The sequence below is a fragment of the Mesorhizobium sp. M6A.T.Ce.TU.002.03.1.1 genome, assembly GCF_003997275.1.
In the GTDB taxonomy this organism is placed as follows: Bacteria; Pseudomonadota; Alphaproteobacteria; order Rhizobiales; family Rhizobiaceae; genus Mesorhizobium; species Mesorhizobium mediterraneum.
The window spans coordinates 1-46715 of the sequence record NZ_RZTI01000037.1 but is presented as its reverse complement, the minus strand read 5'-3'; the positions used below and the strand labels follow the sequence as shown (position 1 = coordinate 46715).

Here is a 46715-nt window from a genome sequence, read left to right as displayed (position 1 = left end):
GGCAGGACAGAGGGGGGCGCGACAAAACTCGGCGTTTGGTCTTCGTTCTCTCCCCGAGGCGAAAAAACTACCGCCTCAACACCGCGCTCAACACATCCCTGATGCCGATGGCGCCGACGAAGCGCGACTGATCGTCGAACAGCGCCACGGGCGCGGTCTGCGAGCGGTGCATGGCCAGCATCACGGTTTTCAGCGAGGTGCCGGGATTGGCCCAGAACACCTGCGCCGTCTCCTCCGGCTGCGCCTCGACATCGGCGCAGGACACCCAGAACGCCGGCTTGCCGTCACGCTCGGCCGCCGCCACCAACCCGTGCTCGTCGATCTTGAAACGCGTCGTCTTGCGGCGGTCGAGCCACACCCAGCCGTCCTCGCCGTGGTCGAGGTCGCGGCGGTCGCGCATCACGTTCCAGGCGGTCAGCACTGAGAGCGGATTCACATTGGCGATGAAGTCGCGGACATAGTCGTTGGCGGGGCGCAGCACGATGTCTTCCGGCGCGCCGGTCTGCACGATGCGCCCGCCTTCCATGATGGTGATGTGGCTGCCGATCTTCAGCGCCTCCTCGAGGTCGTGGCTGACGAAGATGATGGTCTTCTTCAGCTCGGCCTGAAGCTGCAGCAATTCGTCCTGCAGCTTGGTCCGGATCAGCGGGTCGAGCGCCGAGAACGGCTCGTCCATCAACAGGATCGGCGCTTCGGTGGCAAAGGCGCGCGCCAGCCCGACGCGCTGCTGCATGCCGCCGGAAAGCTCGTGCGCGTATTTCTTTGCCCACTGGTCGAGATTGACCAGTTTGAGCTGGCGATGCACGCGCTCCTTGCGCTCGGCTTCCGGCACGCCGGCGAGCTCCAGGCCGAGGCCGACATTCTCCTCCACCGTGCGCCACGGCAGCAGGCCGAACTGCTGGAACACCATCGCCACCTGCTTCTGCCGCAGCCGCCGAAGGGTCGCCTCGTCGCAGGTGACGACATCGACGGTCTTGTCGCCGTCCTTGACGAGAACCTGGCCGCGCGAAACGACGTTCAGCCGATTGACGGCGCGCAGCAGCGTCGACTTGCCGGAGCCGGACAGGCCCATGAGCACGGAAATCTCGCCTTCATGCACGGTGAGGCTTGCCCCGGCGCAGCCCAGCACATTGCCGGTCTTTTCGAGGATCTCGGCGCGGGTGGCGCCGCTGTCGATGAGCGCCAGCGAGCCGGCCTGATCGCTGCCGAAGACGATATCGACATTCCTGAAATCGACGGCGACGGTCATTTCTTGCCTCCAACGCCAATGCGGGTCATCCGGTCGAGCACGATGGCCAGCACGACGATGGCGAGGCCGGCCTCGAGCCCGAGGTCGATCCTGCGCGAGCCGAGCGCCCGGTTGATCTCGGTGCCGAGACCGCCGGCGCCGATAAGGGCCGCGAACACCACCATCGACAGCGACAGCATGATCGACTGGGTCAAGCCGGCCATGATGGTGGGCAGGGCCGAAGGCAGCTCGACCTTCCAGAGCAGTTGGCGCCTGGTGGCGCCGAAGGCCTCGCCGGCCTCGATGATCGATTTCGGCACCGAGACGACACCGAGATGGGTGAGACGGACCGAGGTCGGGATGACGAAGATGATGGTGACGATCAGGCCGGGCGCGTTGCCGAGCCCGAACAAGGTCAGCACCGGGATCAGGTAGACGAAGGTCGGCAGCGTCTGCATCAGGTCGAGCACCGGCAGCATGATGCGGTAGACCTTCGGCTTGTGCGCGGCCCAGATGCCGAGCGGCACGCCGATTGCCATCGAGGCGGCGGCGGCGGCAACCACCAGCACCAGCGTCTCCACTGTCTGCTTCCAGAGGTTCTGGTTGAGGATGAACAGCAATCCGATGAAGACGGCGAGCGCCAGGCCCTTCGAGCGCTGCAGGACATAGGCGAGCAAAGCGATCAAAGCGATGAGCAGGACGGGCGGCAACAGAAGAAGTCCGTCGACCATCCCATCGAGCAGGAAATTGAGACCGTTGGAAAAGGCCCTGAGGACGGTGTTGAAATTGTCGGTGAGGAAGGTGAAAAAGGCCTTTCCCCAAGCGCCTATCGGAATCTTGTAGCTGACCAGGAATTTGGAGATCGGATCCATCTAGCCCCTCTTCTGTCGGCGCCGTCCTTGCCGGACGGTCATCTTGTCACAGGATATGAAAAAGGGCAGCCTTTTCTACGTGGCTGCCCTCGTTCCAATTATCCCGAATTCAAGGTTATCGGCTCAGCTTCCGAGCGCGGTCTTGACCGCCGCCGCCGCATCGCCGCCGTCGAAAGTGGTCACGCCGGCAAGCCAGGGGGTGACCGCATCCGGGTGCTTCTTCAGCCAGTCGGTCGCGACCGTATTGGCGTCGCCGCCCTTCAGGATCGCGTCCATCATCTCGCCTTCCATGTCCAGATTGAACTTCAGATTGGCGATGAACTTGCCGACATTCGGGCATTCGGTCATGTAGCCCTTGCGCACGTTGGTATGCACGGTGGCGGCGCCGAAGCCGCTGTCGCCCATGCCGTCGAGATAGGCGAGTTTCATGGCGCCCATCACCGGATGCGGCGTCCAGCCGAGGAAGGCGATCCATTCGTTGTTCTTCATCGACTGCTCGGCCTGGGTGAGCATGCCGGCCTCGGAGGATTCGACCAGTTCGAAACCTTCGAGATTGGTCGCCGGGTCCTTGATCATGTCGAGGATGATGCGGTTGCCGTCATTGCCGGCCTCGATGCCATAGATCTTGCCGTCGAACTTGTCCTTGAACTTGCCGAGGTCGGTCAGCGTCTTGACGCCGGCGTCCGCCACATAGGTCGGCACGACGATGCCGTAACCGGCGCCGCTGAGGTTTTCGCTGACGGTCTCGACCGAGCCGTCGGCGGTGTACTCCTTGATGTCGGCGGTCATCGACGGCATCCAGTTGCCGAGGAAGACGTCGAGGTCCTTGTTCTTCAGCGACGCGTAGGTCACCGGCACCGAAAGCTGGATCACTTCCGGCTCGTAGCCGAGCGCGGTGAGCAGCACCGAGGCGACGCCGGTCGTCGCCTGGATATCGGTCCAGCCGACATCGGAGAGACGCACCGTCTTACAGCTTTCCGGATCGGCGGCGAAAGCTGCACTGGTGGACAGGAAAGCCGCGAGGCCGAGGCCGGCGGCGAAGGAATTGAGACGCGACATAAAAATTCTCCCATTTCGATTCTTTGGCGAAGCGAAGTTACGGTTTTTATCTCCGCTTTGTTTCGTCAGCCAAACACCATTCTGGTGCGGTTTCAAGCAATAAGGCAATCGCGATCAACGGCGCGGACTGGCCGATCAGCGACACGCTGCCTGCTGCTCCAGCCGCTTTTCTGCTGGCCAGCCGCTTTCCGATGAAATGCGCCTTTCCGGTGGAATGTGAGGACGCCCCCTCCCCGCGCCATGCGAACTCGGCTTAAAAGGGCGGCATGGCCAAGCTGTACTTCCACTATGCGACGATGAATGCCGGCAAGACGACGATGCTGCTGCAGGCTTCCTACAATTACCGCGAGCGCGGCATGACGACGATGCTGTTCGTCGCCGGCCACTACCGCAAGGGCGATACCGGGCTGATCTCGTCGCGCATCGGCCTTGAGACGGAAGCCGAGATGTTCCGCGACGGCGACGATCTGTTCGCCCGGGTCGCCGAGCATCACGACCATACGACGGTGCATTGCGTCTTCGTCGACGAGGCACAGTTCCTCGAGGAGGAGCAAGCATGGCAGCTCGCCCGCATCGCCGACCGGCTGGACATCCCGGTGATGTGCTACGGCCTGCGCACGGATTTCCAGGGCAAGCTGTTTTCCGGCTCGCGTGCGCTTCTGGCGATATCAGACGAATTGCGCGAGGTGCGCACCATCTGCCGCTGCGGCCGCAAGGCGACGATGGTCGTGCGCCTTGGCGCGGACGGCAAGGTGGCGAGGCAGGGCGAACAGGTGGCGATCGGCAAGGATGTCTATGTCTCGCTCTGCCGCCGCCATTGGGAAGAGGAAATGGGCCGCGCCTCGCCCGACGATTTCATCGGCTTCACCTAAAGCGCACATGCTTTTGTGCGACATGCATTGAGCCTGACCAGCCCTATTTCGCTTTCATCGGTGCCCAGCTACGATCCAGGCGGGGGCCAAAATGAAAATTCTGCAATTCACGGTCGACTGTCCGTATCCGCCGGTTTCGGGCGCCGAAATCAGGAACGCCGCCAATGCGCGGGCGCTCACCGCGCTCGGCGAAGTTCTGACCGTGAGCTTCACTGGCGGGCCGGCGCCCTCCCCGCCGCCCAACATCCGGCACCGGATCATCGAGGCGGCCCGCGGTCGCGGCCCCTGGCAGAAGCGCAGCGCGCATCCGACCGTGCATTTGATCCCGGCCGACGAACTTGCCGAAGCGGCCGCGATCTGGAAAAATTTCGCGCCCGACCTCGTCGTGGTCGAAGACATCGCGCTTTCGCAATTGCTGGCGTTGGCCCCGGAGCATGGCGGTCGGACCGTCGTCGACCTGCACAACATCGATTCGCGCACGCTGGCGGACCGCATCGGCGCGCTGTCCTTGTGGCAGCGTCTGCGGCGTTTTCGCGAGCATCGGGCCAAGATTGCCCAGGCACGCGAAGCCGATATCCTCGCCGCGAAGACGGCCGACCAGGTCTGGGTCTGCTCCGAAGCGGACCGGGCGACGCTGGCACTGGGACCGGCCCCTGCCCCTGACTTCGTCAAGGTGATCGCCAATCCCATCCCCGACGAGACCGTGCTTTCCCTGCCGATTGCCGACCGGCGATACCAGGAAATCCGCCTCTGCTTTATCGGCCACCTCGGTTACTTCCCCAACATCGACGCGGTCAAGCAGATCGGTCGCAAGATGGTGCCGCGCTTTGCGGCGTCCGGCCGCGACTGGTCGATCACCGTCGCCGGCAAGAACCCGCGGGGAATCGTGCGCCACTACTGCGCTAAGCACGGGCTCAATCTCGTCGAAAACCCACCGCGCCTGCCGGACCTGCTGGCCGCCGCCGGCTATGCGCCGATCCCGCTGAGGTTCGGCGGCGGAACCCGCATCAAGGTGCTGGAGGCGATGGCCGCCGGACTGGTCATCTGCGCCACGAAAAAGGCTGTCGAGGGGCTCTGCCTGGAAGCAGGCACGCACTTTCTGTCCGGCCGCGATGCCGGCGAGCTTGCCGCGAAAATCGTGACCTTCGCCGCAGAGCCGCAGAAGGCCGCCAGGATGGCCGATGCGGGGCGGGCGTTCGTGCGCGACAGGCATTCCTTCGCGGCGATCGAACGGACGATCCTGCAGGCCGTCGACGGCCTGTCGGCGCCGCGGCCGGCCGCCAAGCCATAACCTCACATTGGCAACGCCGGTGCAGACTCCCTCTGGCGCAACGTTGCAACGGGCTGTGGACAAGGTAGAAGATGAACACCTGTCCGGTCGTCCCGCCGGGCCGCAGGGGGGAAGTGTAGACAAAATGGAGCAACTTTCCGCACGAGCAAAACGCCTGCTCGGTCTCGACCGCGCCGGACCTTTGCGATCCAATTTGCGGCGATTGAAGGGCAAATATCGCGTAGCGATGGCGCGCTTGCGCCGTCGACGAACGAAAGCCACCGTGATCGGCATCACCGGCAGCTCGGCCAAGACCACGACGGCGGAGCTTCTGGCTCATATCCTTGAAGGCAGCGGTTCCGTTCACAAATTGACGGTGAGCAACACATTCAACCGGCTGATCGAAAAGCTTTGGCGCTTGCAGCGAAATTCAGCCTATGCGGTGATGGAACTAGGGGTCATGGCCAAGGGGGACATGGCGCGGATGGCTTCGGTTCTGAAACCCGACATCGCCATCATGACGCTGATTGCCGACGAGCACCACTCGGCATTCGGCGGCAGAGCTGCTGTCGCCGCAGAGAAACAGGCGCTGGTCGAGTCGCTGGCACCGGACGGCCTCGCCATCCTGAACGTCGACGATGATCTTATCGCGGCGATGGCACTGAACACCGTTGCGCCGTCCGTGACCTTCGGCCGCTCGGAGCGCGCCCGATACCGCGCATGCGACATTCATGCCGCCTATCCCCAGCGACTGAGCATGACGATACACTGGCCAGGCGGCGCACTTGCGCTCAGGACACGCCTCATCGCCGAACATTTCTGGCTTGCCGTGGCGGCAGCGGCTGCGGCGGCGCTTGAGCTCGGGGTCGATGCCAGGATTATCGCCGAAAGGGTCTCTACCTTCGAGCCGATGCCGACCCGGTGCGGCGTATGGCAGGTGCGTGAGGGGCCGACGTTCTTTGTCGACACGGCGAAGACGCCATTTCATTCGCTCGGGCTGGCCTTCGACATGCTTGGGCATGCCGATGCCGGTTACAAGCGCGTGGTGCTTGGTCATATCGCCGACTATGCCGGCAAGCCGGCAAAGGCCTATGGCAGCGCCTATCGCGCCGCGCGCGCGATTTGCGACCAGATTGTCTTCGTCGGCGAGCATGCCCATCGTTCGGGCGCGACACAAGAGGATCGCGACAGTGGCCGCTTCCTCGAAATGCGCTCGGTCCGCCAAGTCGCCGAGCACGTCAGGGCCACGCAACGGCCGGACGAAGTCATTCTGGTCAAAGGCTCACGCAATCTGCATCTCGAGCGCATAGCCCTTGCCGCAGACCACGATGTTCGCTGCTGGGAGCCGGTTTGCGGATATCCCAGAAGCTGTCTGGAGTGCGGGAAATACCTGATTCCATTCGAGCAACATCGGGAGATACGCGCAGCCGAGAAAGATGAACTGCGCGCGGTACGAAAACGCGCGAGCCTCTGGCGGCGCTTCACGCCCTTCCCGCGTCGTCCTTCAACCTGACTGGGCCGAAGACGTCGTCCATGACCGGCTTGATGTCGCCGACATGCGCGCCGAGCACCAGCAGGAGATCGTCCGCCGTGGCGAGGCTGGCCGCCAGCCGCAGCCCTTCCTCGTAACTGCCGGCGTTGTGGATCCGGGTTTCCGCCACGCCGCAGTTCATCAGACCTGCCTTGAGCAACTCGACAATCTTGGCTGGCGGCCGTCCGCGCCGGAAGATCGGCTCTTCGTAGCATATGAAAATGTCGAATCCCGGCGTGATCGCAGCGGCGACCCGCTCGTAGTTGAACCCTGGGCGATTGCCCCAGCAGCTGACCATGCAAAGACGCCGGCCCGAAACCGGGATTCGGGCCACTGCCGCAACCAAAGCCCGCGTGGCGGGCGGACTGTTGGCCCGGTCAACCACGATCCGGAACGGATACTGGTCAAAAATGTTGAACCGGCTGGGCAAATCTTCTGCCGAATTCGATAGCGAAAGCAGCGCCTCGGCAATGACGGCCAAAGGGACGCCGAGGGCGTCGGCAAGTGCGGCCGCAGCCATTGCGTTGGCTATGTTGTGGCGCAGGGCTCCGTTCATCGAGGAAGGCAGTTGCCAGGCGTCGACGACCAAATGGCGTGCGTCGCCCTGGCGGCGAACGATCCATTCGCGGCCCGCTTCATGTTCGACCACGAAAGCGACGTGACCTCCAGCAATGTGACGCCTGACCAGATCGTCTTGTGTCTCGAAGCCGAACAGCGTGACCCGGCCCGGGCGATATTGCTCCGCCAGCAAACGGCACGACGGGTCATCAGCACCAAGCACGACGCGCCGAGCGGCGTCTGTCACCTTGCGTTTCAGCCTGGCCATATCGGCAACGGTTTCGATGCCGTCCATGCCGATCTGCTCGTCCTGCACGTTGAGCAGTGCCGCCACGTCGCAACGTCCGAGGTAAAGCCCTCGCCGGTTAAGGCCGCCGCGCGCCGTCTCCAGAACCGCGGCGGTCACGTCGGGCCTGGCGAGCACAGTGCGCGCGCCGCTGTAGCCAGCGCGGTCGCCACTCTGGATCATCTGTCTGCCGACATAAATGCCGTCGGTCGTCGTCAGGCCGACGACATGCCCCTGACATTCGAGAATACGTGCCAGCATCCGGCTCGTCGTGCTCTTGCCGACGGAACCGGTGATCATGGCGACCGGCATCCTTGACCGCATCAGCCCACGCACTTGCGCGCGCAGCCGCCGCCGGAATTGTTTCAGTCCATTGCCGAAGTTCAAGGCGCCGCCCAGCCAGATTCCATGCGCCATTGTCGCGTCGGCTGACCAAATGTCCAGTGGCAGCCTGTCGACCGGGAAGAAACGCAATTGGTTGCTTTGTGACGGCAGTTATGCTATTGATTTGGGTATGGTGCTGATTGCGCCAACCACCCGCCGCGAGGCGGGTTTTTTGTTTCAGGCTTCGGCGCCATCCTTTATCGGCCTGCTAATCTTCCACCTTCCCTTCCCCCCATGCCACACATATATTCGCGGCGGTTCGCGACACGAAACAGATGCCGAAGCGGGAGGCCCCTATGGCGACATTGCAGAATTTCGATGCCGAAATTGCCAAGACCAAGCAGGTCGTGCAGGACATGCGCACGAAAATCGAGCAGTCCGGCACGGTGCTCGACACGCTCGCCAAGACCGACAAGAAGATCGGCGACGCCAATTTCGACCTCGAGAACGCCCGCATCGAGGATGTGCTGAAGCAGCAGAAGGTGATGGAAGGCAACATCGCCGACCTGATCATCGGGCTGGAGGACGCCACCAACGTCTTCGGCGCCGAATTCGAGAGCATGAAGAACTACACCGGCTGGGAAAGCTTCATCGGCATATTTTCCAGTCAGAGCAAGCAGCGCATGCGCACCGACCGTGTCCGCAACATGTCGCTGGCCGGCAATCTGCAGGAGCTGCTGGCGAAATCCGATACCATCGTCGGCATCCTCAAGGCGCAGAAGCAGGTTCTCGACCAGCGCTACAAGACCTCCGAGGCCAGCCTGTCGCAGGTGATCGAACGCCGCAAGACAACCATGTCCAATCTCGAGACCGTGCAGAAGCGCATCGAAGAGCTCAACCCGATGCTGCTCGACATCGAGAACAAGATCGCCGCCTCGACCAGCCAGAAGGAGCGCACGCAGCTTGAAGGCGAGCGTTCGAAACTGGCGACGGAATACAACGAAAAGCAGGCCAAGGAGCAGGAGCTGCTGGCCGAAAGCCAGACGCTGGAACGCTACACCTCGATGTTCCAGACCTTCGTCGATTCGCTCAACAACCAGATCGCGGCACAGTCGACGCTGATCAACAAGCTGACCATCGATACCGAGCAGCGCATCGTGCTCTACAAGGCGCTGGAAGACTCGCTGAAGACCGCCGCCCAGCAGGACGTCGCCCACAAGATCAACACGCTGGGCAGCCAGGTCGACAACACCGCCGAGGAGACCATGGCCGGCATTGGTGCTGCCTCGCAGAAGCACATTGGCGATCTCCTCGAAATGCACGAGAAGAACATGGTGGCGACCGCCGACATCCAGCGCCGCAAGAAGCTGGCCGACGATGCCTTTGCCCGCCGCTTCGACGACGTGCTGAAGAAGCACAATGCGGCAAACTACGTGCAGTCGTAATTGCTGCGCTCGCATACCTCCCAAGGGCTGGCTGCATGACCCCCGAAAACGAAGCGGCAACGCGTTATTTCTCGGCGATCACGGCAGCGCTCAGCGGCCTCGAAGTGTTCATGCGCGACGATCGCTCGCCGCTCTACCGGCACGGCATCGTCGCCAAGATCGTCGCCGAATATATTGCGCGGCTCGACAACTCCTTTGCCTGCTGGCGCAACCGGCTGGGTTTCATGGAGACGTTCCGCATTTCGCGCGCCGAAAGCGGCTTTCCGGTTTTCCAGAACCTGCTCGAACTGGAGAACGACCGCCGCCAGGCCGATACGCGTCTCGCCAACATACCGCTGGCCGACGAGTTGCGCGAGGAAATGGCCGACTTCATCCTGCGTCACAAGCAATTCCCCGAAGCGCTGCAGAAGTCGATGGCCGAGCGGCTCTATCTGGAGGGCGTCAAGGGCGAGACGACCTTCGGGCCCTTCACATTGGCGCAGACGGCAAAAGTCTCGGTCAATCCGAAGACGGGGCGGCCTTACTACCTCGTCCATTGGGCCACCTTCGACGGCAGCGCCAACCTGCCGCTGGTCTACATGGTGACGGTCGAGGATTCCTCCGAAGAGATGATCGAGCAGCTTGTCGACCGCAACGGCAAGCTCAACGAGAAGGTCGACATTCCGCTTCCCGTTGAAGGGCTGCTCAATCCCGAGCTTGCCCATCGCTTCGATGACTTCACCGAGAAGAATTCCGCCTACACGCTGTCGCCGGCGACGATCGCCGTCAACCTCGACAAGGATTTCGAGCCGCTCCACCCGAAGCAGCTGCGCCGCGTCGTGCTCGGTCCCTTCTATTCGGCAGGGATCACCGAGAACAATTCGACGGTGACCGACGTTCTGGCCAAGGTGCGCAAGCCGGAAAACGCCTGGCTCCTGACCTGGACCATCCAGGAGGTCTATTCCAAGGCCGAGAAGCCAGGCCGCAAAGGTCTGTTTTCAAGCGAGAAGACGACGCAGGAGTTCTTCATCGACACCGACGACCTGGAGGCTGCGCGGCAGGGCGTGTCGAGCTACGAGAACCACGCGCTGATTCCGCATGAGGCCTATCAGGCGCTCTACGCCGCCGGCGAGGCGCAGAAGATCTTTTCGGGCTACAAGGTCCACATCCTGTCCAAAGGACAGGTCATCAGTGACGTCTGACCGTCAAACCGCGGAGTATCCTTCATGGACACCGGCCTGACCACGATTTCGGAAGCGGCAATCGAAAAGCACCGCGCCACGGCGCAGAGCTTCATCACCCGCATCGTCGTGCTGGAGGACCCGTCGCGGGAATCCGGCACCGCACTTGCCGGCACCAACCGCCGCTTCGTCTCGACCGTCTCGGTCGGCTCGGTCAGGCGCACGCGCGAGGTCGAGCTGGCCAAGACAGTCGCTGCCGTCCATCCCGGCGATCAGCTGCTGAGCATTGCGCAGCACATGCTTTTGTTTCGCACCCGGCGCGGGCTGGCGATCGCCCTGGCCATATCAGACGTCTTCGCAGAAGGTTCCGACCTCGAAAGCCTGCAGGCGAAAAACGCCCGCGCGCCGCTCGAAGGCGACGAGGCCGCCACCTTCAAGAAGCTGCTGTCGGCCTCGGCCTATATTTCGGCCTTCAGCCTCGCCTCCTACCTGTTCCAGCTGATCGACAGCGACGGCGAGGCGCCGAACGACACGCCCGAGCCGGACTTTTTGTTCGACACGCCACAGGACGCGGTGAAGTCGATCGTGTCCGGGCTCGACAGGGCGATTTCAGGCGCGAAGGACGACGCCGATCTGATGACACGGGGGCGCGCCTTTGCCCGTGTCGCCATCGACGGGCTTTTGGCGCGAAAGGGCCGCTTCGACGGCATCGGCCCGTTCGAGAACGCGCATATCCGCATCGACGTCGACGACTTTACCCTGGATGGCTTCGACGTCGCGCCGGGCAAGCGGTCGAAGCCGCTGGTGATGACCTTCAAGAAGCCGGAGGAGGTTGTCGGCAATCACATCGCCAAATACCAGTCGGTCAAACTCGCCAAGATGCTGATGGCTTACGATTTCGAGCGCGAGCTGAACCCGTTCGTCGAGCTCGGCGGCTTCCTGTTCACCTTCATCGGCGATGGCGCGCCCGGCACCGGCAAGACGACGCTGATCCAGATGATCGCCGGTCTCGTCAACGGCTACTGTCAGGTCGCCGGATATCCCTTCGCCTACGAGAATTTCGGCGTCGATCAGATCTCCTCCTACCAGGGCAAATCCGGCCAGAACTGCCGTCAGTTCATCAACAATGTGCTGAACCCGCGCGTCATCGGCTTCGGCACCATCGACGACATCGATCAGGTGGCGGCGCGCCGCTCTGACGATCGCGCCTCGGCCGGCCAGCAGGAAATCACCGGCGTCCTGATGGACGCATTTGCCGGCGCCGGCACCGTGGTGCGCGGCAACTGCTCCTTTGGCATGTTCTCCAACTATCCCGAAAACGTCGACGACGCGCTGCGCCAGCGCGCCGGCGCCCGCTGGCTGGTCGACGGCCCACAGAGCCGCGACGACTATATCGACATCTTCGTGCTGCTCGCCGGCAAGAACCACAAGATCCCGCTCGGCGACCACAAGCTCTACGCCGCCCAGGAGGTCAAGCGCGCGGTGATGGAAGCCTATGAAGAGCACGAGAAGCCCAGGGAAGACGGGCTGATGAAGGTCTACGAGCGCTACATGAAGGAGAATGGCGCGCCGAAGTCGATGGCCGACATCGGCACCTATCTGCACATGATCAAGGAGGCCGAGCCGCGTTTCACCGGCCGCGCCATCAAGAACGTCACCGACGCGATCAAGATGCGCGCCATGGACATCGAGCTGCCGGACGAATGGTTCGAGAAGCCGGAAGTCTTCATGCACCAGGGCTACGACGACAAGAAGGCGATGATCGAGGAACTGCGTGGGCCATTCTCGATGGACATGGTCATGCAGGAGGTCAACCGCTACGCCGACTCGGAGTTCCGCTACTCCGACAAGTCCGACGACGCGGCGGTGACCAAGATGATCCGCGACACCCGCCTGCGCGACCGCGCGGTGCGCGAGATCGAGGAGCTGAAGAAGAAGGGCCTGTGGAATGCGTGAGCCTGGCGCTTCTCCCTTCTCCCCGTTTACGGGGAGAAGGAATAATGGCCAAGAAATCCGACCTTTTGCGCGAGAACGAGCTGATCTACGGCCGGCTGTTGACCATCGAGGAGCCGCATCTCATCCAGCGTTATAACAAGGCTTTGGTCGCCTTCGGCCTGAAGCCGACGAAGCTGAAGAGCTTCGACATCGACCGCACCGGCTTCTCGCCGCAGGTGGCCGAGGAATGCGGCGACTACAACTACCTCGACCCCAACGAGATCAACCGCCGTTTCATCATCCTGACGCCGTCGCAGATCGATCTGCCGGTGGTGCACACCGCCTTTTCCAACACCTCGCAGCTGATGTTCGAGTTCATGTCGAAGAACCAGCGCGCCATCGACGCGCTGACCATCAAGGATGTCATCTACGGCGAGATCGAGGATTCGGTCCCAAAAGTCGACGACATCGAGGATCTGCTGTCGATCAACCAGGTCGAGTTCAGGGTGCTGTCGGCGGAGGACGTGCTGGGCAAGGCCGCCGAACTCGGCAAGCTCGTCGACCAGTTGAAGCAGGAGCCGGACGCCTGGCGCGACAATGCCATGCTCACCCGCATGGTGGAGCTTGCCAAGATCTGCGGCGACATCCGCGAGAACGCGCTGGTGCCGGATCAGGTGATCTTTCGCCACAGCGCCTATTGGACCAGCCATTTCGGCGGGCTCTATGTGTTCATCGATCCGGACATGACGACGGTGATCAGCGACCCGGCAGCACCCGGCTTCCGCCGCTCGCGACCGTGGCAAGTGAGCTACCTCTCGATCAATGATGCCGACAAGGTGTTCAAGTTCCTTGCCGCGACCGGCCGCATCGAACTGCCGCGCGCCTCATGGATCGAAACATCAGGCTATCTCGAACATCGCGCCGAGATGGTGGTGCGCGCGCTGATCCGCGACGCCGAGCCCGATCGCAATCTGACCGACGTCGACAAGGTCTGGCTGCAGACCTGGATCCATGGCCATGCCGACCTGATCACCAGGGACGGCAATTTTCCCTTTCTCAACGCCGCCAAGCGCGAGATCGCTCACCTCGGCCGGCTCAAGATTGAGGACGTCTTCCCGCAGCAGCGTTTCCTGGTGATCCGGGCCAAGCCCGACCATCCCGACGCTTGGCTGACCAACCAGCTGATCTCGGATTTCGTGCCGCAGGATTTCGTCTCGCGCTACGTCTTCAACAAACCAGGCTTCTACAGCGACTATGACGGCTTCAGCGACGCCTGGCGATCGCATGTTGTGGACGTTCTGAAAACCACATATCTGAAAGACAAGGTGGCGTTTCGCACACGCCTCTACGGCCTTACTGATTGAATGCCTAACCTTATCGAATTCTTGGCTGACTGACGAGGGGGTGACATCGCCATGCTTGATCCGATCGTGAATTTCTTCACACGGATTTTCCAGTGGATCGGCCGCGGTATCGGCTTCGCCATCGGTGTGATCCTGTGGCCGTTCATGTGGGCTGGGCACTGGTACACACAGCGCGGCTGGATCCTGAAGGCAGTGCTCGGCCTCGCTCTGCTCTTGCTGGTCGGCCTCTACGGCTACTTCATCTGGAACACGCAGGTCTGGAGCAATTTCAATCCCGCCTATGCGGAGGAGTATAATTTCACCCAGCCGGCCGGAACCGCCCCGGCGCAGCCCGCTCCTCCTGCCGTCGGGGAAACCGCTGGCGTCGAGGGAGAGGTCAAGACCTGCACAAACTCGGCCATTGTCCAGGTCGCGGCCGATCTCATCGATTTCAACGTCAACGAGAACGCCTGGATCTCGTCGATGATACTCTACAAGCTCGGGTTCTTCGGGATGGACTGGGATCGCACGCCGTTTCTCGACAACAAGGCCTCCTTCCAGCGCGGGGTCAATCAGGCCATCCGGCGCACCGCGGTCGAGCTCGTCGACACACTCGGCCGCGTCCGCGGCACCAGCCAGATCGACCAGAACCTGCAGGATGCGCGCGGCGCGATCACCTTCGACGAGGAAACCTGGTATTTCGGCCTCAGGCCCTTTGGTCCGAAAACCCCGACGCCGAGTTTCTATCGCACGGCGGCGACCAGCCTTCGCGCCTTCAACGACCGGCTGATGAAATGCGAGGTTGTCTTCAACGCGCGCGCCGACAATCTGATGCAGTTCGTCGACCGGATCGCGAGCGACATAGGCTCGACATCGGACATGATCCGCGACCGTTCGCAGAACTTCAACAGCGGCTGGTTCGACACACGCGCTGACGACCGCTTCTGGTTCGCCTATGGCCAGCTCTACGGCTATTACGGCATCCTCACGGCGGCGCATCACGACTTCCAGCAGATCCTCGACAATCGCGGCCTCACACCGCTGTGGACCAGCGTGGAAGGCCAGCTCAAGGCAGCGCTCGCCATACGGCCTTTCATAATCTCCAACGGCCGCGAGGATGGCTGGATCATGCCCACCCACCTCACCACGATGGGATTCTATGTGCTTAGGGTGCGATCGAACCTCGTCGAGGTCAGGTCCGTTCTGGATCGGTGAAGGAAGCCAATAGTGAAAGACGTCTTGGCTTGAAATCACCGCTGCCCCTGGTCGAGATCAGCAACGTGCTGACGCAGTAGGTCGGCTGCGCATCGCGTGGAACCGGAACCTGATCGTCTCGTCGTCGTTCAACCGCTGGGCGGCAGCCAGCGAGGACATGAGATGGATATCCGGGAAGTTGCTCGAAATTTCTATGCCACGATCGACGCGCAGGACTGGGATAAACTGTCCAGTCTTGTCTCTCCAGATCTCGCCGTTCATCTCGGCAGCGCCAATCCGATCGGCTTCGCTGACTGGCGCAAATCCCTGACCGAGTTCTTTGTTGGATTCCCGGATGGACATCACGTCATTGACGACTACGTCAGCGATGCCGATAAGGTCGTCACGCGCTGTCGCTTTGAGGGCACGCACACCGGCATCTTCCATGGCGTCGAACCGAGCGGAAATCGAGTCTCGGTTGGCGTGATTCACATCGATCGTCTTGAGAACGGCGTCGTGGTCGAACATTTCGGCCAGCTTGACGGCTTGGGGCTGATGCACCAGATCGGCGCATTCTAGCGCAACTCCCCGAGGCGCAGGCCGGCGCTCGAACCCTGTCGCATTCGGTGCATTCCGCGGCTGTTTTGAGACGGCAAAACGGCGCGTGCTCTGGCTTCTATACGGCGCGACAACCGGGCGCGAAGACCCGGGAACAGATCGCCCGGGAAACAGAACCGCCTTTCTCTAGAGGAAACATAGTTGCATGCAAGTTGACGCCATGGCAGCGACAGGGCTAGAACGTGCCCTGGCCTGCAGTGCCGGGCTGTCTCGAAAAGGCTTGCGACCATACTGATCAAACCCGTCCCCTCCACCGTCCAATCCAGAGGAAAGCCGCCATGGCCGAAGTGAAGTCCGACATCGAGATCGCGCGCGCCGCCGACAAGAAGCAGATCCAGGAGGTTGGCCAGAAGATCGGCATTCCAAGCGAGCATCTTTTGCCTTACGGCCACGACAAGGCGAAGATCTCGGCCGAGTTCATCAAGTCGGTGAAGGCGAACAAGGACGGCAAGCTGATCCTCGTCACCGCCATCAACCCGACGCCGGCCGGCGAAGGAAAGACGACGACGACGGTGGGCCTCGGCGACGGTCTCAACCGCATCGGCAAGAAGGCGATCGTCTGCATCCGCGAGGCCTCGCTCGGGCCGAATTTCGGCGTCAAGGGCGGTGCTGCCGGCGGCGGCTATGCGCAGGTCGTGCCGATGGAAGACATGAACCTCCACTTCACCGGCGATTTCCATGCCATCACCACGGCGCATAATCTGCTTTCGGCGCTGATCGACAACCACATCTACTGGGGCAACGACCTCGGCATCGACAACCGCCGCGTCGTCTGGCGCCGCGTCATGGACATGAACGACCGGGCGCTGCGCGAGATCATCTGCTCGCTCGGCGGCGTCGCCAACGGCTTTCCGCGCGAAGGGGGCTTCGACATCACCGTCGCCTCGGAAGTCATGGCGATCCTGTGCCTCGCCACCGACCTGAAGGACCTGGAAAAGCGCCTCGGCGACATCATCGTCGCCTATCGCCGCGACAAGTCGGCCGTCTACGCCCGCGACCTCAAGGCCGACGGCGCCATGGCCGTGCTGCTCAAGGACGCCATGCAGCCCAACCTGGTGCAGACGCTGGAGAACAACCCAGCCTTCGTCCACGGCGGTCCGTTCGCCAACATCGCGCATGGCTGCAACTCGGTCGTCGCCACCACGACGGCGCTGAAGCTCGCCGACTATGTCGTCACCGAAGCCGGTTTCGGCGCCGATCTCGGCGCCGAAAAATTCTTCGACATCAAGTGCCGCAAGGCCGGCCTGAAGCCGGCGGCAGCCGTCATCGTCGCCACTGTGCGCGCCATGAAGATGAACGGCGGCGTCAAGAAGGAAGATCTCGGCAAGGAGAATGTCGAGGCGGTCAAGAAGGGCTGCGCCAATCTCGGCCGTCACGTCGAGAATATCAGGCAGTTCGGCGTGCCAGCGGTCGTCGCCATCAACCATTTCTACTCCGACACCGACGCTGAAATCCAGGCGATGAAGGACTACGTCGCCTCGATGGGCGAAGAGGCGATCCTTTGCAAGCACTGGGCCCACGGATCGGCCGGCATCGAGGAACTCGCCAGCAGGGTGGTGGCGCTTGCCGAATCCGGCGCGTCGCAGTTTGCGCCGCTCTATCCCGACGCCATGCCGCTGTTCGAGAAGATCAACACCATCGTCCAGCGCATCTATCGCGGTTCCGAAGCGATCGCCGACAAGTCGGTGCGCGACCAGCTCCACGCCTGGGAGCACGCCGGCTACGGCCACCTGCCGGTCTGCATGGCCAAGACGCAATATTCGTTCTCGACCGACCCGAACCTGCGCGGCGCGCCGACCGGCCACACCGTGCCGGTGCGCGAGGTCAGATTGTCTGCCGGCGCCGGCTTCATCGTCGTTATCTGCGGCGAGGTCATGACCATGCCCGGTCTTCCCAAGGCGCCGTCCTCGGAAAAGATCTTCCTGAACGAGATGGGCCAGATCGAAGGCCTGTTCTGAGATTTTGAAGGCCGGAATGACAAGGGCGCCGCGTCGCTACGGCGCCCTTTTGCTTGCCCGAGACAAATTTCCAATGCATGTCGCCCAAAAGTGCGCAGCGGTTTTGGGATAACGACATGCATAAGAACAAGAACTTAAAGCGCGTCGCATGAATCCTGTCAGGCGCGACGCGCTTTAAGCGGCGCTCCGTGCCAGCGCGCGCTGGTTGGAGGCGTAGATCGTGTCGCGTTCGGGCAGCGTGCCGGTCTTCAGGCAGTCGATCCATTCGGCTGTCTTGAGAACGGCGGCGAAGCGCGACTGCAGGATAACAGTCACCACGCGGTGGATGTCCTCGGCCGAAGCATAGCCGGCGCTGTTGGCATAGGGCACCGAGCCGGTGGCGTCGGACAGGAACTCCACCGCAAAGCCCATGTGGACGGCGTGGATGATGGTCGAGAGATCGCAATTATGCGTCATATAGCCGACGACGGTGATCGTATCGATGGCGTTGGAGCGCAACCAGTCCTCGAGGTCCGTGCCGGTGAAGGCGCTCGGCAAGGTCTTTTCGACGTAATGGTCACGGCTACGCCTTGATATCTCGGGATGCAATTCGGCGCCGTGGCTGCCTTTGGCGAAAATCGGCGACGTTTCTGGCGCCAGCTGCTTGATGACCACGACCTTGACGCCTGCCTCGGCGGCCGCGTCCATCGCTCGTGCCGCGTTGACGACGCTGTCGCGAAACGGCGGATATTGGATGGCGAGGTTGCCGCCGTCATAGTCGTTCTGGATGTCGACGACGATGAGGGCACGGCGTGGCGCCTTGCCTTTGACTGGTTCAGACATCAAATTTTCCTTTCTCGTTTGGCTTCGATTGGTCGAGGATAGGCCTGCTGCCGGATTGCAAAAAGTGTCCCAATTGACATTATTCGAAAGAATTGGGACAATCCGGCTCTAACCCTCATTGGTGCTCCTCATGGCCGATCCGATCGTTGCCGCCATCGCCTTCGATGGCATCAGTCCGTTCCACCTCTCCGTGCCATGCCTTGTATTCGCAGAGGATCGCGCCGCGCTCGGCTTGCCGCGCTTCGACTTCCGCATCTGTGCAATCGAAAGCGGGCCTATCCATACCGAAGCAGGGTTGACCGTGACTGCGCCGCACGGGCTGGGCAGCCTCGATGGCGCAGACATTGTGATCGTCCCAAGCTGGCGAGACCTCGACGATCCGCCACCGGCGTTTCTGGTAGAGGCCCTGCTGCGAGCGCACCGGAACGGCGCATTGATTGTCGGACTGTGCCTCGGCACGTTCGCTGTTGCGGCGACAGGACTGCTTTCGGGGCGGCGAGCCGCGACGCATTGGGCCTATACCGAGCAGCTACAGGCGCTTTATCCCGACATGATCGTCGACCCGGACGTGCTTTACATCGACAATGGTGATGTCATGACATCTGCCGGCGTCGCCGCCGGGCTTGACTGCTGTCTCCATATCGTGCGGGCCCGCTACGGCGCGGAGGCGGCTCTTCGGCTTGCTCGGCAGATCGTGCTTTCTCCCCATCGGCAAGGCGGGCAGGCGCAGTTCATAGAACGTCCCATCGCTAGAACCGGCAACGCGGATCGCTTCACACAGGCACTCGACAAGGTGCGCAAAACGCTGGACGAGACGCATAGCCTGGACAGCGTCGCCGCCGCCGCCGGCCTCACCCGCCGGACATTCACGCGCCGCTTTCAAAAATCGATCGGCACCAGCTTCGGCGACTGGCTGATTGACCAGCGCGTCGCGCTGGCACAGCGGCTGCTGGAAGCGACGGAAAAATCGATGGACACGGTTGCCTTCGAAGCCGGGTTCGGCAGCGCCACATCGCTGCGCCAGCACTTCGCGGCGCGGCTCAGAACCACGCCCGCGCAGTACCGGCGAGAGTTCTCTAAGAGCACTCAGGAGGAGCGCGTGGCGTACGCGCCGAGGTGAGGCAATCGCTTCAGGTTTGCGCTGCCTTTCTCTGCTCCCGACCCTACCGTCCTTGAAAAGGCTTGCGTCATCTGTCATATATTAAAGTGACAGATGACGCTAAGAGGCACGCCGTGGCGATGGCATTGGAAAAGACTGCACCAGCAGCAAAAAATAGTGAACTTCAGAAGGTGGCCAGGTTGCTCGGCGGCACTCGCATTCTATCGCGGCACCTCAGGAGCGCATTGGATGCCCATGAGCTGCTTGTGCACGGCCTGCCGGGTTCGGCGCTGGACCATCTCCTTGGGCAGCTCGTCTTCATCCAGAAGACTGATTCGCTCGAGAAGGCCGTCGGCATGAGCTTGCGCACCTACCAGCGCCGTAAGGATGCTCCTTCCAAGCCTCTCAGCCAGGACCAGAGCGGACGAACCTGGAAATTCGCGGAGATCCTGTCGAAAGCGACCGATGTGTTCGGTTCGCAAGCGGAAGCGGAGCAATGGCTGGAGCGCCCGGCGATCGGGCTCGACCAGCGCCGTCCCATCGATCTTCTGGCAACCCCGGCGGGTGTCGAGCTTGTAGAGGACTACCTCGAACGGCTTGAATATGGCGTTTATGCATGACGCCGCTCCCGGCCGCGCTTGGCGGCTCCGACCTCGTTGGCTGGCGTCTCGATCAGGCTGCGTTCGCGCCTACATGGGACAGTGGCGAGGGCGCATACAGGGTCGGCGGACGATGGAACAGCAGGGGCGTGCGCGCAGTCTACTGCTCAATCGATCCTTCGACTGCGATTCTCGAAGTCGCAGTCCATAAGGGCTTCAGGGCGCTCGACACGATCGCGCATGTGATGACCGCGGCGATAATCAGCGATGTCACGGAAGTGCATATCGTCAACCCTGGCGCCGTTCCCAACCCTAATTGGCTGCGTCCGGGCATCCCGAGTTCTGGGCAACAGGCATTCGGCGATGATCTTCTCCAACGACATCGGTTCGTGGTGATTCCGAGCGCGGTGTCCCAGAATAGCTGGAACCTGATCTTCGACGTGAGCGTCGCGAAGGGCGCATATGCCATGAAGATCCAGGAGGCCTTTGCGCTCGACACACGATTGCATCCACCTCCTGCCAAATGACCGGGCTTACCTCGCTCTAATACCCGCTCATGCTCAGCCGCGCCTGACGGACTGCGCCGGGTTGCCGACGACCGTGGTGTTTGGCGGCACGTCGCGAGTCACTACCGCGCCGGCGCCGACAATGGCGCCGTCGCCGATGCTGATCCCGCCGAGGATGATGGCACTGCCGCCGATCCAGGCATTGTCGCCGATCTCGACCGGCTTCGCGATCTCCAGTCCTGCCTGTCGACCCGCCGCCTCCTTGTGATGCTCGGCGCAATAGATCTGCACATTGGGGCCGAGCAGCGTTCCCTTGCCGATGCGGACTGGCGCGGTATCGAGGATGGTGCACCCGGCATTGAGGAAGACGCCGTCGCCGAGAACAATGTTGAAGCCATAGGCGCAGTGGAACGGCGCCTCGATCCGGGCGCCCGGGCCTACTACGCCGAGCAGCGACTTCAGGGCCGGTCCGATGTCGCCGCGCTGCCGGGGCGGCAGCGAATTATGCTCGAACACCGCGTCGCGCGCCATGACCCGCAGCGCCTCCAGCTCTGGATCGAGACAAGTATACCACTCGCCCGCTGCCATTTTTGTGCGCTCGCTTGTGTTCAAGGCGATGTCCTCCTGCCTTGCCATGCTGTTTCAACGTGGTGTCAAAGCACAGTCCATAAAGATCGGGTAACGCCACAGATCGCAGGCCTCTGGTCAAATGCCGCGCCTATGCTAGCCTGCTTTGACTGGGCTGTCCCGAGCCCGGCGATCGAGGGGATCAATCATGCTGTACATTCTTGCACTTCTGATCGGCGTCGTTGCCGGCCTTCGTGCCATGACCGCGCCCGCCGTCGTCGCCTGGGGTGCCTGGCTCGGCTGGCTGCCGGTCGCTGGAACCTGGGCCAGCTTCATGGGGCACTGGATCACCGTAGGCATCTTCACCATCCTGGCCATCGTCGAGCTGGTCACCGACCAGTTGCCATCGACGCCGAGCCGCAAGGTACCGCAGCAGTTCGGCGCACGCATCGTCATGGGCGCCTTCACCGGCGCGGTGATCGGCGCGACCGGCGGCGCCACCATCGGCGGCCTGGTCGCCGGCGCCATCGGCGCAGTGATCGGCACGCTGGGCGGCGCCGAGCTGCGCAAGCGCCTGGCCATCACCTTCGGCAAGGACCTGCCAGCCGCCCTTATCGAGGACGCGGTGGCGATCATCGGCGGCCTGCTGATCGTGGCGGCGGTGGCATGACGGCAAAGACATTCGACGCCATCATCATCGGCGCCGGACAGGCCGGCCCGCCGCTCGCCGGCCGGCTGACGGCGGCCGGCATGAGCGTGGCGCTGATCGAGCGAAAGCTGGTCGGCGGCACCTGCGTCAACACCGGCTGCATGCCGACCAAGGCCATGGTGGCAAGTGCCTACGCCGCGCATCTCGCTCGCCGCGCCGCCGACTACGGCGTGACGCTCTCCGGTCCGGTCGGCGTCGACTACAAGGCGATCAAGGCGCGCAAGGACAAGGTGTCGAACGACGCCCGCGGCAATCTCGAGAGCTGGATTGCCGACATGGACAAGTGCACGCTCTATCGCGGCCACGCGCGCTTCGAATCCGCTAACACCGTGCGCGTCGGCGATGATCTTCTGACCGCCGAAAGAATATTCCTCAACACCGGCGGCCGCGCCTCGGTGCCCGACCTGCCCGGTGTCAACGACATTTCGTATCTGACCAACTCGTCGATGATGGATCTCGACGAGCTGCCGCGCCATCTCGTCGTCGTCGGCGGCAGCTACGTCTCGCTCGAATTCGCACAGATGTTCCGCCGTTTCGGTTCAGAGGTCACGGTGATCGAAAAGAGCCCCCGGCTGATCGCCCGCGAGGACGAGGATGTCTCGGCCGCCATCCTGTCCATCCTCGAAAACGAAGACATCACGGTCCATCTCGGCGCCGACGACATCAGCTTCGCCAGGCAGGGCAATGAGATTGCCGTGACCTTCACCGCCGGCAAGGCGCCGGCGGTCGGCTCGCATGTATTGCTGGCGCTGGGGCGGACGCCCAACACCGACGATCTCGGTCTCGACGAGGCCGGCGTCGAAATCGACAAACGCGGCTTCATCGTCGTCGACGACCAGCTGCGTACCAGCGTGCCCGGTATCTGGGCGATGGGTGACTGCAACGGCAAGGGTGCCTTCACCCACACCTCATACAACGATTACGAGATCGTCGCCGCCAATCTGCTCGACAACGACCCGCGCAAGGTCAGCGACCGTATCGAGGCCTATGCGCTCTATATCGATCCGCCTCTCGGCCGCTGCGGCATGACCGAGACGGCGGTGAGAAAATCCGGTCGTCGCGCGCTGCTCGGCCAGCGGCCGATGACCCGCGTCGGCCGCGCCGTCGAGAAAGGCGAGACGCAAGGTTTTATGAAGATCCTGGTCGACGCCGACACCAAGGAAATCCTCGGCTGTTCGGTGCTCGGTCCCGGTGGCGACGAGGCGATCCACTGCGTTCTTGATCTGATGTACGCCAAGGCGCCGGTCAGCACGCTCGCGCGGGCAACCCACATTCACCCCAACGTCTCGGAACTTCTGCCCACCATCGCCCAGGAGCTGAAGCCGCTGGCATAGGCTTCGGGCCCCCACTCTGCATCCCCGCAGGCGCAAAGGCACGCCGTAGTCGCGATCTGCTGTCCGTTTTCTGCAATGCTGCATTGCAGCAATCGCACTTGTGCGCCAGGCACATCTCCGGACAGTTTCCATTTGAACCGATTCATTCTGGACGCACCATGCCCCTGCCGATCCTAGCGCTCGCCATTGCGTCCTTCTGTATCGGCACCACCGAATTCGTCATCATGGGCCTGCTGCCCGAGGTCGCCGCCGACCTCGGCGTCTCGATCCCCTCGGCCGGTCTGCTGGTCACCGGCTATGCGCTCGGCGTCGTCTTCGGCGCGCCGGTGATCGCGGTCGCCACCGCACACATGCCGCGCAAGCCGGTGCTGATCGGCCTGGCAATGTTGTTCGTCGTCGGCAATCTATTGTGCGCGATCGCACCCAATTATTGGATGCTGATGGCGGCGCGCGTCTTCACCGCTTTCGGCCATGGCGCCTTCTTCGGCATCGGCTCGGTCGTTGCCGCCAGTCTGGTGCCGCGTAACAAGCGGGCCAGCGCCATCGCGCTGATGTTCGCCGGTCTGACTTTGTCGAACATCCTCGGTGTTCCCGGCGGCACCGCACTCGGCGAAGCCTATGGCTGGCGCGCCACCTTCCTGGCCGTGGTCGGGATCGGCCTTATCTCGGTCGCAGCCATCGCCTGGCTGGTGCCCGCCGGCATCACCCAACCGAGCGGCGGCGGCCTGCTCGGCGAAGTGCGGGTGCTCGGCAAGCTGCAGGTCTGGCTGGCCATGCTGATCTCGGCGCTGGCGTCGGCCAGCCTGTTTGCCGTCTTCACCTACATAAAGCCGTATCTCACCGACGTCGCCGGCCTGTCGACAGCAACGGTGACCTGGGTGCTGCTGCTGTTCGGCGGCGGCATGACCATCGGCAACATCATCGGTGGCAGGCTGGCCGACTGGAAATTGATGCCGACGGTGATCGGCACCCTGCTGATGCTGGCGCTGCTGCTCGTCGGCTTTGCCGAATTCGGCGCCATCGCAGCCGTGGCCATCTTCATCGTTTTCCTATGGGGCCTGCTCGTCTTCGTCATCGTACCGCCACTACAGATCCGTGTCGTCGAAGCGGCCTCCGAAGCGCCCAACCTCGCCGCCACGCTGAACCAGGGCGCCTTCAACATCGGCAATGCCGCCGGCGCCTGGGTGGGCGGCGTGGCACTTTCGCTGGGCGTGTCCTATGCCAATCTGCCGCTGGTCGGCGCAGCGCTCGCCCTGATGGCGGTCGCCGTGGCAGTGATGTCGCAGACGTTGGACCGCCAGCTGCTGGTGACGCACCCCGCGCAATAGTTGCGCCCATAGCGCAGCAGACTGGACCAATCGACAGCGTATCGGCGAAAGGGCATGTGTTCGGCCTCTTTCCTGGAGGAGTATCATGCAGAAATCGATCGAGCGCATCGCCGGCGACAGCGAGGGCGTTTCCTACGAATTCCCGGTCTTCCGCTTTGACGGCAGCGACAAGGCAGCACCCTCAGCATATCTGCAGGCCGCACTCCATGCCGGCGAACTGCCGGGCGTGGTCGCCATCGACGCGCTGATGCCGATGCTTGAAAAGGCCGAAGCCGAAGGTCGCATCAAGGGCAAGATCACCATCGTGCCCCAAGCCAATCCGATCGGCCGCGCCCAGTATCATTTCGGCGAGCATCAGGGCCGTTTCCACCTGGGCACGCGCACCAACTTCAACCGCGGCTTTCCGCTGCTGGCCGCGCCGGACACGACGCTCTTGCCGGACACCACATTTGGCACGGCCGATCAGCGGCTGAAGACGCGGCTGCTGCGGCTGTCGATCGGCCACGACATCGTCCTCGACCTGCACTGCGACGACGAGGGCCTCGCCTATCTCTATGTCCACACCAGCCTGTGGCCTGAAATGGCGGATTGTGCGGCCGCCATGGGCGTCGACGCGGTGGTGCTGTGGGATGAGGACACCGACGGCACCTTCGAAGGCGCCTCGATCACGCCGTATCTGAACGTCCCCGCCGATGTGGCGCGGTTTGACCGGCGCGTCGCCACCACAGTCGAGTATCGAGGCATGCTCGATGTCGATGGCGCTCTGGCCGCTTCCGATGCCGAAGGGCTCTATCGGCTGCTGGTGGCGCGCGGCGTGATCATGGATCAAACCCTGCCCACGCCCGGCAGCTTTGCCGGCCCCAATTCTTTTACCGGTATCGTCGCACCGCTCGAGAACATCGACATGATGCCGGCGCCCCGGGCGGGTGCGATCCTTTATGACGTGAAGCCCGGCGACCGTGTGGAAAAAGGCGCACAGCTCGCCACCATCGTCCATGCACCGGGTGAAGCCGACGGCCGCACGCAGGTGTTCGCGCCGCAAGCGGGCATCATCCTGACACGGCGTTCCCGGCGCATCATTCGTGCCGGCGAAGATCTGCTGAAGCTGGTCGGCGACAGGAAGAGCGCCGACGCAAGGTCGGGAACGCTGGAGGATTGAGGGCCCGAGCGCTTCCCCAGGCCCGTCATTGAATCCAGTTGCGCGGCCGTTCAATCGCCGCTATTGGAATCGCCATGAACATGCGCTCGATTAAGACCGTTTGGTGGTGGGCTCGCTGACAGCGGCCTGTTCGAACGCGTGCGCGTGAAAATAGAAGGTGGCCGCAACGGAATGTCCGGGCGGCCATTTGTTTTTTCAAGCCATGCCCGGGTCCGTTGCCCCAAGACGCTGATATAGACGCTGATGGAGACGGCAATGACGACGAAAATTCTGGAGAACGGGGCGGAGCGCTTCATCACGGCGGGTGGCGTGACGATTACCCGCGAGCGCCATGACCGACCTTACGAAGGCGCGATCGACGGCTATATCGACGGGCTGAATGCGCGCCGCGGCGCCGTGTTTTCCTCGAATTACGAATATCCCGGCCGCTACACGCGCTGGGACACCGCCATCATCGACCCGCCGCTGGTGATCTCGGCGCGTGGCCGCGCCATGCGCATCGAGGCGCTGAACAGCCGTGGCGAGGTGCTTTTGCCGGTGATCGGCAAGGCGCTTGGCGGGCTTGACGACGTGACGATCGCCGAGACTTCGAAGAGACTGATCCGCCTCGACGTGGCCAAGCCCAGCCGTGTCTTCACCGAAGAAGAACGCAGCCGCGTTCCCTCCGTCTTCACCGTGCTGCGCGCCATCACCGCTCTGTTCAAGACGGAGGAAGACGCCAATCTCGGTCTTTACGGCGCCTTCGGCTACGATCTCGCCTTCCAGTTCGATCCGGTCGACTACAAGCTGGAGCGCCAGCAAAGCCAGCGCGACCTTGTGCTGTTCCTGCCCGACGAGATCCTGGTCGTCGATCACTATTCGACCAAGGCCTGGACCGACCGCTACGACTATTCCGGCGACGGGTTTTCGACGGAGGGAATGCCCCGCGACGAAATCGTCGAGCCGTTCAAGACCGCCGACCGCATCCCGCCGCGCGGCGACCATGAGCCCGGCGAATATGCCAATCTGGTGCGCAAGGCGATGGAGAGTTTCAAGCGCGGCGACCTGTTCGAGGTGGTGCCCGGCCAGATGTTCTACGAGCGCTGCGAGACGCCGCCCTCCGACATTTCCCGCAAGCTGAAGACCATCAACCCCTCGCCCTATTCCTTCTTCATCAATCTCGGCGAAGGAGAATACCTGATCGGCGCCTCGCCCGAAATGTTCGTGCGCGTCAACGGCCGCCGCGTCGAGACCTGCCCGATCTCCGGCACGATCAAGCGCGGCGACGACGCCATTTCCGATAGCGAGCAGATCCTGAAATTGCTCAATTCAAAGAAGGACGAATCCGAGCTGACCATGTGCTCGGACGTCGATCGCAACGACAAGTCGAGGGTCTGCGACCCGGGCTCCGTGCGCGTCATCGGACGCCGCCAGATCGAGATGTATTCGCGGCTGATCCACACCGTCGACCACATCGAGGGGCGGCTGCGCGAAGGCATGGACGCCTTCGACGCGTTCTTGTCGCATGCCTGGGCGGTCACCGTCACCGGCGCGCCGAAATTATGGGCTATGCGCTTCATCGAGCAGAACGAGAAGAGCCCGCGCGCCTGGTATGGCGGGGCGATCGGCATGGTCAATTTCAACGGTGATATGAACACCGGCCTGACGCTTCGCACCATTCGCATCAAGGACGGCATCGCCGAGGTGCGCGCCGGCGCCACGCTGCTCTTCGACAGCATTCCCGAGGAAGAAGAAGCCGAAACCGAACTGAAGGCATCCGCCATGATCTCCGCCATTCGCGACGCCAAGTTAGGCAATGCCGCCGACACCGAACGCGCCACCGCGCGCGTCGGCGACGGCGTCAACATCCTCCTGGTCGACCACGAGGACTCCTTCGTCCACACGCTGGCCAATTATTTCCGCCAGACCGGCGCCAATGTCTCGACCGTGCGCACACCTGTGCCGGACGAAGTCTTCGACCGGCTGAAGCCCAATCTCGTCGTTCTGTCGCCCGGCCCCGGCACGCCGAAGGACTTCGACTGCGCCGCCACCATCAAACGGGCCCGCGCGCGCGACCTGCCGATCTTCGGCGTCTGCCTCGGCCTGCAGGCGCTGGCTGAAGCCTATGGCGGGGAGCTGCGGCAGTTGCATGTGCCGATGCATGGCAAACCGTCACGCATCCGTGTGTCGAAGCCGGGCATCATCTTTTCCGGCCTGCCCAAGGAGGTGACGGTCGGCCGCTACCACTCGATCTTCGCCGATCCGGTCCGCCTGCCCGACGGCTTTATCGTCACCGCCGAGACGGAGGACGGCGTCATCATGGCCTTCGAGCACAACAAGGAGCCGATCGCGGCGGTGCAGTTCCACCCGGAATCGATCATGACGCTCGGCCACAATGCCGGCATGCGCATCATCGAGAACATCGTTGCGCATCTGCCGCGCAAGGCCAGGGAAAAGGCGGCTTAGCCCGAGGGGTTCGTGTTGGGATTTCTTCCCCAGTGACCACAGCAGAAATCAAGTCGGCGGCGAAGAAGAGGGTCGCCAACCTCGCCTTCTGGTCGATCATCGTCGCTTGCGTCGTGCTCGGCCTGAAGCTGGCGGCCTGGTATGTCACCGGTTCCGTGGCGCTGTATTCGGACGCGCTGGAATCGATCGTCAACGTCATTGCATCGGCCGCCGCCTACTGGGCCATCCAGGTCAGCTACAAGCCGGCCGACCAGGATCATCCGTTCGGCCATCACAAGGCCGAGTATTTCTCGGCTGTTCTGGAAGGCGTCCTAATCGTGCTGGCAGCCCTTCTGATCCTCAACGAAGTGTGGTGGTACTGGCAGCATCCCGCCCCGCTCGAACAGCCCTGGACCGGCCTCGCAATCAACGGCGTCGCGACGGTGATCAACGCCTTTTGGGCCTGGACGCTGATTCGTGCCGGCCGTGCCGAGAAGTCGCCGGCTCTGGTCGCCGACGGCAGGCACATCATGACCGACGTGGCGACCTCGGTCGGCGTGTTCATTGGCCTGGTCGGTGCCGTGCTGACCGGCTGGCAAATTCTCGACCCGGCACTTGCGGTCATCGTGGCGCTGAACATCCTGTGGCAAGGCTGGCACGTGATCGGCTCGTCGATGAACGGACTGATGGACCGCGCCGTCGACACGCAGGAGCACATGCACATCCGCGACGTCATCTCGGCCAATTGCAAGGGAGCGCTGGAGGTTCACGATCTCAAGACACGCATCGCCGGCCGCGCCACCTTCATCGAGTTCCACCTGGTCGTCGATGCCGGCATGTCGGTGGGCGCCAGCCACGTCATTTGCGACCGCGTCGAGGACGCGCTGAAGGCGGAAATCCCCTCGGTGCGCGTCACCATCCATGTCGAGCCCGACGACGAGGCAAAACTGCCCAAGGGCACGACGGCAGTGCCATTCGCGTGAAGCGGCAGCGGACGTCGATGGTCCCCTTTCAGGGACTATCGCACATCCTAGGGATTGGTCGCACATCCATCCCTTCCTCATCCCAGGCCTGCGCTCCGCTTTGCGTTCGTTCCGCCCTAATTCAGGCTCAGCTAGGCACTCTCTTCCTCCACTTTCGCAGCCGCGTGCTGATGTAGGCTCGCGGACCAAAAGGCAATGTCGGCCGGCCGGCGGGCCGTTCCTGACCGCGCTCGTCGGTCACCTGATGCACGAATTGCATCAGTCGATAAAACACCGGGGGGTCGCGATCCTGCACGAGGCGGGCGAGTTCGTCAGGTAATGGTTTCGAGCGCCAGGCAAAGTATGCCTCGTATGCCTCGGGCGTCACGATGAGGTATTTCAGATATGCTGCCAGCTCTGCATAGCTGCTGAAGTCTGCAGCGTTGATGTAGGAGCCGGGCGGGGCGAATTCGTGCACGTTCGATGTGCCCAGATAGATCGGCACTGATCCGGCTTCGAAGGCATCGAACAGCTTTTCGGTGACGTAGTCGGTCTCGGTCGAGTTCTCCAATGCGAGGCAGAATTTGTGGCGGGAGACTGTCTCGATCTTCGTCTTGCGGCCGCGATCGGGGCCTTCGACTGTCCTGTTGCGGAAATACCGACCGTATGAATCTATCTTGATGTGTTCGGCCAGGCTCTTCAAGAGATCGAGCCGGCCGCTATAGTTCAAGGGCGCCGATTGGAAGGCTACCACCGGAGCCGCTTCTGTCTTGGCGCCTATAGGCTTTGCGCGCACCGTGTCCCACCACCGGGAATTGGGCAAATAGGGGCACCAAATCTCAGAGCTGCGCTCGTGCGACATCGTGAAGTCGAAGTGCCGCATGAGTTTCTGGTCCTTTATGATTTTGTAGTTTGAGCGGGCTTCCATATACCAGGCTATCCAGTACTGGCCCGGATATCGCCATGCGTCACCAATTTCGCGGAAGTTCGGAATGTGGAAGACGACCGCTGTCGCTTCAGCAATTCTACGCTTGTCTAGGGTAAATTCGCCCGGCAGATCGCATTGAATGGACGCGACGTCGACGGGCTTGCTGAAAAAAGTCGTGTAGAAGAGGACGAGCGGCTCTTTTTTAGGCACGGCAAGCAATGTGGACATCTCAATACTGCGGCCTGGGCTGTGTAGCCGTCGACGCTAAAGGCAATTGCGTGTTGCTTGAGCCACCCGCGCGACGATGGCGGTTTTGGTCTGATCCTGATTGCATCCAGGTCCTCGTCATATCCCGCCAATCCCCAAACCGAGAAACGGACCCCTAATCAAGGCGTGCAGGCAGATTGCGGCATCGGCTCGAGCCGGTAGACCTTGTCGTCGGATGCGGTCTCGCCTTCGGCCGCCTTCGAGCATAGGTCGACGATCGGCAGGCTGCTGTTGGGATTGGCCAGCATCATCGTGCCGTTGGCGCCGCGGCGCAGATAAATCTCGCTGGCCGCGATGTCGCAGGAAAAGTCGCTCGTCTTCGCGCTCGCCACACAGCGCCACTGGTCCGCTTCCCCTTCACAACTGTAGCTCTGCGTGACCTTGGCAGCCTTGTGGCGCGTGGTGACGGAAACGGCAATGTCGGCACCATCAGGCCAGCTTGCCGGATCGCCATCCATAGCGAAGGAGGCCAGCTCGATCGGGCCTCGGAAAACCCGGATAGTCCGGGTAGACTGATCGGGATGCGAGCCAAGATGCGCGGCATCGTAGTCGCGCCCGTAGCAGAAGGGCTGGTCCGGCTTCAGCCGCTCACGCAGCGGCGCTCCCAGCGCCGGATCGATCGGATCGATGCGAGCGAATTCGGCCTTGCAGGTCTGCGCCGGCATGGGGTCGAGCCGAAAGCCGTCGTCTTCTGTGCCGAGTGCCTGCCTGGTAAACTCCTTTTCGCCAAGTTCATCTTCGGCGCCGGCATCGAGATAAAGGTTGCGCTGCACGCCGGAGATGATCAGCCGGCCTTTTTCGTCGAGGTTGAGCGAGGCCATGGTGCGGTCGCATTCCATGCCGCAACGGATCTCGCTCGACTGCGGATCGTCCTTGCCGCACCAACCGCCGACCCACTCGGGCTTCTTGGCGCCGCGCACCGTCGTGGCCACGAAGCCGTTGTAGCCGGACGGACCGCTACTCGGCTCCTCGTTCGGATGGCTAACCGGATAGCTGCCATAGTAGAAGAAGATCCGTGCCACCTTCTGGTTCGGATGCGCCTTGAGATGCGCGGCATCGTAGACGCGCCCGAAACAGGCATCCTTGCCGTCCGGGCTGAGTTCGGTAAGCTTGTCGTCGGCAAGGGCCGTGCCGGCAAGTGCGGCAAGCAAGGCGACACCAAGTCCGGCGCCCTTAGTGGTCTTCGAGGTCATGTGCCCCTCCTCGCCCGACAGGACGTGGCTTCAACTTATGCTAGGATCGGGGCCGAAGCCACGCAATTTGCGGGGCCGGCACAGGAGGATGAAGCCATGCGACGCCGCGATATTTTCCGCGTAGGCTTTGCCGGAGCCGCTGGCCTTTTCGGGCTGCGCCAGGTCGAAGCGGCGGCTGTGGAAGAGGAAAGGCAAAAGGTCGCCTACCACCTCAGCGATCTCGACAAGGTCGGTTTTGTGCTGGGCAACATCAAGAACCACTATGACGGCACCGGCGGCAAGGTCGACATCGTGCTGGTCGTGCATGGACCGGCACTCGCCGCTTTCAAGTCGAAGAGCGCGTCGGCTGGCATTGCCAGCCGTTTTTCCGGCCTCGTTCGCGACGGGCTGACCCCGCATGCTTGCGCCAACACAATGCACGGCATGGATGTTGCGCTCACCGATCTGCTCGATGGCTTCCATGCCGCCGAGACCGGCGGCGTCGTCAAGCTCGCCGAATTGCAGCGCCAAGGCTACGCCTATTTGCGGCCGTGAGCCTCTACGGACTTGAACATCAGGGCGGCCAGGCCCTACGAAGAGTTGATACTCGCCCGGAGGAATAGACGTGCCAGCCACCACAACCAGCCTTGTCACCCCCGCCCTGGTCATCCCCGACCTCGCCGGCAAGGCGGTGCTGATCACCGGCGCTTCGACAGGCATCGGGGCCGCACTTGCACTGGCTTATGCCGCGCAGAAATGTCGTGTGGCGCTGCATTACAATTCAAGTCGGGCGGCTGCCGAAAACCTGGCCGGGACCATCCGCAACGGCGGCGGCGAGGTATTCCTCGTCCAGGCCGATTTCTCGATCCCCGCCGATGTCGAGCGCGTCGTCGAGGACAGCGCGCAACACTTCGGCCGGCTCGATGGCCTCGTCAACAATGCCGGCGGCATGCTCGGCCGCGTGCCTTATGCCGAGCTGACCGAAGCGCATTACGACGCGGTGATGGACCTCAACGCGCGCTCCGTGCTGACTGCCTCGCGCAAGGCGATGCCATGGCTGAAGCGCCAGGGCGGCTTCATCGTCAACACCTCGTCGATCGCCGCGCGCAATGGCGCCGGCGGCGGCGCCGGCCTTTACGGATCGGCCAAGGCCTTCGTCTCCAATGTGACTCGCGGCATGGCCAAGGAACTGATCGGCTTCAACGTCCGCGTCAACGCGGTGGCTCCGGGCACCATCGCGACGCCTTTCCATGAGCGCTATTCGACCGACGAGCAAATGAAGGGCATGGTGGCCACCATTCCACAGGGCCGCGCCGGCACGCCCGAGGACTGCGTCGGCGCCTATCTGTTCCTCTCGTCCGCTCTGTTGAGCGGTTACATCACCGGCCAGGTGATCGAGGTGAATGGTGGCCAGTTGATGCCGTGAGCGGCGACCTGCATACTTGTCGCGGAAGCCAACGGAGAATCTGCAATGTACGGTCTGATCGGCAAGATGCGGGCGACGCGCGGCCAGCGCGACGCAATGATGGACGTTCTGCTTGCCAGCACCGGCTCCATGCCGGGCTGCCTGAGCTACATCATCGCCACCGATCCGGCCGATGCCGACGCAATCTGGGTGACCGAGGTGTGGACCGACCAGGCAAGCCACAAGGCTTCGCTGCAACTGCCGGAAGTCCAGGCAGCGATCGCCAAGGCGCGGCCGATCATCGCCGGCTTCGAGTTCCAGGTCGAAACCCAGCCCGTAGGCGGCTTCGGCCTGCCCGCCGTCAAAACCGCCTGACGCCTGAGAGCGGACGCATTTTTCGCCATCGCGGGGTTCGCATCTCCCCGCTTCAGGTCTAAGACCGAAAAATGGATTCCCTGCCAGACCAGCCGACCGTCGAACGCATGGCGCGGATGCCCAAAGCCTGGCAGTGGCTGGCCCTCCTGATCTTCTCGATCCTCTTTGCCGGTGCGCTGGAATTCGCCGCCTTGCCGGCGGCGCTGCTGATCGGGCCGATGCTGGCGGCGATCCTGGCCGGCACCAACGGCGCCACGGTGCGTGTGCCGCGCCCTTCGTTCGGCGCCGCCCAGGCGATCATCGGCTGCCTTGTCGCCGGCTCGATCTCTGCCGACATCTTCCCGGTCTTCTACAAGGAATGGCCGCTGTTCCTCGGCACCGTGGTGGCGACCGTCGCGGCATCCAGCCTGCTCGGCTGGCTGATCAGCCGCTGGCGTATCCTGCCCGGCACCACCGCGGTCTGGGGCTCATCGCCGGGCGCGGCCACTGCCATGGTGCTGATGGCCGGCGCCTTCGGAGCCGACCAGCGCCTCGTCGCCTTCATGCAATATCTGCGCGTCATCTTCGTCTCGATGACTGCGGCGATTGTCGCAAAGATGTGGGTCGAAACATCGGGCATCGAGATCCCGGCCATCATCTGGTTCCCGCTGATTGATCCAATGGCCTTTGCCGCGACACTTGGCGTGGCGCTCGTCGGCAGCCTCATCGGAAAGCTGCTCAGGCTGCCGTCACCCTTCTTCCTCGGCACCTTCGTTTTCGGCACCGCGGTGCATCTAGGATTAGGCGTGACGATGCAGTTGCCGCCCTGGCTGCTCGCCCTCGGCTATACGATGATCGGCTGGACCATCGGCCTGAATTTCACCAGGGCGATTCTGCGGCACGCGACGCGGGCGCTGCCGCAGATCGTTGGCTCGATCATCATTCTCATCGCCTTCTGTGGCGGCCTCGGCTTCATGATCAGCCATGTGCTCGGCATCGATCCGCTGACCGCCTACCTGGCGACCAGCCCCGGCGGCATGGACAGCGTCGCCATCATCGCCGCCGCCGCACAGCACGTCGACATCTCCTTCGTCATGGCGCTGCAATCGGCCCGCTTCCTCGTCGTGCTGCTGATCGGACCGAGCCTGGCGCGGCTGGTGGCGCGAAGTCTGAGGGAATAAGGACCTGCCGCGTCTTCCCCGGTATTCGTAGTCGGCTTCACCAAAACCGGACGAGTTTTTGCGACCCGGCGACAGCACCGGCCAGCCCGAGCGCGAGCCGCAAAAAATACTTGACTCAACTCAAATTTGAGAGCGCGGGACCGCAATCCTGTACCGAACAGTGGAGACGAGTTGATGCGGACGCGACCGACGACATGGCGCTTGGGGATATCATTGCTGGGCAGCGCTGCGATGCTCAGCCAGTTCGGGCCGGCTCGCGCTCAGGACGGCGGAAACATCAACGTCCTCGATAAAATATTGGTGGACGCCGAGAGCGACGAGATTCTGCTGCAAGATGGCTATGTCGCCAAGAAGGACCGCATCGGCACCAAGACCGACACGCCGATCGTCAGGATTCCGCAGGCCGTTTCGGTGGTGACGCAGAAGCAGATCGAGGACCAGAAGCCGCGCACGCTGAACGAATCGCTCGGCTATACAGCCAGCGCCAACCCCAACAGCTTCGGCTTCGACACCCGTTATGACGCCTTCTTCCTGCGTGGCTTCCAAGCCTTCTATAACGGCATGTTTCGCGATGGGCTGCGCCAGTACAATGGGCCATCGGCATGGTTCAAGACGGAGCCTTACGGCATCGAAGGCGTCACCATCCTGAAAGGTCCCGCATCTTCCCTTTATGGCGTCAGCGGTCCGGGCGGCATCGTCAATGTCGTCACCAAGCGCCCCAAGGAGGAGCAGTACCGCGAAGTCGAAATGCTTATGGGCGAGCATAATCGCTTCCAGGCCGGGCTTGACGCATCCGGGCCGGTGAACGAGGACGGCAGCATTCTGTACCGCTTCACCAGCCTCGGCCGCAAAAGCGATACCGACCTGCCCGGCTACTCCGACGACAAGATCTATCTGGCGCCTGCGATCACTTTCAAGCCGGACGAGGACACCAAGCTCACTATTCTCGGTGAATATTCGAAATCCGTCACCGGCGGCACGGCTGCGTTCTACAATCCGACCTATGGCAACCTGTCGGACGTCTACGAGGGCGATCCCGCCTGGAACGACTTCGCGCAGAGCCAGGGCCGTATCAGCTACGAGTTCGAGCACCGTTTCAACGACGTGCTGACGGTTCGGCAGAACCTGCGCTACAACGCTGTCGACGCGGACATCGAATACAGCGGCAATTATTCGATCGGCCCGGATCAGCCGCTGCAGCGCTACTGGGGCCACTATACCGAGGACATGAGGAACTTCGTCGTCGACAACATGGCGCAGTTCGAGTTCGACATCGGGCCGGTCAAGCACACTGCGATAGCCGGCATCGACTACGCCTGGTCGGACTATGATGCCGGCAGCGGGTTGTCCTACGTTTCCATCGACGACATCAAGGCCGCTCCGGTCCCCTACGTCGGCGGGCAGGAGATGAACCAGGTCGGCGTCTATTTGCAGGACCAGATGGAGTGGAACGATTTCACCCTGTTCGCCAGCGGTCGCTACGACTGGGTCGACACCACTTCCACCGCCGCCGACTTCACCAAGTCCAAGCAGGATGACAGCGCCTTCTCCGGCCGGCTTGCCCTGTCCTACCAGACGGAATGGGGCATCACGCCCTATGTCAACTATTCGACGTCGTTCTCGCCCAACATCGGTTTCGTCTATGATGACGTCAACAGCGACATCACCCGCGTCGCCCGCCCGACCAAAGCGACGCAGAAGGAAATCGGCGTCAAATACGAGATTCCGGATTACAACGCGACCATCAGCGCCGCCCTGTTCGACATCGACCAGAAGGATGGCGTCGTGTTCGATGCCTCGACCGGTATCAACAAGCAGCGTCAGCTCGACCTGAATTCGCGCGGCATCGAACTGGAAGCCAATGCCTCGCTCGACAACGGCTTCAGCGTCATCGCCTCTTACACCTATCTGCGCGTGAAAATCGAACGCGGCGCCGAGGGAACCGTGGGCAAGGAACTGTCGGCGACGCCAAATCACATCCTGTCGCTCTGGGGACACTACCAGTTCGAAAACGGCACGCTGGAGGGCCTGGGGCTGGGCACGGGCGTTCGCGTCGCCAGCAGCAGCTACGGCGATGACACCAACACCTTCAAGAACGAGGCGCGCGCCTTCGTCGACGCCTCCCTCTCCTATGATTTCGGCTACCGCAATCCCGACCTCGAAGGCGTGAAGCTGCAGGTCAACGCCAAGAACCTGTTCGATAATCAGAGGACCATCTGCTCGGCCGGCTATTGCTATCGCGACGAGGGCCGCTCGCTGCTCGCCAGCTTGCGCTATGGCTTTTGATGTCCGTCGTCGCCGGCGCAGTCCTGCAGTGCCGGCCTCGCGCCCGTGCCGATAAAGCCAAGGTAATGCCGATGTTCTCCCCCGTGGCGAGCGGATTCCGGTCTTCGGAACCGTCGACTTCGACAAATGCCTCGGCACGTGTTGACGGCGAAACATTCGCCCTGGACACGCAGGCAGAACGCCGTGATCTCTTTGGTCACGGCGGAGCACGCCAGGACGACAGCCACTTGCCTCTCTTCGGTCGCTCCTGTATGAAAACCGCCATGACTTTCCGCGCCACCTCCGTCGCTTCCCGTCAGACCGGCTTTGCTGGCGAGACCGTGCGCGCGCTTGCTTCCACCCTGCTGCTTCTCGGCCTTATCGGCGATCGCCGGGTTCGCTGAAGGAGCGCCCGGCGGTCGAACCGCCGCTCACGCGCACGCTCCTTGGCCAGTGTCAAAATTGGCAAGTCACATCAAGCGAATGAACATCTGATAAAGGCGCCGCTCGGCACCAAATCCGTCTGAAGGCGGATCCCGCGAGCCGCCGGGAGAGACGACAATGAACGCACGAGAAGAAATCCACGCAGATAGTGGGGAGGTCGGCAAGCATGCCGCAGAGGCCATGCCAGAGGCAGCCCGGGGCATGCCAGAGGCAGCCCGGAAATACCAACCTTACCCGACCGTCGGCCTCACCGACCGGATTTGGCCGTCGAAGGTCATCGACAAGGCGCCGATCTGGTGCTCGGTCGACCTGCGCGACGGCAATCAGGCACTGATCGACCCGATGGGCCACGAGCGCAAGGCGCGCATGTTCGCCCTGCTCCTCGACATGGGCTTCAAGGAAATCGAGATCGGCTTCCCGTCGGCCTCGCAGACCGATTTCGATTTTGCCCGCTGGTGCATCGAAGAGGGCAATGTATCAGCCGACGTCTCGCTGCAGGTGCTGGTGCAGTGCCGGCCGGAACTGATCACCCGCACCTTCGAGGCGCTGCAGGGCGCCACCAACCCGATCGTGCATTTCTACAATTCGACCAGCGAATTGCAGCGCCGCGTCGTCTTCGAGAAGGATGTCGCCGGCATCAGGCGGATCGCCACTGATGCGGCCAAGATGATCACCGACATGGCGGCCAAGGCTGGCGGCGGCTACCGTTTCGAATATTCGCCGGAGAGTTTTACCGGCACCGAGCTCGAAGTGGCGCTGGAAATCTGCAACGCCGTCACCGAGATCGTGAAGCCGACGGTAGAAAACAAGCTGATCATCAACCTGCCGTCCACGGTCGAGATGTCGACACCCAACATCTATGCCGATCGTATCGAATGGATGTGTCGCAACCTCGACAACCGCGAGAACCTGCTCATTTCGCTGCATCCGCACAACGACCGCGGCACCGGCATCGCCACCACAGAACTTGGCCTGATGGCGGGCGCGGACCGCGTCGAAGGCACGCTGTTCGGCAATGGCGAACGCACCGGCAATGTCGACATCGTCACCCTGGCGCTCAACATGTACACGCAAGGCGTCGATCCCAAGCTCGATTGCTCCGACATCAACCGGATGAAGGACGTCTACGAATATTCGAACCAGTTGAAGATCCCCGAGCGTCATCCCTATGTCGGCGAGCTCGTCTACACGGCGTTTTCCGGCTCGCACCAGGATGCCATCAACAAGGGCATGAAGGCGTTGCGCAAGGCCAACACACCGTACTGGGAAGTGCCCTATCTGCCGATCGACCCGGCCGATGTCGGGCGCAACTACGAGGCGATCATCCGCATCAACTCGCAGTCCGGCAAGGGCGGCATAGCCTATGTGCTGCAGGCGGACTACGGCCTCAACCTGCCGCGCAACCTGCAGATCGAGTTCAGCCAGGCGATCCAGGCGATCACCGACGCCGAAGGCAAGGAGGTGCCGGTCAAGCGCATCTACGAGCGCTTTCTCGACACCTATGTCGACCAGCCCGGCGCGCGGCTGAAGTTCCTCGACCACCACACCTATCCGGACATCGAGACCAAGGGCCGGCGTGCGGTAGAGGCGGTCATCCTCGACAGCGGCAAGGAGGTGACGATATCAGGCTCCGGGACTGGGCCGATCGACGGCTTCGTCGACGCGCTGTCGCGCCATGTCGGCGTGCCGATGTCGGTGCTCGACTATTCGGAGCACTCCATGCAGCGCGGCTCGAATGCCTCGGCCATCTCCTATGTCGAGATGGAGCACCCCGACGGCAAGCTGTTCGGCGCCGGCATCAACACCAACATCGTGGCCGCTTCGCTGGAAGCCGTGGTTTCCGCCGCCAACCGCATCATCGGCCGAAAGGTCGATTAGACAAGCGTCGAAAGCTAACAGCTGGAGCAAGATGAACCCAGATGGTATCATCTTGCTCCGGTCTTTCGCACCATTAACCACCGGAGAATTATCCGGTGGGGTACGCGATCGCATAATGGATGCATGCTTGTATGGCAGTGCAGGCTCTATATGATTGCGTCTTAACCTGTGCCGACTTCGAAAGGATCGACACTTGCAGCATGCCACGCCTGCCGCCCCCGCAGTGCGCGAGACGTTGGAACGATTGCTAGCCAGCGAAACGTTCGGACGATCCGAGCGAGCGCGTAAACTGCTTCGCTATCTGGTCGAGCGCGAGCAGGCAGGCGAAGCCGACAAGCTCAAGGGCTTTTCCATCGCGATGGATGTTTTCGGCAAGGACGGCGATTTCGATCCGTCGACCGACGCCGTCGTGCGGGTGCAGGCGGGCAGGCTCCGCGAGCTTCTGCAGCATTACTTCGCCAATGAGGGTGTTGCCGAGCCGATCCGCATCGCCATTCCGCGTGGCGGCTATGTTCCATCCTATGAACTCAACGCGATCCGCCTGCCGGTCGAGCCGGCGCCGGAGGAACACGCCGAGGCGGCGGCCACCTTGTCGGGATCGCTCGAAGAACCAGGTATGGCCGCTCGTGCCGCATCGTTGATGTCCCCTGTCGTTCGCGAGCCGGCGCCCTCGCTGCTGCGCCATCTCCAGTTCTTCTGGTTGGCGATCGCTCTGGTCATCGCCATGCTGGGAGTGCTGATCCTTCGTCAGGGAAGCGGCGCATTGCTGGCGGGAAGCGATACCGCGTCGACGATCGAAAACGCAGTGGCAACCGGCAGCATTGCGCCATGGGCTCCGATTGAAACCCTTCCGCTCGTCTACATTGCAGTGAAAGCCGACAGCGCCGAGGCTGCCCGCGTCGCGGCATCGCTGCGCGCCGGCCTCAGCGGCTTCGATACGGTCAACTTCATCGGTCGGGACGCCGACGGCCCGCCCGATCCGGTCACCGATGCAATCAGCTTCGTATTCGATGTCTTGCCGGGACCAACGGCAGGCGATGTCACCCTGGAGCTTCAAAGCGTGGCGACCGGACGGGTCCTGCTGTCACGCAATTTGACTGCCGCCGACAGCACACCCACCACCGTCGAGGACAGTGTCGCCGGCATTTTGAGTTCGGCCATTCCCGCCTCGGGCACGATCTACAACTATATCGAACAGAGCGGCCTTCAAACCGGCCTGACGGAATGTCTGCTGCTCAACGACAAATACTATCTCGACCAGGGCGCCAAAACCCATGAGGCTGCCTATCGCTGTCTCGAAAACCTGGTCAATCGGGATGCGAAATCGTCGCTCGTCTATTCGGAACTCGCGGCCCTGCATCTCGAGACGGCGACCGATCACTACGCCTATCCAGCCGGTGCAACGATCGAACAGGCGCTGTCGCTTGCCCGTCGCGCCGTGCAGATGGGGCCGACCAGCCCTTATGCGCACCGTGCCTATGGCTATCTCAATTCCCGCCTCGGCAATTCGGAGGAATCGATCCGCTGGATGCATAAGGCCTACGAACTCAACCCTTACGATCTCAGCATGGCGGCAGCTTACGCCTATGGGCTGATTTTCGCCGGTAGGTACAGGGAGGGAACACCGATCCTTGCGCACGCCGCCGAAACCTCCAGCGCCCATCCGACCTGGTGGGACTACGGGCTTTTCGTCGGCCAGTTCATGACGGGCGATATGAACAAGGCCGCGCTTGCCAGCGAGGCGTTGCAAGCGACGCCGACGAAATCGCACTATCTGGCTGCGCGGCTGATCGGCGCGAAGGCAGCCGGCCGCGATCAACTGGCGCACGAACTCGTGAACCAGATGACTGTCAAATTCCCGAAATTCGCTGCCGATCCGCGCGCGACCTTTGTCGAGAGGCGATACCCCGCCGATCTGACCGATCGGCTGGTCGAGGCCTTGCGTGCCGCCGGGCTCGGCAACGCCAGCTAGAAAATTGCACGGCAGATCGCAAAAATTTTACTGGCCATCGTCTTAGACAAGGCGCAATCCAGCCACAATTCGCAATTCGCATAAAAACCATAAATTTTCATGATTTCATCCCTTTACACTGCCGAACGGGGCGCCGGCCCGAGGACAGTTGTCTTCCTGCATGGCTTCGGCGGCTGCCACGACGACTGGCACGAGGTGATTTCGACACTGGCGTTTGGTTCACGGACGCTGGCCTACGATCTTCCGGGCCATGGGCTATCCCTCGATTTCCCGGGTGGCGGTCCGGCCAAGGCGGCCGCTCGGGCCGTTCTTGCGGATCTCGCCGCGCGCAGAATTAAGAGGGTGCATCTCGTCGGCCATTCTATGGGCGGAGCGGCGGCAGTGCTGATGGCATTGGCCGAACCCGAAAGGATAGCGTCGCTGACGCTTCTGGCGCCGGGCGGTTTTGGGACTGAGATCAATGGGCCGCTGTTGCGCCGTTATGCCGCCGCTGCCGGCAAGAGTGAAGTCCGCGCCTGCCTCGCCGCCATGTCCGGACCGCAAAGCCTGCCCTCGGAGCGCATCGTGGATGTTCTTGGCGAAATGCGTGCCCGTCCCGGCCAGTTGCAGAAACTTGTCGACATCGCTGCAGCCATGACCAGGGGCGATCGGCAGGGCGTCATCCCGCGCGAACGGCTCGAAACGCTTGATATGCCGGTGATGGTGGTTTGGGGGATAGATGACGCGGTGCTGCCCTTCACCCAGGCAGACGGTATGCCGACGCATTTCCACCTGCACCACGTGTTGGAGGCTGGCCATATGCTGATCGAGGAAGCGCCCGGCCTGATCGCCGAGATCGTCCGCCGCAATATGAAACGCCGCAGCAGGCCGTTTCGTCCGAAATCCGCCGCCGCGGCGAACTGATCCGCCCCTGCCAAAGCGCGGCTTCCAGCCTGGTTTGTCCGCTCAATGCATGTCGCCCAAAAGTGCGTTGCGGTTTTGGGATAACGACATGCATAAAAACAGGACTTTAATGCGCGTCGCATGAACCCTTTCAGACGCGACGCGCTTTAGACGCCTATCGATCACACAAGTGCATTTTGCCAACGGCTGTGTTAATTCGATGTTAACCAAACCCGCGAGGCAACGCCGATGAAGGACGCAGGCGAGAACATCACACAGATCGATCAGTCGCGAAAACTGTCCGATGCCATCCGCGACGTGAAGAACGCCTTCGCCGACCGCGACGACGTCGTGGTCGACATGCGCGAGGCGCATCGCATGCGGCTCGATTTGCTTGCCGCCGAACTCGCGCCCATCTTTGCCGACGTGCCCGCCGACATGGACAATTTCGACTTCGCCGTCTCGTCCGGGCTGCAGCCGCGCCTGTGGATCGACGCCGTCAGCCATGTCGCCATGGGACGCGACCGCCGCACCTATCGCTTCCTCAGGGATACGCGCATCGGCCGCGTGGTGCTCGCCGAATCGACCGAGATGAAACCGGTTGCCGATCAGGTGACGCGCTACGTCGCGGAGCGTGTCGTCGAACGCCAGAGAATGATGGAAGGCGGGGTCGAGCAGGCTGTCGCCGGACTGAAACGTGCCTTGGTCCCTGAAGCCGAGCCGCCGCTGCAATCCGTCCGGCGCGGCAAGGGTTGGTCGGCCTTCCTCTCCGGTCTCGGCCTGATCGCCGCCGGCGCCTTGGTCGGACTGGCTGTATCGATCGTGTTGTTCTGGGACCGCCTCGTTGCGATGGGACTGAGCTTCAGGCCATAGCGTTCGCGCCAAGTTCCAGAACCTCCAGGTCGGAAGGCGGGATGGCCGGGCCGGTCAGGCCGCGTCGCGTCAGCCTGATCCGCCAGTTGTCCTTTTCGCCATCGATCTCCAACAGATTATATTGCGCCGCTGGGTGCCTGCCGCCTGGCGCCTGCCCTGCGGCGGCGACGCCGACCACCGGAATTTTGGCGCCGCGCCCGCCGATGAAGAACAGCGTCGGCTCGTGCGAGTGGCCGTGCAGCACAAGCTCGGCCCCGTGCCGCTGAACGAGCTTGTGGAAGCGGGCAATGCCAAACAGCCGCTTGGGCTGCGAAACGGCGCCGCGCACCGGCGGATGGTGGATCATGATCACCCGGAACAGCCCGCGCTTGGCGGTGGCATCGAGCACTACGCGCAGCCTTTCCGCCTGATCCTCCAGAAAGAAGCCGTTGGCCATGAACGGAGCCGTGGCCCGCGCCGTCGTCACACCGATCAGCGCGACGTTGCCACGCACGCGCAGATAGGGAAAGGCGTCGCGGTCTACCGGCGTATTGACGCCGTCGCCGGTCATCCACGCCGTCCACGACCGGCAGGCCTTGTCGAAGGCGCCAGGCACATAGGCGTCGTGGTTTCCCGGAACGACCGACACATCATCGGGAGAACCCAGCGTCTCCAGCCAGTGCTTGCCCATCTCGATCTCACCGTCGAGCGCCAGATTGACCAGATCGCCGGTGACCGCAAGGTGATCCGGTGCGCTCGCCTTGATATCGGCGACGATGGTGTCGATGACGGCATCGCGCATGTGGCGGCGGCGGTTGCGCTGCCAGTTGACGTAACCGACCACCCGCTTGGAGGCGAGATCGCGATAGGTTACACCGGGGAGCGGTCCCAGATGGATATCGGAAATATGCGCGAGCCTGAACATCCTCCCTTCATAAGCGACGCGCGCGCTGCTTTCCACCCACGGTTTCGTGGGTGATGACGCGGCCCGAACCGAAGCAGGCCTTCCGCCAGACCGGCTGGCCGGGTCTCAGGGCAAGGCTGTTTCATCTGTATTTCGTGCTGCGGCGGCCGATGACGCTCGGGGTGCGCGGCCTGGTCCACGACCGCACGTCCAATTCCGTCTTCCTCATTCGCCACACCTATGTACCGGGCTGGCAGCTTCCCGGCGGTGGCGTCGAGCTGGGCGAGACGATGATCGAGGCGCTGGCGCGCGAGCTCTCCGAGGAGGCCAATATTGCATTGACCGCGCTGCCGGTGCTGAAATCGATGCACTTCAACCGGCGGGCTAGCCGCCGCGACCATGTCGGACTCTATTTGGTCGAGCAGTTCAATCAGACGGCGCCGAAGCTGCCGGACCGCGAGATCGCCGCGGCCGGTTTCTTTCCGCTTGACCGCCTGCCGGAAGGAACGACGCCGTCCACGTTGCGGCGGATTGCCGAGATTTTTGGCGGCGCGGCGGCGTCGCCCTACTGGTAGATCACGCCGCTTTCCTGAACCGCGCCCGATCATGCGGCGCCGCGTAGCCCAGCTCCGGTCCGACCGGCACGATGCGGGTCGGGTTGATCGTGTCGTGGCTGCCGTAATAGTGCGCCTTGATGTGGTGCAGGCTCACCGTGCCTGCCACTTCAGGGACCTGATAGAGGTCGCGCAGATAGTTCGACAGGTTCGGATAGTCGGCGATGCGGCGCAGGTTGCACTTGAAATGGCCGACATAGACCGGATCGAAGCGGACCAGCGTGGTGAACAGCCGCCAATCGGCCTCTGTAATGCGGTGCCCGACGAGATAACGCTGGCGAGACAGACGGTCCTCGAGTTGGTCGAGCGCCGAGAACAGTTCGCCAAACGCTTCCTCATAGGCCGCTTGCGTGGTGGCGAAGCCGGCCCGGTAGACGCCGTTATTGACTGAGGGATAGACCAGCGCATTGACGGCGTCGATCTCGCCGCGCAGTGCTTTCGGATAGAAGTCGAGGCTGGCATCACCCCATTCGTCGAAGGCTGAATTGAGCATCCGGATGATCTCGGAGGACTCATTGGAGACGATTGTTTGTTCTTGCCTGTCCCATAGAACCGGCACCGTCACGCGGCCGGAATAAGCGGGATCGGCCTTGGTGTAGATCTGATGCAGGAAATCGAGCCCGTAGAGCGTGTCGCCGGTGGCGCCGTCCTCGGTCAGGAACGTCCAGCCATCGGCGCCCATGAAGTGGTGGACGACCGAGACGGAAATCACGTCCTTGAGCCTCTTCAGCGCGCGAAAGATCAGCGTGCGGTGCGCCCAGGGACAGGCAAGCGAGACATAGAGATGGTATCGACCGGGCTCGGCCATGAAGCCGCGCTTGCGGCCCTCGGCTGGTGCGCCATCGCGAGTGACCCAATCGCGCCATTGCGACTGTGCCCGCATGAACTTGCCACCACTGTCCGCGGTGTCGTACCCGCGATCATGCCACCTGCCTTGGACCAGCAGTCCCATACTAAATCTCCTTGCGTCCTCCTCATCATTTAGGCGCAAGGCGGCGCTGCCGAAGTCGTCATGTGCTGAACAGACCGTCACTTGGGCGAAACGGCAGGCGAAAACGGCCGATTGCAGCGGCTGGAAATTGATGCTAGCGGACAATCCGCATGTTCGACTTTGCTTTGATCCGGTTCGACCGACGACGAAAGGGCGCCCGCGCTTGATAAAGCGCTGACTGGCGAACGCTGCCGTTTGCAGCAAACCTTTCCTCGTATACCGGAACGCAAAGACCATGAGCCTTGCCGACGTGAAATACCTGCCGGAAACTCCGGCGCATGACCTCGAAATCGAAGCCATCAACGACGAAGCCTTCGGGCCGGGCCGTTTCGTGCTGGGCGCCTACAAGATCCGCGAGGGCGGCCCGCATGAACGCGCCCTGTCCTTTGTGGCCGTCGATGGCGATATCGTTGTCGCCTCGGTGCGCATGACGCGTATCGCGGCAGGCGCCGGCCGCGCGCTGATGCTCGGACCGCTTGCCGTGCGGCCGGCCTTCAAGAATCTCGGCATCGGCCGCCGGCTGGTGGCAATCGCGCTGGAAGCCGCCGCCAAGGCCGGCATGCCTGCCGTGATGCTTGTTGGCGACGAGCCCTATTATGGCCCGCTCGGCTTCAAGAGAATCCCGCGTGGGCAAATCTCCATGCCGCGCCCGGTCGATCTCGACCGGCTTTTGTCGCACGAGATCGTGCCGGGCGCGGTGTCAAGGCTGGTGGGGGAGGTTTGCCACGCCGATCAGGCAAGGGTTGCCGCGCACGTCGCCGCGATGGCGTGACCATCCGGATGCTGTTGCGCCGTTCTGTCGGGCTTCGTAGCATATGGCCGGCAGGATGGAGGACGCCGGCATGAACCCTAACGGCCAGATTGCGATCGTCACCGGCGGTGGCTCCGGCCTCGGCGAGGCGACGGCGCGGGCGCTGGCCGCGAAGGGCGCCGGCGTTGCCATCCTCGACCTCGGCATCGACCGTGCGGCGAAGGTTGCGGCTGATATCGGCGGCATCGCCGTCCAATGCGACGTGAGCAGCGCCGACGGCGCTGCTGCTTGCGTGGCGGAAGTGGCAAAAAAGCTCGGCGAACCCCGTATCCTGGTTAATTGCGCCGGCATCGCCATCGGCTTGAAGACAATCGGCAAGGACGGCCCGCATCCGCTCGACCAGTACCGCAAGGTGATCGAGGTCAATCTGATCGGCACCTTCAACATGATCCGCCTCGTCGCCGACCGGGCCGCGAAGCTTGCGCCGCTGGAGGGCGGCGAGCGCGGCGTCATCGTCAACACGGCATCGGTCGCCGCCTATGACGGTCAAATCGGCCAGGCGGCCTATTCGGCCTCCAAGGGCGGCGTCGTCGGCATGACGCTGCCGGTGGCGCGCGACCTCGCCCGGTCGGGCATTCGCGTCTGCACCATTGCGCCCGGCATCTTCAAGACGCCGATGATGGCCGGCATGCC

42 protein-coding genes are annotated in these 46715 nt (G+C 62.7%); 32 read left to right on the top strand and 10 right to left on the bottom strand.

Annotated features, from left to right (window positions below; translation table 11 throughout):
• Nucleotides 1–67: 67 nt before the first annotated feature.
• The 3 genes from choV to EOC93_RS14085 form a co-directional block, all read right to left on the bottom strand.
• Nucleotides 68–1249 carry a choline ABC transporter ATP-binding protein gene (gene choV / locus EOC93_RS14095; RefSeq protein ID WP_127204915.1) on the bottom strand — a complete coding sequence of 394 codons (1182 nt, stop codon included), beginning with the start codon at nt 1247–1249 and terminating at the stop codon, nt 68–70.
• Complete coding sequence (gene choW, locus EOC93_RS14090) at nt 1246–2100, bottom strand: choline ABC transporter permease subunit (RefSeq protein ID WP_095484202.1); 855 nt, start codon at nt 2098–2100, stop codon at nt 1246–1248. Before choW ends, choV begins: the two co-directional genes overlap by 4 nt.
• Before the next feature lie 123 nt (nt 2101–2223).
• A complete protein-coding gene (locus tag EOC93_RS14085) occupies nt 2224–3159 on the bottom strand; it encodes a choline ABC transporter substrate-binding protein (RefSeq protein WP_127204914.1) in 936 nt (311 codons plus the stop codon).
• 266 nt (nt 3160–3425) lie between these two features.
• On the opposite strand from EOC93_RS14085, the gene EOC93_RS14080 reads away from it, so the two are divergent.
• The 3 genes from EOC93_RS14080 (at nt 3426) to EOC93_RS14070 (ending at nt 6814) form a co-directional block, all read left to right on the top strand.
• Nucleotides 3426–4031 carry a thymidine kinase gene (locus EOC93_RS14080; protein WP_095484199.1) on the top strand — a complete coding sequence of 202 codons (606 nt, stop codon included), beginning with the start codon at nt 3426–3428 and terminating at the stop codon, nt 4029–4031.
• Between the two features lie 91 nt (nt 4032–4122).
• Nucleotides 4123–5322 (top strand): glycosyltransferase family 4 protein, encoded by a 1200-nt coding sequence (locus tag EOC93_RS14075; RefSeq protein WP_127204913.1) that lies wholly within the window; start codon nt 4123–4125, stop codon nt 5320–5322.
• A gap of 124 nt (nt 5323–5446) precedes the next feature.
• The gene (locus EOC93_RS14070; RefSeq protein WP_127204912.1) at nt 5447–6814 is read left to right on the top strand and encodes a Mur ligase family protein; all 1368 of its coding nucleotides are present in this window, start codon (nt 5447–5449) and stop codon (nt 6812–6814) included.
• Here the strand turns inward: EOC93_RS14070 and EOC93_RS14065 are convergent.
• On the bottom strand, nt 6783–8093 hold the full coding sequence (locus EOC93_RS14065; RefSeq protein WP_126105240.1) for a Mur ligase family protein: 1311 nt from the start codon (nt 8091–8093) through the stop codon (nt 6783–6785). The two genes, EOC93_RS14070 and EOC93_RS14065, sit on opposite strands and share 32 nt — an antisense overlap.
• Before the next feature lie 263 nt (nt 8094–8356).
• Here EOC93_RS14065 and EOC93_RS14060 point away from each other — a divergent pair, with 263 nt between their 5' ends.
• The 7 genes from EOC93_RS14060 to EOC93_RS14030 all read left to right on the top strand — a co-directional run bounded on the left by EOC93_RS14060 (nt 8357) and on the right by EOC93_RS14030 (nt 17653).
• Nucleotides 8357–9445 carry a hypothetical protein gene (locus tag EOC93_RS14060; RefSeq protein ID WP_126105239.1) on the top strand — a complete coding sequence of 363 codons (1089 nt, stop codon included), beginning with the start codon at nt 8357–8359 and terminating at the stop codon, nt 9443–9445.
• A gap of 35 nt (nt 9446–9480) precedes the next feature.
• A complete protein-coding gene (locus EOC93_RS14055; protein WP_126105238.1) occupies nt 9481–10626 on the top strand; it encodes a hypothetical protein in 1146 nt (381 codons plus the stop codon).
• Between the two features lie 24 nt (nt 10627–10650).
• Nucleotides 10651–12561 carry an ATP-binding protein gene (locus EOC93_RS14050; protein ID WP_127204911.1) on the top strand — a complete coding sequence of 637 codons (1911 nt, stop codon included), beginning with the start codon at nt 10651–10653 and terminating at the stop codon, nt 12559–12561.
• Nucleotides 12562–12605: 44 nt separating this feature from the next.
• On the top strand, nt 12606–13904 hold the full coding sequence (locus EOC93_RS14045) for a DUF6638 family protein (protein ID WP_127204910.1): 1299 nt from the start codon (nt 12606–12608) through the stop codon (nt 13902–13904).
• A 51-nt stretch (nt 13905–13955) separates the two neighbouring features.
• Nucleotides 13956–15098, top strand: coding sequence for a DUF2333 family protein (locus tag EOC93_RS14040; protein ID WP_127204909.1), 1143 nt, complete (start codon nt 13956–13958; stop codon nt 15096–15098).
• A gap of 96 nt (nt 15099–15194) precedes the next feature.
• The gene (locus EOC93_RS14035; RefSeq protein ID WP_206532235.1) at nt 15195–15656 is read left to right on the top strand and encodes an ester cyclase; all 462 of its coding nucleotides are present in this window, start codon (nt 15195–15197) and stop codon (nt 15654–15656) included.
• Nucleotides 15657–15973: 317 nt separating this feature from the next.
• A complete protein-coding gene (locus EOC93_RS14030; RefSeq protein ID WP_127204907.1) occupies nt 15974–17653 on the top strand; it encodes a formate--tetrahydrofolate ligase in 1680 nt (559 codons plus the stop codon).
• A 174-nt stretch (nt 17654–17827) separates the two neighbouring features.
• Here EOC93_RS14030 and EOC93_RS14025 read toward each other — a convergent pair whose 3' ends face one another.
• On the bottom strand, nt 17828–18475 hold the full coding sequence (locus EOC93_RS14025) for a cysteine hydrolase family protein (protein WP_126105232.1): 648 nt from the start codon (nt 18473–18475) through the stop codon (nt 17828–17830).
• A 130-nt stretch (nt 18476–18605) separates the two neighbouring features.
• Between EOC93_RS14025 and EOC93_RS14020 the strand changes: the two genes are divergently transcribed.
• The 3 genes from EOC93_RS14020 (at nt 18606) to EOC93_RS14010 (ending at nt 20700) form a co-directional block, all read left to right on the top strand.
• Nucleotides 18606–19595, top strand: coding sequence for a helix-turn-helix domain-containing protein (locus tag EOC93_RS14020; RefSeq protein ID WP_126105231.1), 990 nt, complete (start codon nt 18606–18608; stop codon nt 19593–19595).
• Between the two features lie 113 nt (nt 19596–19708).
• Nucleotides 19709–20194: an antitoxin Xre/MbcA/ParS toxin-binding domain-containing protein gene (locus EOC93_RS14015; RefSeq protein WP_127204918.1), complete on the top strand. Its 486-nt coding sequence runs from the start codon at nt 19709–19711 to the stop codon at nt 20192–20194.
• On the top strand, nt 20191–20700 hold the full coding sequence (locus EOC93_RS14010) for an RES domain-containing protein (RefSeq protein ID WP_127204906.1): 510 nt from the start codon (nt 20191–20193) through the stop codon (nt 20698–20700). The genes EOC93_RS14015 and EOC93_RS14010 overlap by 4 nt, the downstream gene beginning before the upstream one ends.
• A gap of 33 nt (nt 20701–20733) precedes the next feature.
• Here EOC93_RS14010 and EOC93_RS14005 read toward each other — a convergent pair whose 3' ends face one another.
• Nucleotides 20734–21291 carry a sugar O-acetyltransferase gene (locus EOC93_RS14005; RefSeq protein WP_095484258.1) on the bottom strand — a complete coding sequence of 186 codons (558 nt, stop codon included), beginning with the start codon at nt 21289–21291 and terminating at the stop codon, nt 20734–20736.
• Between the two features lie 163 nt (nt 21292–21454).
• Between EOC93_RS14005 and EOC93_RS14000 the strand changes: the two genes are divergently transcribed.
• The 6 genes from EOC93_RS14000 to EOC93_RS13975 all read left to right on the top strand — a co-directional run bounded on the left by EOC93_RS14000 (nt 21455) and on the right by EOC93_RS13975 (nt 29183).
• A complete protein-coding gene (locus EOC93_RS14000) occupies nt 21455–21916 on the top strand; it encodes a DUF4126 domain-containing protein (protein ID WP_127204905.1) in 462 nt (153 codons plus the stop codon).
• Nucleotides 21913–23289, top strand: coding sequence for an FAD-containing oxidoreductase (locus EOC93_RS13995; RefSeq protein WP_127204904.1), 1377 nt, complete (start codon nt 21913–21915; stop codon nt 23287–23289). The genes EOC93_RS14000 and EOC93_RS13995 overlap by 4 nt, the downstream gene beginning before the upstream one ends.
• Before the next feature lie 158 nt (nt 23290–23447).
• A complete protein-coding gene (locus tag EOC93_RS13990; RefSeq protein WP_127204903.1) occupies nt 23448–24617 on the top strand; it encodes an MFS transporter in 1170 nt (389 codons plus the stop codon).
• Between the two features lie 85 nt (nt 24618–24702).
• Nucleotides 24703–25776, top strand: a complete 1074-nt coding sequence (locus EOC93_RS13985; RefSeq protein ID WP_127204902.1) for a succinylglutamate desuccinylase/aspartoacylase family protein — start codon at nt 24703–24705, stop codon at nt 25774–25776.
• A gap of 255 nt (nt 25777–26031) precedes the next feature.
• On the top strand, nt 26032–28221 hold the full coding sequence (locus EOC93_RS13980) for an anthranilate synthase (protein ID WP_127204901.1): 2190 nt from the start codon (nt 26032–26034) through the stop codon (nt 28219–28221).
• Between the two features lie 47 nt (nt 28222–28268).
• Entirely contained in the window at nt 28269–29183 is a 915-nt protein-coding gene (locus EOC93_RS13975) for a cation diffusion facilitator family transporter (RefSeq protein WP_206532236.1), read from the top strand.
• Nucleotides 29184–29310: 127 nt separating this feature from the next.
• On the opposite strand, the gene EOC93_RS13970 is transcribed toward EOC93_RS13975, so the two are convergent.
• Both EOC93_RS13970 and EOC93_RS13965 read right to left on the bottom strand, forming a co-directional pair.
• The gene (locus tag EOC93_RS13970) at nt 29311–30318 is read right to left on the bottom strand and encodes a glycosyltransferase family 10 (protein ID WP_245461458.1); all 1008 of its coding nucleotides are present in this window, start codon (nt 30316–30318) and stop codon (nt 29311–29313) included.
• A 158-nt stretch (nt 30319–30476) separates the two neighbouring features.
• Nucleotides 30477–31550 carry a hypothetical protein gene (locus EOC93_RS13965; RefSeq protein WP_095484180.1) on the bottom strand — a complete coding sequence of 358 codons (1074 nt, stop codon included), beginning with the start codon at nt 31548–31550 and terminating at the stop codon, nt 30477–30479.
• A 96-nt stretch (nt 31551–31646) separates the two neighbouring features.
• Between EOC93_RS13965 and EOC93_RS13960 the strand changes: the two genes are divergently transcribed.
• The 10 genes from EOC93_RS13960 (at nt 31647) to EOC93_RS13910 (ending at nt 42783) form a co-directional block, all read left to right on the top strand.
• Nucleotides 31647–32084, top strand: coding sequence for a DsrE family protein (locus tag EOC93_RS13960; RefSeq protein ID WP_095484179.1), 438 nt, complete (start codon nt 31647–31649; stop codon nt 32082–32084).
• 70 nt (nt 32085–32154) lie between these two features.
• Nucleotides 32155–32955, top strand: a complete 801-nt coding sequence (locus EOC93_RS13955) for an SDR family oxidoreductase (RefSeq protein ID WP_095484178.1) — start codon at nt 32155–32157, stop codon at nt 32953–32955.
• A gap of 45 nt (nt 32956–33000) precedes the next feature.
• Entirely contained in the window at nt 33001–33309 is a 309-nt protein-coding gene (locus EOC93_RS13950; protein ID WP_095484177.1) for a putative quinol monooxygenase, read from the top strand.
• Between the two features lie 71 nt (nt 33310–33380).
• Nucleotides 33381–34469, top strand: coding sequence for an AbrB family transcriptional regulator (locus EOC93_RS13945; RefSeq protein WP_127204899.1), 1089 nt, complete (start codon nt 33381–33383; stop codon nt 34467–34469).
• A gap of 174 nt (nt 34470–34643) precedes the next feature.
• On the top strand, nt 34644–36755 hold the full coding sequence (locus EOC93_RS13940; RefSeq protein WP_127204898.1) for a TonB-dependent siderophore receptor: 2112 nt from the start codon (nt 34644–34646) through the stop codon (nt 36753–36755).
• A complete protein-coding gene (locus EOC93_RS34095) occupies nt 36755–37138 on the top strand; it encodes a hypothetical protein (RefSeq protein WP_164759131.1) in 384 nt (127 codons plus the stop codon). The genes EOC93_RS13940 and EOC93_RS34095 overlap by 1 nt, the downstream gene beginning before the upstream one ends.
• Before the next feature lie 241 nt (nt 37139–37379).
• Nucleotides 37380–39056: a 2-isopropylmalate synthase gene (leuA, locus tag EOC93_RS13925; protein WP_164759133.1), complete on the top strand. Its 1677-nt coding sequence runs from the start codon at nt 37380–37382 to the stop codon at nt 39054–39056.
• Nucleotides 39057–39249: 193 nt separating this feature from the next.
• Nucleotides 39250–41028, top strand: a complete 1779-nt coding sequence (locus tag EOC93_RS13920; RefSeq protein WP_127204896.1) for a hypothetical protein — start codon at nt 39250–39252, stop codon at nt 41026–41028.
• Between the two features lie 99 nt (nt 41029–41127).
• Nucleotides 41128–41931 carry an alpha/beta fold hydrolase gene (locus tag EOC93_RS13915; protein ID WP_095484171.1) on the top strand — a complete coding sequence of 268 codons (804 nt, stop codon included), beginning with the start codon at nt 41128–41130 and terminating at the stop codon, nt 41929–41931.
• Nucleotides 41932–42159: 228 nt separating this feature from the next.
• The gene (locus EOC93_RS13910; protein WP_095484170.1) at nt 42160–42783 is read left to right on the top strand and encodes a hypothetical protein; all 624 of its coding nucleotides are present in this window, start codon (nt 42160–42162) and stop codon (nt 42781–42783) included.
• Here the strand turns inward: EOC93_RS13910 and EOC93_RS13905 are convergent.
• Nucleotides 42773–43687 (bottom strand): metallophosphoesterase, encoded by a 915-nt coding sequence (locus EOC93_RS13905; protein ID WP_127204895.1) that lies wholly within the window; start codon nt 43685–43687, stop codon nt 42773–42775. The genes EOC93_RS13910 and EOC93_RS13905 overlap by 11 nt on opposite strands.
• A 53-nt stretch (nt 43688–43740) precedes the next feature.
• Between EOC93_RS13905 and EOC93_RS13900 the strand changes: the two genes are divergently transcribed.
• On the top strand, nt 43741–44241 hold the full coding sequence (locus tag EOC93_RS13900; protein WP_095484168.1) for an NUDIX domain-containing protein: 501 nt from the start codon (nt 43741–43743) through the stop codon (nt 44239–44241).
• 1 nt (nt 44242) lies between these two features.
• On the opposite strand, the gene EOC93_RS13895 is transcribed toward EOC93_RS13900, so the two are convergent.
• On the bottom strand, nt 44243–45232 hold the full coding sequence (locus tag EOC93_RS13895) for a glutathione S-transferase family protein (RefSeq protein WP_127204894.1): 990 nt from the start codon (nt 45230–45232) through the stop codon (nt 44243–44245).
• 274 nt (nt 45233–45506) lie between these two features.
• On the opposite strand from EOC93_RS13895, the gene EOC93_RS13890 reads away from it, so the two are divergent.
• On the top strand, nt 45507–46043 hold the full coding sequence (locus tag EOC93_RS13890) for an N-acetyltransferase (protein WP_095484166.1): 537 nt from the start codon (nt 45507–45509) through the stop codon (nt 46041–46043).
• A gap of 70 nt (nt 46044–46113) precedes the next feature.
• A partial coding sequence (locus EOC93_RS13885; protein WP_127204893.1) for an SDR family NAD(P)-dependent oxidoreductase occupies nt 46114–46715 on the top strand: 602 nt, incomplete at its 3' end.

What these genes read in the sequence shown, in the direction of transcription:
- choV (WP_127204915.1), bottom strand. Translation starts at nt 1,249, where the DNA reads ATGACCGTCGCCGTCGATTTCAGGAATGTCGATATCGTCTTCGGCAGC.
- choW (WP_095484202.1), bottom strand. Translation starts at nt 2,100, where the DNA reads ATGGATCCGATCTCCAAATTCCTGGTCAGCTACAAGATTCCGATAGGC.
- EOC93_RS14085 (WP_127204914.1), bottom strand. Translation starts at nt 3,159, where the DNA reads ATGTCGCGTCTCAATTCCTTCGCCGCCGGCCTCGGCCTCGCGGCTTTC.
- EOC93_RS14080 (WP_095484199.1), top strand. Translation starts at nt 3,426, where the DNA reads ATGGCCAAGCTGTACTTCCACTATGCGACGATGAATGCCGGCAAGACG.
- EOC93_RS14075 (WP_127204913.1), top strand. Translation starts at nt 4,123, where the DNA reads ATGAAAATTCTGCAATTCACGGTCGACTGTCCGTATCCGCCGGTTTCG.
- EOC93_RS14070 (WP_127204912.1), top strand. Translation starts at nt 5,447, where the DNA reads ATGGAGCAACTTTCCGCACGAGCAAAACGCCTGCTCGGTCTCGACCGC.
- EOC93_RS14065 (WP_126105240.1), bottom strand. Translation starts at nt 8,093, where the DNA reads ATGGCGCATGGAATCTGGCTGGGCGGCGCCTTGAACTTCGGCAATGGA.
- EOC93_RS14060 (WP_126105239.1), top strand. Translation starts at nt 8,357, where the DNA reads ATGGCGACATTGCAGAATTTCGATGCCGAAATTGCCAAGACCAAGCAG.
- EOC93_RS14055 (WP_126105238.1), top strand. Translation starts at nt 9,481, where the DNA reads ATGACCCCCGAAAACGAAGCGGCAACGCGTTATTTCTCGGCGATCACG.
- EOC93_RS14050 (WP_127204911.1), top strand. Translation starts at nt 10,651, where the DNA reads ATGGACACCGGCCTGACCACGATTTCGGAAGCGGCAATCGAAAAGCAC.
- EOC93_RS14045 (WP_127204910.1), top strand. Translation starts at nt 12,606, where the DNA reads ATGGCCAAGAAATCCGACCTTTTGCGCGAGAACGAGCTGATCTACGGC.
- EOC93_RS14040 (WP_127204909.1), top strand. Translation starts at nt 13,956, where the DNA reads ATGCTTGATCCGATCGTGAATTTCTTCACACGGATTTTCCAGTGGATC.
- EOC93_RS14030 (WP_127204907.1), top strand. Translation starts at nt 15,974, where the DNA reads ATGGCCGAAGTGAAGTCCGACATCGAGATCGCGCGCGCCGCCGACAAG.
- EOC93_RS14025 (WP_126105232.1), bottom strand. Translation starts at nt 18,475, where the DNA reads ATGTCTGAACCAGTCAAAGGCAAGGCGCCACGCCGTGCCCTCATCGTC.
- EOC93_RS14020 (WP_126105231.1), top strand. Translation starts at nt 18,606, where the DNA reads ATGGCCGATCCGATCGTTGCCGCCATCGCCTTCGATGGCATCAGTCCG.
- EOC93_RS14010 (WP_127204906.1), top strand. Translation starts at nt 20,191, where the DNA reads ATGACGCCGCTCCCGGCCGCGCTTGGCGGCTCCGACCTCGTTGGCTGG.
- EOC93_RS14000 (WP_127204905.1), top strand. Translation starts at nt 21,455, where the DNA reads ATGCTGTACATTCTTGCACTTCTGATCGGCGTCGTTGCCGGCCTTCGT.
- EOC93_RS13995 (WP_127204904.1), top strand. Translation starts at nt 21,913, where the DNA reads ATGACGGCAAAGACATTCGACGCCATCATCATCGGCGCCGGACAGGCC.
- EOC93_RS13990 (WP_127204903.1), top strand. Translation starts at nt 23,448, where the DNA reads ATGCCCCTGCCGATCCTAGCGCTCGCCATTGCGTCCTTCTGTATCGGC.
- EOC93_RS13985 (WP_127204902.1), top strand. Translation starts at nt 24,703, where the DNA reads ATGCAGAAATCGATCGAGCGCATCGCCGGCGACAGCGAGGGCGTTTCC.
- EOC93_RS13980 (WP_127204901.1), top strand. Translation starts at nt 26,032, where the DNA reads ATGACGACGAAAATTCTGGAGAACGGGGCGGAGCGCTTCATCACGGCG.
- EOC93_RS13970 (WP_245461458.1), bottom strand. Translation starts at nt 30,318, where the DNA reads ATGTCCACATTGCTTGCCGTGCCTAAAAAAGAGCCGCTCGTCCTCTTC.
- EOC93_RS13965 (WP_095484180.1), bottom strand. Translation starts at nt 31,550, where the DNA reads ATGACCTCGAAGACCACTAAGGGCGCCGGACTTGGTGTCGCCTTGCTT.
- EOC93_RS13960 (WP_095484179.1), top strand. Translation starts at nt 31,647, where the DNA reads ATGCGACGCCGCGATATTTTCCGCGTAGGCTTTGCCGGAGCCGCTGGC.
- EOC93_RS13950 (WP_095484177.1), top strand. Translation starts at nt 33,001, where the DNA reads ATGTACGGTCTGATCGGCAAGATGCGGGCGACGCGCGGCCAGCGCGAC.
- EOC93_RS13945 (WP_127204899.1), top strand. Translation starts at nt 33,381, where the DNA reads ATGGATTCCCTGCCAGACCAGCCGACCGTCGAACGCATGGCGCGGATG.
- EOC93_RS13940 (WP_127204898.1), top strand. Translation starts at nt 34,644, where the DNA reads ATGCGGACGCGACCGACGACATGGCGCTTGGGGATATCATTGCTGGGC.
- EOC93_RS34095 (WP_164759131.1), top strand. Translation starts at nt 36,755, where the DNA reads ATGTCCGTCGTCGCCGGCGCAGTCCTGCAGTGCCGGCCTCGCGCCCGT.
- leuA (WP_164759133.1), top strand. Translation starts at nt 37,380, where the DNA reads ATGCCAGAGGCAGCCCGGAAATACCAACCTTACCCGACCGTCGGCCTC.
- EOC93_RS13915 (WP_095484171.1), top strand. Translation starts at nt 41,128, where the DNA reads ATGATTTCATCCCTTTACACTGCCGAACGGGGCGCCGGCCCGAGGACA.
- EOC93_RS13910 (WP_095484170.1), top strand. Translation starts at nt 42,160, where the DNA reads ATGAAGGACGCAGGCGAGAACATCACACAGATCGATCAGTCGCGAAAA.
- EOC93_RS13905 (WP_127204895.1), bottom strand. Translation starts at nt 43,687, where the DNA reads ATGTTCAGGCTCGCGCATATTTCCGATATCCATCTGGGACCGCTCCCC.
- EOC93_RS13900 (WP_095484168.1), top strand. Translation starts at nt 43,741, where the DNA reads ATGACGCGGCCCGAACCGAAGCAGGCCTTCCGCCAGACCGGCTGGCCG.
- EOC93_RS13895 (WP_127204894.1), bottom strand. Translation starts at nt 45,232, where the DNA reads ATGGGACTGCTGGTCCAAGGCAGGTGGCATGATCGCGGGTACGACACC.
- EOC93_RS13890 (WP_095484166.1), top strand. Translation starts at nt 45,507, where the DNA reads ATGAGCCTTGCCGACGTGAAATACCTGCCGGAAACTCCGGCGCATGAC.